The following is a 54,048-nucleotide window of genomic DNA, read 5'->3' as shown; positions in this document are numbered from 1 at the left end:
GCCGTGACCGCCTTCACAGCCCGAAAATCAGGGACGCACCACTCCCCCGCATCCGCTAAGGTGGACTAGGCGCCGGGAGGACGTACAACTCCCGGGCAGCCGCCACCGGGGTGTAGCGCAGCTTGGCAGCGCGCTTCGTTCGGGACGAAGAGGTCGTGGGTTCAAATCCCGCCACCCCGACAGAAAACGCCAGATCAGAGGCCGGTTCTCCACACAGGAGACCGGCCTCAAGATCTTTCACCCCCATCCGTCCGCGAACCCCGCCCCCGGTCACCTGCTCTTCGCCGACCGCTTGAGGTGAACGCAGCAGCAGTCCTCGACGTCCGTGGCGAACCGCGTCCATGAGCGCTTGGAGCCAATGGGACAGCGGGGAAGCGCCGACGCCACGACCTTCCTCAAGACGGTCGGCGCATCGGACTCCCGCTAGTTGCGTGCTTCCATGAAAGTCTCCCTCACGTGAATTCCTTCGGATCCGCAGCTGGTCGGCGACCTTCTTGATCCTTCGCGGGCCCCTTCCACGAGCCAACCAGGGCGGGCAGCGCAGCGGGGAGAGCGGCAGCCGGGCCTCAATCTCCTCAACCGGCAGCACCTAGTGAACATTGGGATGCTCCACGCAGCGCTTCCCGTCCCGTCGCCTCCCACTACACGCCGCTCGACCATCCGGTCGGCCGTCATGGCTCCCACGGAGACCTTCAGACGAGCAGGGATCTGCAGCGATTCCTCCATTTATCGGACTCAACGTCCCAATTCCTCGCCTAGCGATCTTACACTTGCCCGCACCCCATCAACTACAGATAGCCACATTGCTACTTCAAAGCCCTCAATACTTCGCAATGCATGACATATCTAGCCAAAGCGGATTTCGGCACCACCAATAAGTACGTGCAGTCATGAACGTAATACGTTGACAAGTGGACGTAGGAGGTCGTCGCCTGTAACGTCAATCGCGTTCTCCCCCTAAGGCAAAGTAGGTCTTCGTGTTCCTGGCGGAAATGGGTCTTACACAGCACGATTCGCTGACGGCGGCTCAAACAGCGGCAAACGAAGCCGCTTCAGCATCAGGTGGACGAGTATTCACCTGCGTGGCGTTTCGGCAGGGCGGGCGGTTGATGCTAACGACTGCCTTCTCGTATGCCTTCCTAATTCGACACGTCGTCTCGGAGCCGGCCGTCAAGGGCGGGAACCCTCGAATGGCGACCAACCGTCCCGTAGACACGGGACATGTCCGTTCCATCACCAAATACCTGGCGGAGAACGAACGGGACTACATACTACCGCCAGTGACGCTGAATGTCCGTACTATTCCCGCCATCCACATTCCCCGCGGAAACTTCGCTTCTACAGTAGGTTTCGTGGTGGTCGGCGACGAAACCCGATTCTCCATTACCGACGGACAGCATCGCCTACTGGCGATTACCAGGCGAAGTGAAAATATTCCGGACGACTCGACATTCATGGGTGACAGCATATCCGTGGTGATCGTTATTGAGCCTGATCTCGCACGGATCCATCAGGACTTCGCCGACGCCGCGCAGACGAAGCAGATCCCGGCAAGCCTCCTGGCCGCGTTCAACACCCGTGAGCCCCTGAACAGAACTTTGACCAAGATCGTTGACGAGTCGACGCTCTTCCGCGGCCGTATCGACGAGACTTCGAAGAGTCTGTCGAAGAACTCTCCTGCGGTGTTCCTCCTCAACCAGGTACGCGGCATGGTCAAGGAACTCCTCTTCCATGACTACGCCCTCAGCGAGGCCAGCATCCCTGCGCGTACATTGCAGGCCATCGGTACGGCCGAAGCTCAAGACGCATTCGTCGAGCGAACGCTCTCCATGCTGAATACGCTCACTGAGCACATGATGCCATGGAAGGCGATTGCGCAGCTGCCGACCACGGGCGGGCCTGCCAACCAAGTCGTGGACTTCCGTAAGCATTACGTCAATATGACCGCGACTGGACTGGTCATCATCGGCCATGTCGCCTACGAGATTGAAAAAAACCCGGATCCGGAATGGCGGAAAGCTCGTTACATCGAGCTCGCAACCAAGATTGATTGGCGTCGCGATGCCGAAATGTGGCAAGGGAATATTATCAATGGCGATAAGATCACTACAACGCGCGGGCCAGGCAGGGTTGCTGCGAAGCGAGTAATGGACGCGATCGGTCTCACAACCCCTGAGCTAAATATCCCATTCCAGCCCCTGGCGGAGCTTTAGCCGAGGGTGTTCGATCACGCAAAGTTGCCCTCCGCCGATCGCGCCCTGCAGTGCCACGCGGCCGTCATGCGCACCAACACGGACCACCGCGACCTGAGCCCGGCCTGATCCACGACGACCTACAGGACCGTAAGGCGAGGCTGTGGACTGAGCGGGTGTCTACAACGGAAGACGCCGGATGCTTCTCGGTCGGTAGCCTCATGGGCAGGCCGTGAAATCGCCGGAAAGGCAGGTCACCGGCCGGGGACGTGGTTTCGAGATCGGTGTCAAGCCGGTCCTTGAAGCAGGAGTTGATGTCGGCGCCTTGGGCCTTGCTGCGCCTCGTCAAACGCGTTATTTGATGCGGTTGAGGAAGTTCAGGACTCGATCGGTGGCCTGGGTTGCGGCGTGTTCGTCGTGCGTTGGCAGGCTGCCCTCGGTGAACAGGTGCCTGTCGCCGGAGTAGAGGAACAGTTCGGCGTCCGCTGCCGTTTCGACGAGCGCCCGGGCTGCGTCGATGTCGCCCTCCCCTGCGAAGAACGGATCCGCGTCCATGCCGTGGATCTGGACCGGGACGTCGTCGGGCCAGGCACCGCCGAACTCCGTGACCGGGAGGCACGCCTCCAGCAGCAGCGCCCCCTTTGCGCCGGGGCGGGTCTGGGCCAGCTTCTGCGCCGGCAGGACTCCGAGCGAGAACCCGAGGTAGACGAGTTCAGCAGGCAGTCGCTCGGTGGCTGCGGTTCCGCGCGCGATGATCGTGCCGAATCCGATGTCCTCGGTGTAGCTCATGCCGTTCTCGAGGCTGTCGAATGTCTGCCCCTCGAACAGGTCTGGGACGTGAACGGTGTGTCCGGCCCGTCGCAGCTGCTCGGCGAACTCACGGACGCCGACGGTCAGCCCGTGCCCGTGGTGGAAGACCAGCACCTCAGCCATCTCGCTCCCCTCGTGCTGTGGTGCCCGGGCGGCACCGCAGCACGAGTATGGCCCGCGCCGACGGAGAATTCGGACGGGCATCGCGGGCGCAGCTCCCCGCGGTGGGGGGAGCCGGCGTCGAGGGCGCTTTTTACCGGCTGGACGAAGAGCCGGTCTGCCACCTTTTTCTTTACCAGTGGACTATTGGATGGTCGTGGCTAGTAGGACGGTGGCTAGGGCACCGCCTGCTGCGTTTTCCAGGATTGATTGGAGGGAGGAGCGGAGGCGTGTCAGGCGGTCGCGTTCGGGGTGGGGGGCTTGTATCTCGTTCAGGATTTCGGTGGCGTGGACCTGGAGGTTCTGCTGCTGATCGGCGGCCAAGGCCAGCACCGGGAGCGCCTGGATTATTGCTTGGGCGTAGGTGGCCAAGGCGGCCAGGTCCTCCGGGAGGGGGTGCGGTGTCTCCTGGTGCAGTTCGATGTTCCGACCGTTCAGGACGTTGCCGCTGAGGTCGCCGCCGATGCTACCGATGTGCAGGTTGCCTTCCCCCATGATGTCTCCCCTCATGTCGTGGACGGGTCTGGGCTGGGCTGGACGGTGGGGCTCTCTGGCGGCAGCGCTTCCGCATCAAGATCCCATTGAATGCCCCACAGCCGACCGGGGACGGGTACGCGGATATAGGCGGAGCGTGACATGTAGTCGGGCAACCGGATGTCGATGGAGAAGCGGCAGCTCTGGTCTGGACGGAGCTGCAGCGGGCAATCTATCGGCTTGACGATGAAGTACTGCCGGTCTGGTCCGTCCACCTTGGAATTTGCTATATCGCCGTTGCCCCAGCACCTTTCCCAGCCTGGGTACGACTTCCAGGTGATGCTGGGTTCGAAGTGCTTCCATCCGGAAGATTGCGGCACCTGGAAGGTGAGAATGTTACCGAGCTCGAACGTGTGCGACTTCGTGTCGCACGACGGTGTGGGAGGGGGTTTCGGGTCGGGCCCCGGGTCGGGTCCGGCGGGTGGGGGGTCGCCTCTCCTGGTCGGGTCGTCGCCGTTGCGGGGCGGGGTCTTTCCTTCGTCCTGTCCTGGAGGTCGGAACGTCGTGTGGCGGCCTTGTGGTGAGGAGGGCGAGGACTCGACGATCTGAGGTTGGGCCGCTTTCTCTCCGGAGAGGGGGGTCGGGGACCGCAGGCCCATGTAGCCGATTCCGCCGACCACCGCGGCGACGCCCGTGGCGGCGGCGATGCCGCTGACCGCGGGTTTGGCCAGCAGGCGTGGCGTCGTGCCCTTCGGTTTCGTGACGGTTTGGGCCGCGTGCCCTGCCAGGGCTTTGTGCGCCACGACCGCGGTCGCCGCTGCCCCACCGATCGCCGCCCCTTTGCCCGCCGCCTTCAGCCGCGCTGCCTGCTCGTTCTTGAAGTACGACTCGTCTTCGGTGGAGCCGAGGGCCCGTGCGGCGCGCAGGCCCAGGGAGAGCACTTCGGTCCAGGACCCCCAGTGGAGGGAGAGTGCCAGCCTCGGTGCGGCGGCTCGGGCGAGGTCGCGGGCTGGTGCGTGTGCCTCGGCTTCCAGGGCGGCCCGCAGAACCCGGACGATCAGGGGGGCTACGTCGCTGGTCTCTGCGATCGACGCTCGCTTGGCCCAGTCGGCCAGCCGCGCCGCACACCCGGCGGCGTCGAATTCGCTACCTGCCAGCGCGGCCACCTCGGTCGCCGCTTTGTCGGTCGTCGTGTAGCCGAGTGGTCCTTCGCTTACCAGCCGGGCATGTTCCAGCATTGACAACGCTTCGGCTACGTCGCCAGACCCCCCGGCCTTTGCAGTGGGGTTTTCCGAGGTCGCGGCGCTACCGGCTGAGGACGAGATCTCACCGTGGTCCTGGTGGGCGTCCAGTACAAGGGCGGTGAGCAGGGGGAGCGGGACCGGGACGCCGTCGACCGCGCACAGTAGGCCCAGGACGGCGCGGGCGGGTGCGTTGAGTGCGGCGGCGAGTGCTTCGGTGAGGGCGCCCGGGTCGAGGGAGGAGTGGAGGCCGTCCGCCCGCATGGTCGCGGCCGCGCGTACCAGGGCGAGTGGACGGCCCCCGGTGGCGCGCCGCAGTTCGTCCGCGGCGGCGAGCTCGTCGTCTCGGAGGTCACGGCCGAGTTTCCGGACGAGAAGGTCTCGTGCAGCGTCTGCGTCCAGGCCGCGCAGTTCGAGTGCGGTTCCCTCGCCGAACAGCAGGCGCGTCGGGCCGGCTACTGCGATGTCACAGGACGGGACGGCGGCCAGGAGATCGGCCAGGTCGGTGCTCGTTCCCGCATAGTCGTCCAGGACGAGCAGGGCTTCGATCGACGACATCAGCCGGACCATGACGTCCTGGGCGGGCCGGTATCCGGAGATGGCGTAGCACGCCTTGAAGACTTCCTGGATGACGTCTTCCGCCGGCACGTCGGCGACCGGCAGGTAGACGACGGAGCGGCCCGCCTTGGCCTGCCTGGCGGCGAGTTCGCACAGCAGCGTCGTTTTCCCGGAACCGCGCTCACCGTAGACCTGGACGCGGCCGCGGTCGGCGAGCCCTTCTTCCAGTGCATGCAGTTCTCGGTCACGCCCCAGGGGTTTCTCAGCACGAGGCAGAGGGCGACCGTGAGGCTGTTTGCGCGGGGCGGGGTCGGGTGGTGTGCCGACGTAGTTGACCGTGGAGCCGGGGCCGCTGACGACGAGGGCGTGGTCGCCGTTCACCACCGTCCCGCTGAGGTCCCCGCCTATCTCTGAAATTCTTATTTCTCCCATGATTCCCCCGTCCGTGCTCACGCGAAATGTACTGAGCAGCGGCTTCCGAGGGCCAAGACCTGTTGTCTATGCGGCTATAGGACGTGTCTATATGGCGCCCGCGGCACGCAGTTCCCGGACGGTTCGTGCGGCGAGTTCGCAGAAGACCTCCGGAAGGCCCTCGTCGGAGCGCCGTCGGGCTGCGACCGTGACCGTCGGGGAGAGTCCGGTCATCGGCAGGGTCTCGATCCCTGAGGGCGCCAGGGTGTCGCGCAGCGCGAACGGCCCGGGGCAGGGGACGCCGTTCAGCCGGATGGAGAGCGCGGCGGCGGCGACGGTGTCCACCGGCTCGCCGAGGAACCGCGCGTCCTCGTGGTTCCGCTCCTCGTAGAAGGTCCACCAGCGCTGCGCGGTCAGGGGGACGCTGTCGGCGATCGCGACGAAGGCGGCGTCGATGACGTCTTCGAGCGTGAGCGTGCCGGCTTCTGCCAGCGGGTGTCCGGTCGGCACCAGGACGGCACGGGGTTCGTCGTCGACGAGGACTTCCCAGTCGAGCCGCTCAGGGTCGACGGGGAGGCGGATCAAGGCGACGTCCACGTCTCCGTCGAGGAGCGGCCGGTCCAGTTCGTTGAGTTCCAGGGCCCGCCAGGCCGTCCGCACTTCCGGAAACGCCGCTTTGAACGCGCTGATCACAGGCACCTGGACGTCTCCCGGCAGGGGACCGGCGATTCCGATGCGCAGGGTGCGCGGGCCGGCGGCCCGGTGGCGGGCCGCCGAGACCGCGTCCGCGGTGGCGGCGAGGATGGCGACGACGTGTTCGTAGAAGACCGCTCCGGACGCTGTGGGTGCGATCCCGCCCGGCTCCCGGACGAGCAGCGTCGCGCCCACCTCGCGTTCGAGGACGCGGATCTGCTGGCTGAGGGTCGGTTGCGATATGTGGAGTGCCTGGGCCGCCCGGGTGAACGAGCCCTGCTCGACAACCGCTAAAAAGTACCGGAAATGCCGGAGTTCCATCTCGTCTCCAGAAGGCGCCGCCCGATGCCGGCAGAGCGATTCTACGATTCGGCTCCTCCGGCTCCGGAGAGCAATGGAGGTTTGTCCGGCAGTGGCCGTCTCCCGTCCGCGAGAGACCTTTGATCATCAACGGGCGTGATCTCGCCATTGCGGTTCCCGTAGGGTGCCGGGTGTGGACTGGGTTGAGCGGGTTACGGGGGTCCGCAGGTGGTCGCGGGGTGGGGAGCGGGCGCCGCATAAGCCTTTGCTGTTGTTGTACGCGCTCGGGCACTTTCAGCGGTGCGGGGATGCGCCGATCTTCTACAGCGAGGTCGAGGAGCACCTCGCCGGGCTGTTGCGGGAGTTCGGGCCGCCCCGGAAGACCAGTCCCGCATATCCCTTCCACTATCTGACCAGCGACGGTTTGTGGGAGGTGCGGACCGCCGATGGGGGCGGCAGTCCGGGACCCGGTGTCGGCGGCCTGCGGGCTCAGGCCGCGCGGGGGCGGCTGACCGGGGAGCTGGCGGCCGCGCTGCGGGATGATCCGCGGTTGTTGCCCCAGCTTTGCCGCGCCATTCTGGACGTCAACTTCGAACCCTCGCTGCATGACGACATCTGCGCGGCCGCCGGGATCGACCTGGAGTCGATCGAGGCCGCGGGCGCGGTGATCCCGCGGCGGCGCGACCGGGCCTTCCGCGAGCAGATCATGGTCGCCTACGAGTACCAGTGCGCGTTCTGCGGCTATGACGGCTGGCTGAACGGGACCGCGGTCGGGCTGGACGCCGCGCACGTCCGATGGTGGGCCTTTGACGGGCCCGACGACATCACCAACGGCATCTGCCTGTGCGCACTGCACCACAAGCTCTTCGACAAGGGCGCGCTCGGCATAGCCGAGGATCGGCGGGTCACCGTGTCGGTGCACTACGTCGGGCGCGGTCCGGCCGCCCGCCATCAGGTTCACGCTCTGGCCGGACGCCCGATCAGCACGCCGCAGAAGGCCTTTCCGGACGTGGATGACCAGCACATCGCCTGGCACGCCCGCGAGGTCTTCCGCTCCCCTGCTCGGGCGGCGTGACACAACTCGGGGCCCGCGCACACCGTCTGCCGCCCGGTTCGAAGCGTCAGCCAGGTCGTGCCCTCGCGGTCCTAAGGGGCGGGCTGCATGGCTCGGTCAAGTGAGGGTAGAGCGACTTTGACCGTAAACGGCTGAAAGGGCGGGTTTCATGGTTATTGTCGCCATCGTGGGCGTCTGTGCTGTTCTGCTGGTTCTGGCGTTCCTGCTGCCGAGGTTGTCGCGGCATCCGCAGCGAGGGACCCAGCGCGCGCTGGGGGTGGGGTCACGTGCGGGTTCTTCCGCTCCGGGCGGGCTCGGGCGGCTGCTGAGCAAGCCGTTCCGCAGCTCCTCGCGTGCCGTCGGCCGCAGCGGGGACGCCGGGCGGCGCGCTCGCGCCCGCTCCCCGTTCTGATTCCCAGCCCGTAGCCGTGGCATCCTTCGCCGCCCGTCTCCCAGCTGAGGCGGGCGGCAGCCCTTTTTGAGGTGCGGTAGCGGTCGGGGCCGGCTCGGCGGTTCAGCGGGGCCGGCTTCGTGGACTTGCGCGGTGAGGTTCAGCGCAGCGGGGGCTGACGGCCGTCAGCCGCCCGATTTCCGTCCGGGAGGCCGGTGATTTCGCCGATGCCCTCCGGGAGGGCGGGGTTCAGACTCCGGGGCGTTGGCTGTCCCACCCCTGGAGGTTCCATGAGAAAGGTCCTCGGTTCCGTCGTCGCTTTGCTCGCGGCGCTGGCGGCGTTCGGATTCGGCCTCGCGCCGGCGCAGGCGGCCGGGCCGCGGCCCGTGGTGTTCGTGCACGGGTACACCGGCAACGCGTCCAACTGGGTCACCGCCATGTCGGTGTTCCGCGCAGCGGGCTACAGCAGCGACCAGCTGTTCGCCTACGAGTACAACTCCTACGGCGACAACAAGCAGAACGCGGTGGGGCTCGCCTCCTACGTGAACCAGGTGAAGTCGCGGACCGGCGCCTCCCAGGTCGACATCGTCAACCACTCCATGGGCGGTCTGGTCAGCCAGTACTACCTGAAGGTGCTGAACGGGAACCCGAACGTCGCGCACCTGGCGTCGATCGCGGGCGCCAACCACGGGACGACGTACGCCACCGCCTGCACGGCCTTCGAGACGTGCCGGCAGATGCTCCCCGGGTCGACGTTCATCCAGCAGATCAGCGCGGGAGACGAGACGCCCGGCAGCACGCAGTACGCCACCTGGTACTCGCCGTGCGACGGCATCATCATCCCCTACACCAGCACCCGCCTGGACGGCGCGAACAACCACTACGTGGCCTGCCAGACCCACCTCGGCTACCTCGCCGACGCGGTGGTGCTCGGCGCCATCGCCCAGTTCACGAAGAGCTGACGCCGGCGGCGGACATAACGGGCGGGAGGGACGACCTCCCGCCCGTTCCGTTTGGCGCCGCGAGGCCCGGCGCAGAAATCCCGGTGAGGGCGAGGGGGGAGCCGGCTCATGGAGAAGCTCGTTGGGAAGCCCGTGGCGGCTTGCCTGGTCTGCCTGGGACTGCTCGCCTGCCATGCTCGGCCCGCCACGGGCAGCGGGCCGCCGCCGGCCCCGAAGGGCGGCGGATCCGCCGCGCCGGGACCCCTCAGCGGAAAGGTGACCGTGCTCGATCCCGGGCACAACGGCGGGAACGCGGCCCATCCGGAAGCGATCAGCCGGCCGGTGTGGGTCGGGAACGGCCGCAAGGCCTGCAACACGACCGGGACCGCCACCGCGGACGGTTACGCCGAGCACGCCTTCACCTGGGACGTCTCGAACCGGCTGGCGAAGGCGCTGCGGGCCAGGGGCGCCAGGGTGACGCTGACGCGCGGCAGCGACGCGGGGGTGGGGCCCTGCGTCACGGAGCGGGCGGCGATCGGGAACCGGGCGCGCGCGGACGCGACGCTGTCGATTCATGGCGACGGTGCGGCGGCAGCCAGGCACGGCTTCCACGTCATCCTGCCGATGCCCGTGGGCGGGAACAGGGGGATCGTCGCCCCGTCCGCCCGCCTGGGGACGGCGATCCGCGACGCCTACCGGTCGGGGACGAGCATGCCCTACGCCGACTACCTCGGGAAGGCCGGGCTCGATCGGCGGGACGATCTCGGCGGGCTGAACATGTCCACCGTGCCGGCCGTCTTCATCGAGTGCGGGAACATGAAGAACCCGGGGGACGCGGCCAGGATGTCGAGTGCCGCGTTCAGGCAGATCATGGCCGAATCCCTGGCCGAGGGCTTCGAGGACTACCTCCGCTGAGTTTGCCCGTTACTGGGATTGTTCGGGACGTCTCCGGCTAGGTCAGTCACGACGAGGCACACCGGACGAACGGACGATCGCCATGAACCGCAGGCGCGGACGGAGCGCGTCGCCGCCCAACTGGGAAATGCTGCTTGGGCTGGTCGCCACCGGCTTCATCATCTACGTGTGGGTGTGGGCGGCGACGCAGGGCGGCCCGCCCTTCTGGTAGCGGCGGCCCGCCCTTCTGGTGGCCGCGGGGCCGCCCCTGCGTCTCGCTCATCGCTCCAGGAGCGTCCTGAGGGACTTCGCCACCTCCGCGGGCGCCTCCTCTGCCATGAAGTGGCCGCACGTGACGGTCTCATGGCGGAGGTCGGCCGCCCATGCGCCCCACAGCGCGGCGGCGTCGTAGCCGAGGGCGGCGCCCCAGTCCTGCTGGAGGACGGTGACGGGCATCCGCAGGCGGTTGCCCGCTTCCCGGTCGGCCGTGTCGTGGTCGACGTCGATCCCGGCGGACGCGCGGTAGTCCGCGACGATCGAGGGGACGGCGGCGCGGCAGGCGTCCAGGTAGGCGGCGCGGACGTCGGGCGGGATCGCGGACGGGTCGTTCGTCCACGCGTCGAGGAAGTGGCCGAAGAAGGCGTCCGGGGCGCCGGAGATCAGCTGCTCGGGGAGGCCGGGCGGCTGCGCCATCAGGTACAGGTGGAAGCCGACGGCGGCCGACGCGCCGCGCATGACGTCCCACATGTCCAGGGTCGGCAGGATGTCCAGGCAGGCGAGATGGGTGATCGTGCCGGGGTGGTCGAGGCCGGCGCGGAACGCGACATGCGCGCCGCGGTCGTGGCCGGCGAGGGCGAAGCGGTCGTGGCCGAGGGCGCGGGCGAGCGCGACGGTGTCGGCGGCCATGGTCCGCTTGGAGTAGCCGTCGGACGGTTTGTCGCTCTCGCCGTACCCGCGCAGGTCGGGGACGCTGACCGTGTGGTCGGCGGCGAGGTCGCGGGCGACGTGCCGCCACATCAGGTGGGTCTGCGGGAAGCCGTGCAGCAGGACGATCGGGGGGCCCGATCCGCCGACCGCCGCGTTGAGGGACACGCCCTCGGCGACGGGGACGCGCTGGTAGTCGAAATCGCTGATCGTTGGCATGCGTCCCAGGCTGCCGGGCGCGGATGAGCATCCGATGAGCGCGCTATACCGTGAGGGCGTGGAGGTCCTGTTCGGGGTGCTGGGGCCGGTGACGGCCTGGGACGGGCACGGGGACGCGATCGCCCTGAAGGGGCCTCGGCACCGCGCCGTCCTGGCCCGCCTGATCGTCGCGCGGGGGCGCGTGGTGCCGGTGTCCCGGATCGTGGACGATCTGTGGGTCGATCCGCCGTCGGACGCGGTCGGCGCCGTCCGCACCTTCGTGGCGGCCCTGCGGCGCGTCCTCGAACCGGATCGCCCGCCGAGGACGCCGCCCCGGCTGCTGGTCACCGAGGGTCCGGGCTACGCGCTGCGCGCCGGGCCCGAGGCCGTGGACGCCTGGCGTTTCGAGCGGGTCGTGGCCTCGGACCGTCCCCCCGCCGAACTGGCGGGCGCGCTGGACGAGGCGCTGGGCTGGTGGCGCGGCCCCGCCTACGCCGAGTTCGCCGAGGAGCCGTGGGCGCGGGCGGAGCACTCCCGTCTGGCCGAACTGCGGCTGCGCGCCGTCGAGCGGAAGGCCGAGGCGCGGCTGGCGCAGGGCCTGGCCGCCGAGGCGATACCGGATCTGGACGCGCATGTCGCCGACCATCCCTGGCGCGAGGACGCCTGGCGTCTACTGGCGCTCGCCCTCTACCGGACCGGCCGTCAAGGCGACGCACTGTCCGTCCTGCACAGGGCCCGCGGCCTTCTGGTCGAGGAACTGGGGTTGGACCCCGGTCCGGCCTTGCGCCGCCTGGAGGAGGACATCCTCCGCCAGGCCGACCACCTGGAACCCGCCCGGGACGCGGCGTCTCGCGTGTGGGCCCAGGCGGCCGAGGCATACGACCGGACGGTCGCGTCCGGTGCGCGTGCCCGGCTGGAGTCGACGGTCGGCCTGCTGCGGAGCCTCGCGGTGACCGGAGCCGGAGGCCTGGAGGCGGCCCGGGAGCAGCGCCTGGCGGTCGTCACGGCGGCCGAGGAGCTGGGCGACGCGGAACTGACCGCCCGGGTGATCGGCGCGTTCGACGTCCCGGCGATCTGGACCCGGTCGGACGATCCGCGCCAGGCGGCCGGAGTGGTGGCGGCGGCGGAGCGCGCCCTCGCCGGGCTGCCGGAGGACGGGCACGAGGCCGCGCGGGCCCGGCTGCTGGCCACGATCGCGCTGGAGTCGCGCGGCGCCCGCGACGACCGGGCGCGCGAGGCGGCGCGGGCGGCCGTGCGGGTTGCCCGCGAGTTGGACGATCCAGCGCTCCTCGCGTTCGCGCTGAACGGCGCGTTCATGCAGGCGTTCGACCGGGCGGGGCTGGCGCCGCGGCGGGACGAGATCGGCGCGGAGCTGGTGGACGTGTCGGCGCGCAACGACCTGTCGAGCTACGAGGTGCTCGGTCATCTCGTCCGGGTCCAGGCCCGCGCCGCGCTCGGCGACTTCGGCGGGGCCGACCGGCACGCGGACGCCGCCGACCGCCTCGCCGAGCGGCACGAGCGCCCGCTGGTCGGCGTGTTCACGACCTGGTACCGGGCTCTGCGGCTCGCCGCGTCCGGCGAGGCGTCGTTCGAGGAGGCCGAGAGCGCCTACCGGGCCGCGGCCGCTCACATGGAGGGCTGCGGAATGCCCGGTCTGGAGGAGGGGTTGCTGCCGCTCGTCCTCCTCTGCCTGCGCGTCCAGCACCGGCTGCCCGCCCAGACCGGGCCCGCCGACTGGGGGCCGTACCTGCCCTGGGCCCGGCCTCTGGTGCTGCTGGCGCGCGGACGTCCCGGCGAGGCCGCCGCGGCGCTGCGGGACGTCCCCGACCCGCCACGGGACCTGCTGTTCGAAGCCCTGTGGTGCCTCACCGGGCAGGCCGCCATCGCGGTGGGCGACCGGCCGGCGATGCGGCGCGCGCACGACGAACTCGTCCCGGCCGCGGGCGAACTGGCGGGCGCGCAGAGCGGGCTGCTCACCCTGGGCCCGGTCTCCAGGCACGTGGACGACCTCGCCGCCGCCCTCACCGAATGACCGGCTGTGCGCACGCCCTCGCCCGGCAGGGTTTACCTGGTGCAGACCTTCCTCTGTCCCGCGCCGGGTAGGGCGCCAGCGAGAGCGGGTGAGAGGAGACAGGCGTCGTGACGGACGTTGCGAGCATGGGGCCACAGCCGGGGGACGACCGTCCGGTGCTGACCAACCGGCAGGGCCACCCGGTGTACGACAACCAGAACCAGCGCACGGTGGGCTCTCGGGGCCCGGCCACCTTGGAGAACTATCAGTTTCTGGAGAAGATCAGCCATTTCGACCGGGAGCGCATCCCGGAGCGGGTCGTGCACGCGCGCGGCGTGACGGCGTACGGGTTCTTCGAGGCGTACGGGAAATGGGGCGACGAGCCGATCGCGAACTACACCCGCGCCAGGCTGTTCCACGGGGAGGGCAAGCGCACTCCCATCGCGCTGCGGTTCTCCACGGTCATCGGCGGGCGCGACTCGGCGGAGACGGCACGGGACCCGCGCGGGTTCGCCATCAAGTTCTACACCGAGGACGGCAACTGGGACCTCGTCGGCAACAACCTGGCGGTCTTCTTCATCCGGGACGCCATCAAGTTCCCCGACGTCATCCACGCCCTCAAACCCGATCCGGTGACGTTCCGGCAGGAGCCGGCGCGCATCTTCGACTTCATGTCGCAGACGCCTGAGTCGATGCACATGCTCGTCAACCTGTTCAGCCCGCGCGGGATCCCGGCCGACTACCGGCACATGCAGGGATTCGGCGTGAACACCTACAAGTGGGTGAACCAGACGGGCGAGACCAAGCTCGTGAAGTACCACTGGATGCCGAAGCAGGGCGTGCGCAGCATGACGGCGGAGGACGCCGCCGCCGTGCAGGCCGACGACCTCGGGCACGCGACGAAGGACCTCCACGAGGCCATCGACCGCGGGGAGTTCCCGGAGTGGGAGCTGGTCGTCCAGATGATGGACGACCATGAGCACCCGGAGCTGGACTTCGATCCCCTCGACGACACGAAGGTGTGGCCGGAGAACGACTTCCCGCCGAAGCCGGTCGGGCGGATCGTCCTCGACCGGAACGTCGAGGACAACTTCGCCGAGAACGAGCAAATCTCGTTCGGCACCGGCGTCCTGGTCGACGGGCTCGACTTCTCCGACGACAAGATGCTCGTCGGGCGGACGTTCTCCTACAGCGACACCCAGCGCCACCGGGTCGGCCCGAACTACCTCCAACTGCCCGTCAACCGGGCCAAGGGCACCCATGTCCGGACGAACCAGCGCGACGGGCAGATGGCGTACCACGTGGACGCCGGAGGGGCGAACCCCCACGTGAACTACGAGCCGTCCATCACCGGGGGCCTGCGCGAGGGCGAGTACCCGACGCACGACGAGCAGGGCCCGGAGATCACGGGGCGCCTCACCCGCAAGCGCATCGCCCGCGCGAACGACTACAAGCAGGCGGGCCAGCGCTACCTGCTCATGGAGGAGTGGGAGCGCGATGACCTGGTGCGCAACTTCGTCGAGCTGATCTCGGAGTGCGCGCGTCCCGTCCAGGAGCGCATGGTGTGGCACTTCCTGCTCGCCGAGGACGATCTCGGGCTGCGCGTCGGCCAGGGGCTCGGCATCTCCGCCGACGACGTCAAGAACCTCGGCCCGCTGCCCGGGCAGGACCTCACCGACGAGGACCAGCAGCGGCTGAAGAACCTCGGCCAGAACGGTCCGCGGGACGTCGACGGCCTGAGGATGACGCACTGCGTGCCGAACGAGAGGGCCGTCCGGCGGCGCTAGTTCTCGGAGACGAGGGTGCGGAGGCGGCGCGTCCCGGCGTGCCGCCCGGCCCGGCGGTGACCCTCGACGGCGGCCTGGACGATGCGGCCCTCCGCGCTGAACGCCTGCTCCATGACCGTGACGTACTCGGCCGTGGGCGGGTAGAGGCCGGCGGCGGCGCCGGCCGTCCGGCGGATCAGGACGCGGGCGCCGGTGCGCAGCGCGGACTCGAAGTGCCGGACGTCGTGCCCCGCGCGGGCCTGGCTGGCGCCGAGGGCGCGGAACGCGTCGAGCACGGCGGCCGTCTCGCGGGCGCCGGTGTAGGCGGCGAGGGCGTCCCGGACGAGGGCGAGGATCTCGCGCGCCCGCAGGTGCGTGTAGGCGGGGACGCGCTCGGCGATCTCTCCGGCGACCTCGGCGGTGATCTCGTCGAGGCGGTCGGCGAGGAACTGGTCCAGAGTGGGCTGCATGGCGCGTCCCCTCTCGTTGCTCGTCCCCGGGGGCGACCGGGAGCGTGGGCCGAGAGCACACCGATCCAGGCGGATGCGGTGAGATTATGTTACCGGCGCGTAGGTCAGATCCGCTGCCCCCTTTTCCGAAATGTCGTTAAGCGGGGTTGGCGGCCCGCCCCTCCGTGGCCAGGAGGACGACCGTTTCCCCGTGCCCGGCCGCGAGGAGCGGGCGGCGGTCCGGCGCCAGCGCGGCACGGGCCCCCGCGAGGGAGGCGGCGCCGCACGGCCCGGCCGCGACCCCGAGGCGGGCCAGGTCATGCGCGGCGCGGGCCGCGGACGCGTCGGTGACCGCTACGGCGGCGTCCAGGCCGGCGCGTAGGACGGGCCAAGCGAGAGTCGACGGAGTTGCGCAGTTCAACCCCGCCATGGTGGTCGGCCGTGTCCTGACGGTCAGCGGCCTGTCCTGGTGGAGGCTCGCCAAGACGCAGGGCGCCGCATCGGGTTCGACGGAGAGCAACGTGGGAGCGGACTGTCCAGAGCGGTAGTGAGTCACAGCCGCCTGGGCCAGCGACCCCACCCCCACTGGAATGGCCACAAGGCCCGCTGGGGCGGCCCCCACCTCGACGAGTTGTTCGTCTATCTCGCTGAAGAGGGTGGAGTAGCCCTCGACTATCCATTGCGGCACGCGTTCGTAGCCCGGCCATGCGGTGTCCTGGACGAGCAGCGCCGACGGGTCGGCGGCCGCGGCGTCGGCGGCGGCCCGCACCGCCTCGTCGTAGGACGCCGGTATCTCGGTCACGGCCGCGCCCTCCGCCTTGATCGCCGCCACCGCCTCGGGGTGGACGCCGTGCGGGACGCAGACCTCCGCTGCCAGCCCCAGCAGCCGGGCCATCGCCGCGACCGCGCGGCCGTGGTTGCCGTCCGTCGCCGTCACGAGCCGGACGTCCGGCCGCGCCGACCGCAGATCGGCGAGGGACGTCCCGCCGGGCGCGAGGCCCAGCCGGTCGCAGAGCGCCCGGTGGACGCCCCACGAGGCGCCGAGGATCTTGAAGGCGGGCAGGCCGAGGCGCGCCGACTCGTCCTTGACGAACACCCGCCGGGCGCCGAGTTCGGCCGCCAGAGACGGCAGCTCGACGAGCGGCGTCGCGGCGTGGCCGGGGAGCGTCCGGTGGAAGGCGGCGACGTCGCGCGGCGCGGGCGGGCACGTCCAGTCGCGCGCGGCCGGACGGGCGAACCAGGACGAACGGGCTAGCGAGGCGGGGGCCGTGACCATGGCGAACACCGTCCCGCGCCGGACTCCGATCGGTCCAGCGAATGTTTCCGAGCGATAATCGTCATCTCAGCCGATGTATGGAGCGGCCATGCTGGACCTGCACCGGCTCCGGCTCCTGCGCGAGCTGAAGCACCGGGGGACGCTCGCCGCCGTCGCCGAGGCCCTCTCCTACAGCCCGTCCTCGATCTCGCAGCAGCTGTCCGTCCTGGAGAGGGAGGCCGGGGTGCCGCTGCTGGAGCCGGTGGGCCGCCGCGTCCGGCTGACCGCGCAGGCCGAGATCCTCGTCGCGCACACCGAGGCCGTGCTGGAGCGCCTCGAACGCGCGGAGGCCGACCTCGCCGCGTCCCTGCACGGGATCACGGGGGTGCTGCGGGTCGCCGCGTTCCAGACGGCCGCGCTCGCGCTCGTCCCCGACGCGCTCAGCGCGCTGCGCGACGCCCACCCGCGGCTCCGGATCGAGATCACGCAGCGGGAGCCGGAGAGCGCCCTGCCCGCCCTGCTCGCGCGCGACTTCGACCTGGTGATCACCGAGGAGTACCCGGGCGACCCGAGCCCCCGCCCGGCGGGCGTCGACCACGAGGAGCTCGGGACGGACGAGATCCGCCTCGCGCTCCCCTCGCGGTCGCCGGGCGCGGGCCTGCGCGACCTGGGGGAGAGTGCCTGGGCGATGGAGCCGGAGGGCACGGCGTCCCGGCGGTGGGCGACGCGGCTGTGCCGGGAGGCGGGCTTCGAGCCGGACGTGCGCTTCGAGTCGACCGACCTGCTGCTGCATCTGCGGCTGGTCGAGCGCGGCCACGCCGCCGCGCTGCTCCCGGGCCTGGTCTGGCAGGACGGCCCGCCCGCCGTGCCCGTCGTCGAGCTGCCGGAGGAGCATCGTACCCGCCGCCTGTTCACGGCATCCCGCCGGGGAAACGGCTCCCACCCGGCCGTACGCGCCTTCCGCAAGGCCCTCGCGGACGCCTTTTCGTCCCGTTCCTAAGGCCTGCTCAGGGGTGACCCGGGGGGAGAACTCCACCCCGGATCGGGGTTTTCCCCTATGGCGATGAATCCGCGGGGAAGGCAGAGTCGTTATCAGCAGAAGGGTGACAAGGAAGTCTCCCGCAGGAAGAAGGCACTCCGATGTCGACCATGCCGAGCCTCACCTCGATGAACGCGTCCGACCTCGCCGAGATCCTGTTCACCTCCCCGCTGCAGGAGTCCGACCGCCCCTCCGCCGAGCAGGTCCGCACCACGATCAACGACCGCTTCGGGGCCTGCGGCGGGGACGTCTCCCGCTGGACCGCCGCCGTCGCCCAGGAGGCCGGCGACCATCCGGACGCCTTCCTGGCCCGGATGCGCTGGGCCCTCACCAGCGTGTACGCGGCCTACCCCGACCTGACCACCGCCGCCTGATCCGGGAGGGATCATGCGTTCACCGTTCGCCGACCGCCGCGAGGACATCCTCCCCCGCTCGCTCGCCGACCTGCTCGCCGCCGAGGCGTCCCGCGCCGAGGACGAGGCGCCCCGGCGCCGGCAGCGCCGCACGACGACGGCGCGGCGCGCCACGTAGCCGCCGCCGTCCGGCGCCTCCCGGATGATCGGCCCGGCCCGCCGCATGGGCCCGCGGGCCCGGCGAGACCCTCTCCACGTATTGGGGCCCGGCCTGAGCCGGACGGGGCCCTAGGGCCCTGAAGTGCGGGACCCGATTCTTCCTAGCGTGTTCTCACCTGGAAGAACGTGCGGAGGGACGGGACTCGATGAGGCGCCGAATTGTCGACATCGCCGCAAGCGGTGCAGTGTGCAGCGTCATGACGGCTGCTCTGATGTTCTTCTCGGGTCTCCAGGGACACGGGGAAACGGCGAGCCGCGCCTCGGACACCGAGGCCAGGGCCGGTTCCAAGGTGCAGGTGAAGAACGCACCGTCCTCCCAGCTCCAAGAAGCGAAGAAGAATTGCGTTCTGCGTGCCTGGCGCCCGTCCATCAGGGGGAAGGGCACGTCCGCCCAGGTCGTCGGCTACGGCAGCATCATCTGCGACAAGCCCGGATACATCGCCTTCGAAGTGTCGCTCTGCCAGCGCATTCCGGGCGGCCGCTGGGCCTGCAACACGAGTGAGAACTCCCTCACCGTCAGGAAGTGGGGGTCGTATGTCCAGGCCAAGGCGACGATTCCTTGCGACCAGACCTCGGGCAGGGAGACCTACCGGACCGCGGTCGTCGGCGATGTCGTCGAAGGCTGGGACGAGCATCGAGAGAAGAGCGGGGAGGCACGGCTCCACTGCCCCGGCTGAGCAACGACCATGCGGCCCCGGCTCGGTTCGTCCGGCCAGGGCCGTCCCGGCTTCCGGGCCGCCCGGGGGGTCAGTGGCGCGACTTGGTCTTCTTGACCGTCTTGTGCTTGGACGACTTCTTCTTGTGGCCTCCGCCGTCCGACTCCCACTCGTACCCGGGAGTGTTGTTCTTGCAGAAGCGGTCGCTCACCTTCGTGTCGGTCGCATCGTGCTCGCACCACCGGTCCTGACCGCAGGCGGTCAGCCCGAACGCGGCGACCAGACCGACGAGCGCGAGGGCCGCGGAACGGGTATTCAGCATCTTTCGCCTTTCTTTCCGGCAGGGGGCGTCGGCAACGACGGGGATCTGACGTGCGCGACCCCGCCGGCGTTCCGTCGCCGCACGATGCGGGACGTGGCCGGGACCGGCCGCGAACTATGCTGGCCGCCGTGAGCGAAGAGCCGACGGAGGAACAGGGCGGCCGTCCCGGCGCCGGGGCCCGCGAGTACCGCATCGGCGAACTCGCCACGGCCGCCGGGGTCCCGGTGCGGACCCTGCGGTACTACCAGGAGCGCAAGCTGCTGCCGCCGCCCCGCCGCGAGGGGCGCATCGGCCTGTACTCCGAGGACCACCTGGCCCGCCTCCGCATGATCGGGAACCTGCTGGACCGCGGGCACACCCTGGAGGGCATCCGCGAGCTGCTGGCCGCCTGGGAGCAGGGCCGCGACATCGGCACCGTGCTCGGCGTCGAGAAGGCGGTCACGACCCCGTGGTCGAACGAGGTCCCGGTGACGATGACGCTGGACGAGCTGGCCGCGCTGTTCCCCGGCGAGGTCGGCCCGGAGGCCGTCGAGCGGGCCGTCGCGCTCGGGCACATCGAGGTGGACGGCGACCGCGTCACCCACTGGAGCCGCCGCCAGCTCGACGCCACGGTGACGCTGGTGCGGGCGGGGGTGCCGCTGGACGCCGTGCTCGCGACCGGGCAGGAGCTCCAGCGCAGCATGGACGACCTCGCCGCGATGTTCGTCCGGCTGATCACGACGCACGTCGTCGGGCGGCTGGACGAGGCCGTCGACGACCGGCACCTCGGGGCCCTCACCGAGACCATCGCCCGGCTGCGCCCCGGCGCCCAGGTCACGGTCGAGGCCGGCTTCGCCCGGGCCATGGACCGGCAGGTCCGCGCCGCGATCGACGAGCTGCTCGGCCGCCTGGCCAGTCCCTGAGCCGTCCTTTACCGAAGCACGGCCCCCGGACGCCCCGTCCCGGCTTTCATGATCAATAGCGTGGCCGGATGGCCCGATCCATCGCCGCGCTCGCGCTCGCGGCCGCGCTGCTGCCGACCGCCGCGCCCGCCCGGGCCGCGGCCCCGGACGGCCCCTGCACGTCGCTCCGGCACCCGAAGGCCGCCGACCGGCTCGGCGCGCGGATCGGGCAGGCGCTGCGCGGCCGCGCCGGGACCGAGTCCGTCGCCGTGTACGACCGCCGGCGCGGCATCCGCTGCGCGGTCGCGGCCGGGCGCCGCTACGACTCGGCGAGCGTCGTCAAGGTCACGGTCCTGGGCGCGCTGCTGCGCCGGGCCGTCGACGAGGACCGCCCGCTGACGGCGGCCGAGAGGCTCCGCGCCCGCAGGATGATCACCCGCTCGGACAACCGCGCGACGTCCGAGCTGTGGCGCTCGCTGGGACGTGCCCGCATCGCGGACTTCATCGACCGGGCCGGGATGACGCGGACCGAACTGGAGCCGGACGGCCACTGGGGACTCACCCAGATCACCGCGCACGACGAGATCGAACTGCTGAGGCGCCTCACCGCGCCGAACGCGCTCCTGCCCGCCGGGGCCCGCGCCTACGCGCTGAGGCTGATGCACGAGGTCGTCCCGGCGCAGCGGTGGGGGACCCCCGCGGGGCGTCCTCCCGAGGTCGCCTGGCATGTGAAGAACGGCTGGCTACCCCGCCCGGAGCGGCGCTGGCGCGTCCACAGCATCGGGAGTTTCGACGGGCATGGCGAGGACTACATGATCGTCGTCCTCACCCAGGACACCCCGTCCATGGCCTACGGGATCGCCACCATCGAACGGGTGGCCCGCACCGTCCACCGCACGCTGGCCGGCACGAAGCAGCCGACGCCGCACGGCCGTAAGCGGCAAACCCTCTGACCAGCGCCGGGCCAGGCGAAGACGACCGCTATCCCGGATCGGCGTCCTGACGTTCGGCGGGACCCTGTTCCAGGGCGGCCTCATAGGCGCGCAGAGCGCTGATGACCGTGGCGCGCTCGGTGGGGGCGAGGTCGCGCATGACGCGTTCCCAGGCGGAGGCGCTGCCGGAGAGCCATTCGCCGATCGGCGCGGCGAAGGCGGGGGCGATGGCGACGATGCGGCGGCGGCGGTCGGCGGGGTCGGCGGTGCGCTCCAGGACGCCCGGCCGCGACAGCTCGCTCACCATGAGGCTGACGGTCGTCGGGGCGACCTCCAGCCGGGCGGCCAGCTCGTTGACGCTGGCCGGGCCGTCGTACTCCAGGTGGGCCAGCAGCGCGAGATGGCGCGGCGCCAGGTCGAGGCCCTGGAGCGCCGGTGGAATGGGCAGCCGCTTGGCGCGGCCGACGAGGCGCGGCATGAGCAGCAGCAGGGTGCGGACGGCCTCGTCGACGGCCGGACCGCCCGATCCGGTGGACATCGCCACCCTCCCCAGTTATCTTTGAGGTCAAAGCCTTTGAAGCCAAAGAGAACGGGGACCACTGTGCCGCACCTGACCGCCCATCTGCCAGAGGACAAGCTGGCGGGCCGCGAATCCGAACTCGTCACCGCGCTGACCGAGGCCATCGTCGGCGTCTACGGCGAATGGGCCCGCGGGCTGGTGGGCATCCGCCTGTCCGGCGTCCCCGCCGGCCGCTTCGCGCAGGGCGGGAAGGCCGTGGACACGAACGTCTCGCTGGTCATGGGCGTGCGCGCCGCCGCCTTCGACCGTCCCGACGCCGCCGAGATCAGCGCGAACCTGGCCGCCGCCCTCACCGACGCGATCACCGCCGTCCTCGGCGAAGAGCTCCGGCCCGGCACCACGGTGGAACTGGTGCCCTCCCCCCAGGAACTCACCTTCGTCGCCGGCGCCCCCGCCCCCTGACCCGTCACGAAGGACAGCGCGGAAGGGTCGGCGATACTGGGGGGATGGTCGACGACGAGCGCTGGAAGGCGCGTTTCCGGGCCGCGCGGATCAGCCTGCCCCGATGGGCGCGAGACGCCCCGAGCCGCAGCATCTACCGCTCCAACGTGAGCGGGACTTGGGAGATCTACACCTGGGACCGCGAGACGGGCGAGCAGCGCCAGGTGACCGACCGCCCCAACGGGACCTGGGCCGGGACCGTCGACCCGTCCGGCGAGTGGGTGTGGTGGTTCGCCGACACGGACGGCGACGAGTTCGGCGTGTGGAAGCGCGTCCCGTTCGGGGAGACCGAGAGCGTTCCGGCCGTTCCCGAGCTGGAGCCGTCGTACCCGTCGGGGCTGGCGCTGGGCCGCAGCGGCCTCGCCGTGATCGGGCGGACGACGGGAGAGGGCAACAGCGTCCACCTGTGCCGGGCGAGCGCCGCGCCGGAGGTGATCTACCACCACGCGGAGGACGCCCACGTCGCCGACGTCTCGCGGGACGAGTCCCTCATCGCGATCGGGCACAGCGAGCACGGCGACAGCCGCCACATGGCGCTGCGGGTCGTGCGGCAGGACGGCTCCCCGGTCGCCGACCTGTGGGACGGGCCGGGCAAGGGCGTCTACGGCGCCGGGTTCGCCCCGGTCGACGGCGACCCGCGGCTCCTGGTCCACCACGAGCGGCGCGGGCGGGAGGAGATGCTCATCTGGGACCCGGTCGCGGGCACCGAGCAGGAGATCGTCCTCGACCTGCCCGGCGAGATCGGCGCGACCTGGTACCCCGACGGGGCCGCGCTGCTGGTCTCCCACTCGCACGAGGCGCGCGACGAGCTGTACCGCTACGACCTGACCGGCGGGGACCTGACCAGGATCGACACGCCGCGCGGGGTGCTCGGCGGGGCCGACGTCCGGCCGGACGGGACGGTCGAGTTCTTCTGGTCGTCGGCCGCCGAGCCGCCGGTGATCCGCTCGACGTCCGGCGCGGTCGTGCTCGCCCCGCCCGGGCCCGCGGCGCCGCCGTCCGTCCCGGTCGAGGACGTGTGGGTGGACGGCCCAGGCGGCCGCATCCACGCGCTGGTCAGCAAGCCGGAGGGCGACCGCCCACACCCGACCGTCTTCGACGTCCACGGCGGGCCGACCGCGCAGGACGACGACTCCTTCGCCCCCGCCGTCGCCGCGTGGGTCGACCACGGTTTCGCGGTCGTCCGCGTCAACTACCGGGGCTCGACCGGCTACGGCTCCGAATGGCGCGACGCCATCGAGGGGCGCGTCGGCATCACCGAGCTGGAGGACATCAAGGCCGTCCGCGACTGGGCGGTCGAGTCGGGCCTCGCCGACCCGGCGCGGCTGGTGCTGACCGGCGGGTCGTGGGGAGGGTTCCTCACCCTGCTCGGGATCGGCACGCAGCCGGACGACTGGAGCGTCGCGGTCGCGGCCGTTCCGGTGGCCGACTACGTCGCCGCGTTCGAGGACGAGATGGAGGGCCTGCAGGCGTTCGACCGGTCCCTGTTCGGCGGTTCGCCGGAGGAGGTGCCGGAGCGGTACCGCGAGTCGTCCCCCATCACCTACGTCGAGCGGGTCAAGGCGCCGGTGCTGGTCCTGGCGGGGGAGAACGACCCGCGCTGCCCCATCCGGCAGATCGACAACTACCTGGCGCGGCTCACGGAGCTGGGGCGCCCGCACGAGGTGTACCGGTACGACGCGGGCCACGGCTCCCTCGTCGTCGAGGAGCGCATCACCCAGATGGCCGCCGAGATCGACTTCGCCCGGAAACATCTCGGCATGTCGTGATCTTTCCCCGGGCCGGGCGGGCCGCCCCGCCCGGCCCGGGTTTACAAGATCGACCCTTCGGGCATCCCTCCGATCGGCCGACCGCACCACCGGTCCAGCGAGGACCGGCTCTCGCCCCCCGGACGTCACCGATCGGGGGGATCGCCCATGCCACGGCCGTGCAGCGTCCACTGCGCCATGCCGTCGAGGTGCGGCCGGGCGCCCGGCGTCGCCGGTCATCCGGCCTTCCGCCGGGCGGCCGCGGCGACCGCGCTCGCCATCGCCGCCACGATGCTCGCGCTCGCCCCTCCCCGCGCGTCCGCCGCGACCCGCCCTCCACCGGGTCCGCCGCCCGCGTCCGACGCCGGGCCGCCGATCCCGGCCGGGCGCCTGCTCGCCACGGTGCCCGCGCCCCGTCCCGGAGCCGGGTCGCCGGCCGCGCGGAGACGGACCGTCCCGCCGCGCGACGATCCGCCGGACCTGCCGAGCTCGCAGCGCCTGGACCAGCAGTTCGCCGAGTACGCGCTGCGGGCGAGCGGCATCGGCTGGCGCTCCACCGGCGGCTGCTCCGACCGGACGGTGCGGACCTGCACCTCCTTCGAGGGCATCCGGTGGGGGACGATCAGGAGCCTGATCGAGTTCGCGGAGTCGAGCGGCTGCGAGATCGTCGTCACCGGCGGCACCGAGCACGGGCACGCGGGCGGCGCCTACAGCCACGCCAACGGCTACAAGATCGACATCGCGACCGGAGCCTGCGTCGACGAGGCGGTGCGGCGCTACCCGTTCACCGGCGTGCGCGGGGACGGCGCGCGGCTCCACCGGTCCCCCGAGGGCGTCGTCTTCGCCCGCGAGAAGGACCACTGGGACATCACGATCAGGCGCGGACCTCGCGGATGATGCCCACCAGCTCGCGGGTCACCGACTTGAAGCCGGGAATGCGCGACATCGCGACCATGCGGTTGACCAGCGGGACCGTCCGCTCGACGAGGAGGTAGGTCTTGCGGCAGCCGGGCGAGCTGTCGTGCACCCAGTACAGCACGATGCCCATCGAGTAGATCCACAGCAGCTCGGGCAGCTCCGCCCGGAACTCTTTGTCGATCTTCAGGTCGGAGCCCTCGACGACCTCGCGGTAGATCGCCACCGCCGAGTCGCGGGCGGGCCCGGACTCGGCGCTGAACGGGTTGAGCGGGCTGGTCGGCTCGGCGGCGAACTTGAAGAACTTCCCGGCGAACTCGTGGTACGGGACCATCGTGTCGACCCGGGCCCTGAGGACGCCCAGCAGCCGGGGCGCGAACTCGCGCTCGGTGTCGAGGACGGCCCTGCAGGCGGCGACGTGCTCGTCCTGCAGCTCGTCGTAGTACGCCTGGATCAGCTCTTCCTTGGACCCGAAGTAGTAGTAGGCGTTGCCGACCGAGACACCCGCCTCCTTGGCGATCGCCCGCATGGTCGTCTGCTCGTATCCCCGCTCCCGGAACAGGCGCAGCGCCGTTTCGACGATCAGGGCGCGCGTCTGCTCGGACTTCACGGCCTTCGTCTCGGTCACGCATGCCACCCTAAGCCCGAGTACGGCCTCCCGCTCATGGCGCCGCCCGCCGCGCGGCGCAACCCGGCGCCCGGGCCCGGTGTTCACCGAGCATGGCCGATGCCCTGAAAGCACTCGAACGCTTCTACGCCGCCGAGGCGGACTACCTGGCCGCCGGCGGCCCCGGCAAGGGGGACTTCTCCGTGATGGCCGCCCATCTCACCCCGGACGTCGTCATGCACCAGGCGCCCAGCCTCCCCTACGGCGGGACGTGGCGCGGCCACGACGGCATGGAGCGGTTCATGGCCGTGATGAGCGAGCTGTGGTCGGAGCTGACGTTCCGCGAGCAGCACTACGCCGTGGACGGCGAGACGGTGACGGTCCGCAACGACTGCGTCTTCCGGGCCCGCGCGACCGGGCGGGAGGTCGACACGTCCGTCCTGCAGTGGATCACGGTGCGGGACGGCCTGGTCAGCGAGTTCCGCCCCTTCTACCTGGACACCGCCGCCGTCCTCGCGGCCCTCAGGGGGTGAGCTCGGCGGCGACCAGCTCGGCGATCTGGGCGGTGTTGAGCGCGGCGCCGTTGCGGAGGTTGTCGCCGCAGAGGAAGAGGTCGAGCGCCTTCGGATCGTCCAGCGAGCGCCGCACCCGCCCCACCCAGGCGGGGTCGGTGCCGACGACGTCCGCGGGCGTCGGGAACTCCTGCGTCTCCGGGTTGTCGCACAGGACGACGCCGGGCGACCCGGCGAGGACGGCCTGCGCCTCCCGCTGGTCGACCCGGTTCTCGAACACCGCGTGGACCGACAGCGAGTGCGCCGTCACCACCGGGACGCGGACGCAGGTCGCCGTCACCCGCAGGTCGCGCAGGCCGAGCACCTTCCTCGCCTCCTCCCGGATCCCGAGCTCCTCCGAGCTCCAGCCGCCGTCGCGCACCTCGCCCGCCCACGGCACGACGTTCATCGCGAGCGGCGCCGGGAACGGCCCGAGCTCGCCCACCGCGCGGCGCAGGTCGCCCGCGCGGGTGCCGAGCGCGCGGTCGCCGCCGACCTTCTCCATCTGCTCGTACAGGGTTTCGACGCCCTCCACCCCCGCCCCCGACGCGGCCTGGTAGGACGACACGACGAGCTCCCGCAGCCCGTACCGCTGGTGCAGCGCGCCGACCACCGTGATCATCGAGAGCGTGGTGCAGCCGGGGCTCGCGACGATCCCGCGGGGACGCCGGCGCACCCGCTCCGGGTTCACCTCCGGGACGACGAGCGGCACGTCCGGCGCCATCCGGAACGCCCCGGAGTGGTCGACCGCCACGGCGCCGCGGTCCGTCGCGACGGGCGCCCACCGCGCGGCCACCGCGTCGGGCACCGCGAACACCGCGATGTCGACGCCGTCGAACACCTCGGGCGCCAGCGCCGCCACCGGGGCCTGGGCGCCCCGCAGCGGCAGCGCCCGTCCCGCCGACCGGGGCGAGGCGACCAGCCGGATCTCCCCGTACACGTCGCGGCGGGTGGTCAGCAGGTCGATCATCACGGCCCCGACGGCCCCCGTGGCTCCGACGACGGCGAGCGTCGGCCCGTCCGTCCCGCTGGTCCTCGCGCCGGCCGTCCGGGCATTCGGGGCCATGGTCGCGTCACCCTCTCGCCGTCGAGTCGTGTCCGCACGTCCAACTCCCGCCGCGCGCGGGCGGTTCCCTATACGACCCTGCCACCGGGGGCGGCCGGCGTCAGCGTCATGCGCCACAGGCCGGGCATGCCGAAGCGGGCCGCACGACGACCCGTGCGGCCCGCTTCGGCATGCGGTCAGCGGCCGGTGCCCCCGTAGACGACGGCCTCGACCTGCTCGGCGTCCAGATCGAAGGCGCGGTGCGCGGCGGCGACGGCGGTGTCGATGTCGTCCTGGGCGACGACGACCGAGATCCGGATCTCCGAGGTGGAGATCATCTCGATGTTCACGCCGGCCTCGGCGATCGCGCCGAACAGCGACGCGGTGACGCCCGGGTGCGAGCGCATCCCGGCGCCGATCAGCGACACCTTGCCGATGCGGTCGTCGTAGCGCAGCGACTCGAAGCCGATCTTCTCCTTGAGCTTGTTCAGCGCGGTGAGGGCGCTCTGCCCGTCGGTGGACGGCAGCGTGAACGAGATGTCGGTGCGCCCGGTCGACGCCGCCGACACGTTCTGCACGATCATGTCGATGTTGATCTCGGCCTCGGACAGCACCGTGAAGATCGTGGCGGCCTCACCGACCTTGTCGGGCACCCCGACCACGGTGATCTTGGCCTCGCTCCGGTCGTGCGCGACGCCGGAGATGATCGCCTGCTCCATGTCCTGTCCTTCGATCTCGCTGCTGTCGACGACCCACGTCCCCACCTTCTGGCTGAACGAGGACCGCACGTGGATCGGGATGTTGTAGCGGCGCGCGTACTCCACGCAGCGCAGATGCAGGATCTTCGCCCCGCTGGCCGCCATCTCCAGCATCTCCTCGTAGGAGATCTTCGGGATCTTGCGCGCGGCGGTCACGATGCGCGGGTCGGCGGTGAAGACGCCGTCGACGTCGGAGTAGATCTCGCAGACGTCGGCGTCCAGCGCCGCCGCGAGCGCGACGGCCGTGGTGTCGGACCCGCCGCGGCCGAGCGTCGTGATGTCCTTGGTCCCCTGCGAGACGCCTTGGAATCCGGCCACGATGCAGATCGAACCGCCGTCCAGCGCGGTCCGGATCCGTCCCGGCGTCACATCGATGATCTTGGCTTTGCCGTGCGAGCCGTCGGTGATCACACCGGCCTGGGAGCCGGTGAACGAGCGGGCCTCGTGGCCCAGGTTCGCGATGGCCATGGCCAGCAGCGCCATCGAGATCCGCTCGCCGGCGGTGAGCAGCATGTCCAGCTCACGGCCGGGCGGCAGGGGGCTGACCTGCTTGGCCATGTCGATGAGGTCATCCGTCGTGTCGCCCATGGCGGAGACCACGACGACCACGTCGTTGCCCGCCTTCTTCGTTGCGACGATGCGCTGGGCGACCCGCTTGACGCCTTCGGCGTCGGCGACGGAGGAGCCACCGTACTTCTGCACGACAAGAGCCACGAGTGGGCGCTCCTCGGATCGGGGTCGGGCGTTTCTGGTCATCGAGTCTACAGAGGCGGAACCCATGGATCACGACCAGGTAACTCTCCCCGTCCCCGCCAGCTCACCGGACGCCGCCGCCTTCCTCGGCCCACCCTCCCGGCCCGGCGAGCGGGGCTCGTCAGGCCGGGGGATCGGGGCCCGGGCCGGGCGTTCGAACGCACGGGTCTCCTCGGTAGATCGCCTACCGGTTATTACGAGTGTCTGACGTGCAGCGTCTTGGCCTGGCGGAACGACCCTCGTTGATCTTTGGATAGCGATCATGGCAAACCTCTCCAAGGCGGCCGTGGGCCGCCGCGCCGCCGTGCTGGCCGCCGCGCCGCTGCTGCTCGGCCTGGCGACCCCCCTCGCCGCGCGGGCGGCGGCCGTCGCCGTCGAGTCGACGAGCGTCACACCGTCCACCATCAGCGCCGGGCAGGAGGCGCTCCAGAAGGTCACCCTGACCGAGCCCGCGCCCGCCGGCGGGACCGTCGTCGAGCTGCGCGACCTGACCGAGTTCGGGGATCCGAACTACGCCAGGTCGACCGGGCGCAAGGTCACCGTGCCGGAGGGCAAGCAGACCGTCACCTTCCCGATCCGGGTGGAGTCGGGAAGCGAGACGACCGCGACGCGGCTGCAGGCGTCCGCCAACGGCACCACGGCGGAAACGGCCGTCACCGTGGTGCCGCCGGACTGGCGCGAGCAAGGGGTGACGAACTTCTGGGTCAAGCAGCAGTACGGGGAGGCGATCGCGGTGACCGGCACGACGGTCACCGGCACCGTGCGCATCCAGTCACCGGCGCCCGTCGGCGGACTCGCCGTCGACATCCGCAACGACCCCACCTGGAACGGGACCGCCTACGCCGCGCCCTACGTCGTCGTGCCCGCGGGCGCCACCAGCGCCACGTTCCCGATCAGCGTCTCCGCCGACAGGAGCCCGCGCCACGTCGGGATGACGGCGGACCTCGGCAACAACGTGATGACCTCCAGCCTGATCGGGGTGCCCAAGCAGTTCTCCGTCGGCCAGGTCAGGGAGATCCGGAACACCCCCGGCTACTGGCCGAACTACGGCGTGGTGGGACTCGGCGACGTCTGGCACCCGTTCGGCGCGGTGATCAAGCTGACGAGCGACACCCCGGGCGTCACCGTGCCGCCCGAGCTGCAGCTGTCGTCCTCCGACGTCGGGCGAAGCTTCCCCGTCGGGGTGGACCGGTCCGTCCCGATCGGGACGAAGGTGAAGATCACCGCCACCTGGGTGCTCGGCCCGTCCCCGGTGACCACCGAGATCACCATCCAGGACTGACCGCCCGGGTCCGGCCCGCCGACGCGTCACCGCCGATCGCCGGTGCCCATCCACCGGATGGCGCCGGCGGTGTTCGGTGGCTTTCGCGGGGCGTCACCCCCGGGTGGCGCGGCCTTGCGCAGCGGGCCGGGCGGTAGGGACGACCGTGGCGCAGAATGTACGCGCCATGGATCCCGGCGGCCGAGACGCCCGAATAGCGTGGGGATCGAGGGCGGTGCACGGGCGAGTGCCGTACCGAGGGGTGCCGATGTGGCGCTGGCTGGCGCGGATGCCGATCGCGTCGCGGATACACGAGTGGAACCGTGAGCGGACGTCCTGGGTCCTCTGCGAGGGAGTGCACGCGAACGTCCGGGAACTGGACGCGCAACTGAACTCGAAGAGCGCGCGCCCCCGCTCCACCGAGCAGGCGCAACTCGTCTCGAACGCCTTCCTGGCCCTGGACGATGCCCGCCGGGTCCTCGACATCGACGAGCACCCTCGGGGCCGGAGCGCGTCGCATGTGGCAGCGGCGCAGATGTACGTCAACTCCGCACGCACCATGTGGTTGCGGACGCTTCCCCCCGAGGAACTCGCACCTCACCTGCCGGACCTGTTCGCCATCATCAAGCAGCATCTCCCCCCGGACGACACCCGCCGCATCGCCGCCGAGAAGGCCGCGTGGGAACTGCAGCAGGCGGGGTCGGCGAACCACGCCGCCCAGGACACGGGAGGCCGGCAACACTGGTGGACGGCGACGCGCGGCACCGACGATTCCACGCCGTCGGCCCCGGCGCTGTCGGCCGTGCTGGACGCGGTCGACGCCGCGCGGGAGGCCTCTCTCAAGGAGAGGCTGCGCGCGGCGAACTTCGCGCGCCTCGTCTGGCTCACCGCGCTCGGCCTGTTCTGCCTCGCGTGCGGCATCGCCGTGGCCGGGGCCATCTGGAAGTCGGCCGTGCCGCTGTGCTTCACGCCGGGGAACCAGGTCGCCTGCCCCAGCAGGACCTCCAGCGCGTCGCCCCTGCCTTCCCCCGGCTCGGTCGCGTCTCCGGGGGACTACGCCATCGTCGAGATCGCCGGGGTCACGGCGGCCTGTATCGCGGCCGCCTCCGCTCTGCGGAAGGTCAAGGGATCCACGACCTCCTTCGGCATCCCCGTGGCCCTGGCACTCCTGAAACTTCCCACCGGGGCGCTCGTGGCCGTGCTCGGGCTCCTGCTCCTGCGCGGCGAGTTCGTCCCGGGGCTCAGCGCCCTCGACTCGTCGGGCCAGATCATCGCCTGGGCGGTCCTGCTCGGCTACTCGCAGGAGCTGTTCACCAACTTCGTGGACAAGCAGGGCCGCGAAGTGCTGGAAGGCGTTCACGGGACCGCCGATCCGAAGACGCCGCGGGAGACGGTTCCGCAGGCGACGGCGACGACGTCCGTGCCGACGGCGGTGCCGGTGCCGAGCGGCGACGGCGATCGGCGGCCCGCGAGCGCGAACAAGTGAATCAATCCGCCAATCCGTGAGGAGGCGATCAGCATGACCCAGCAGAGCGTTCAGGAAGCGGTGCAGGCTCCGCCTTGGCCGGGCCGGTTCCTCGCCCTGATGCAGGGCGACGACGTCCGCACCTGGCAGGACAAGATGTTCAAGCGCGGCTGGACGAGCCTCGTGGTCGACGGGATCTACGGCACCCACTCGGAGGAGGTCTGCGCGGCCTTCCAGAAGGAGAAGGGGCTGAACGTCGACGGCATCGTCGGGCCGCAGACCTGGGAGGCGACCTGGAAGGCGCCGATCACGTAGCGCTCCGCGCCGCCATCGGGCGGGCGTGCCGGTCACGGCACGCCCGCCCGTCGATTCCTCTCGTTCGGGCCTAGGCGGCGGTCTTGATGGGGGCCTGTGCCGGTTCGGTCGCCGTCGCGGGACGGGTTCGGAGGCCGAACGCCGTGATCAGCGCGGCGGCGACGGCCGCGGCGAAGGGGACGGCCAGGGCCGTTCGCAGTGCGTCGAGGCGGGCTTCGGGGGAGCCGCCCCCGCCGAGCGCCGCGACCTGGACGGCCGTCACGGCGGAAAGGCCGAGGGCCGTGCCGAACTGGATCGCCGTGTAGAGCAGGCCGCCCGCCAGGCCGTGCTCGCTCTCGTCGACGCCGTCCGTGGCCGCCATCGTCAGCGGGCCGTAGGCCAGGGAGAACGCCAGGCCGAGCAGCGCCATGATCGGGAACATGGCGGCGTAGGCCCAGTCGAGCCCGACCGGCATGAAGAGCCCGTAGGAGACGGCCGCGAGGACGAGGCCGCCCAGCAGGACCCGCGGGTTGCCGAAGCGGTTCACCAGGCGCGGGGTCAGCGTCGGCGCGAGCACGGTGTCGACGCCGATGACGAGCATCGCCAGCCCGGTCTGCCAGGTCGTCCAGCCCCGCAGTTCCTGCAGGTACAAGGTCATCAGGAACTGGAATCCGGCGAAGGCGCCGATGAACAGCAGCGCGCTCGCGTCCGTCCGGACGAGGGCGGCCGACCGCAGGACGCCGAGCCGGACGAGCGGGCTGGGCGACCGGCGCTCGATCACGGTGAACGCGGCGAGGAGGAGCAGGCCCGCGGCGAGGACGACGGCGGTCAGCGCGGCGCCCTCGCCGGGGTGCTCCAGCCGGACGACCCCGTAGACGAGGAGGAGCATGGCGCCCGTGACGGCGAACGCGCCCGGCAGGTCGAAGTCGCGGAGCCCCCTCCGCGGCCCGGCGGCGTCCGGGTCGGCGACCAGCGGGACGGCCGCCGCCAGCAGCAGCGCCGACAGGATCACCGGCGCGAAGAACACCCAGCGCCAGCCGAGCGACGTCAGCAGGCCGCCGGCGACGAGGCCGAGCGAGAAGCCGCCCGCGGCCGTCCCGGCGTAGACGCCGAGCGCCCGGGTGCGCGCCGGCCCGGCCGGGAACGCGGCGGTCACCAGCGCGAGCCCCGCCGGGGCCATGAACGCCGACGCGACGCCGGTGACGAACCGCGCGACCAGCAGCATCCAGCCCTCGGTGGCGAGGCCGCCCAGTCCCGAGAACACCAGGAAGACCGTCAGCCAGAACAGGAAGACCCGGCGCCGGCCCAGCAGGTCGGCGGTGCGCCCGCCGAGCAGCATGAACCCGCCGTAGCCGAGCACGTAGGCGCTGATGACGCCGCTCAGCATCCCGGTCGACAACCCCAGGTCCGCCCGGATCGACGGCAGCGCGACGTTGAGCATCGCCACGTCGATCCCCTCCAGGAAGACCGCACCGCACAGGACCAGCAGCGACGCCCAGGCGCGGCCGCCCATGCGGGACGCGGATGTGGACATGACCCGGCTCCTCTCCGTCGAGGCACCGGTTCCCCTGATGGATGCCGGTTCCCTCTTGTTACCGGCAGCATCGTCCGACACCATCGGGAGGCATGGAAGACGGAACATTCGCGTCCCCCGGTTACTGCGGGGTTACCGATGCGGACGAGGCCGTTCTGCAGTGGGACACCCGCAACGACTGCGAGGTCCGGCAGATCCTCGACCGCATCGCGGACAAGTGGTCGCTGCTCGTCATCGCGCTGCTCGACCAGCGCTCCCTGCGCTTCACCGAGCTCCGCCGCCGGATCGACGGCATCAGCCAGCGGATGCTCGCGCGGACGCTCCGGCACCTCGAACGGGACGGGCTCGTCAGCCGCACCGTGCACCCGACCGTCCCGCCGCGGGTCGACTACGCGCTCACGCCGATGGGCGCGACGCTGCACGCGACGATCCGGTCGCTCGTCGTGTGGACGGAGGAGCACCAGAGCGCGATCGCCGCCGCCCGGACCGCCTACGACGCCCGCGTCGAAGCCGAACGGCGGGAGGCCGAGCGGGAGGCCGCCGAACGCGACGCCGTGGCGCGCGACGTCCTCGCCTACCGCCGCTGAGCCCCGCCGCGGCGCGCGAGGATCACAGCCCGTTCCGCGACAGGCCCCGCCCGGCCGTGCCGCGGGCCTAGAGCGCGGGCGGACCCTGCTCGATGCGGCGCAGGACGGGTTCGAGGCGCTCGTTCTCCTCGGTGCCGATGATCCGGCGCTCGTCCCACCAGGTGGCGCCCGCGTCGGCCAGCGGGCCGACCAGGTCGCGGGCGTCGGCGGGGCTGGCGCCGCCGACGACGATCTCGAAGGGCCCGTCGCCCTCCCGGTGCCGCCGGACGTAGGCGGCCAGGTCGCGGACGTCCTCCACGGCGGGCGCGCGGCCGTGGGAGCCGGGGCCGAACAGCGGGACGGCGCCGTCCCAGCGGGCGGCCCGCCGCATCGGCCGCCGGTTGGGCCAGAACCCGGCGATCCACACCGGCGGCCGCGGCCGCTGCGCCGTCGCGGGCAGCAGCGCCACGTCGTCGGCCCGGTAGTGCCGCCCGTGATGCGTGACCGGTTCGCCGGACCAGTAGCGTTCGAGCAGGCCGAGCCCCTCGTCCAGGCGCTCGGCCAGAAGGGCGGGGTCGATGGGCTCGCCGAACGCCCCGTACTCGTCGGCGACCGGACCGCCGAGGCCCGCCCCGAAGACGACCCGGCCGCCGCTCAGGACGTCCAGCGTGGCGACCTGGCGGGCCAGCTGCTGCGGACGCCGCCGCGGGACCGGCGTGACCAGCGTCCCGAGCCTGATCCGCTCAGTCGCCAGCGCCGCCGCCGTCAGCAGCATCCACGGATCGCCGAAGGACTTGCGGTCGTTCCTCACATGGACGACGTGGTCCCACACGAACAGCCCGTCCCACCCGGCCTGCTCCGCCGCCGCGGCGACGCGCGCGACCGTCCTGGGGTCGGCGAAGTCCCCGAAGTTCGGAATGTTGATCGAATATCGCACCCCCGCATGCTGCGCCCTCCCCGGCGGCCGCGGCAACAGGCTCAGCGGCGAGCGGGATCGGTGGACAGCTCGGAGAGGTTCATCGCCATCGTGCGGTGGACGGCGGGGATCCAGTCGAGAGTGCGCAGCAGGGTGTTGCGCGCGCCGCGCAGCACGGGGCTGCCCACGGTCGCGACGTGGGTCATCCGGTCGGTGAACGCGACGACCTGCTCGGCTACGGGACGGCGCTCGGTCTCGTACTCGTCCAGTACGGAGTCGGGGGCGCCGTCGCCCAGCACGGCGGCGAGCTTGCCGGCGAGGTTGAGGGCGTCCTGGATGCCGGTGTTCATCCCCTGCCCGCCCGCCGGGCTGTGGACGTGGGCGGAGTCGCCGGCCAGGAAGACGCGGCCCGCGCGGTAGCGCGCCGCCAGCCTGTGGTGGACGCGGAAGCGCGAACTCCACACGACGTCCTCGACCAACGCGGGGCGGCGCCTGGGGCCGCGCGCGTCCAGGAGCGCCTGGACGTCGGCGGCGGTCGGCTCCTTGGGCGCCTCGTCGACGGTCGCGACGATGCGGTGCCGCCCGCCGGGGAGCGGCGCGACGACCGTGACGCCCTCCCCAGAGAAGAACAGCATGACCTCCTCGCTGCCGCCGGCCCAGTCGAGACGCACGTCGGCGAGGACGAACGACTGCGGGTAGGCGTCGCCCTCGAAGGCGATCCCGGCGTGCTCGCGGACGGTGCTGTGCATTCCGTCCGTCCCGACCGCGTAGGCCGCGCGGATCCGCTCGCCGCCGACCAGGGTGGCCGTCACCCCGTCCTCGTCCTGCGTCAGGCCCGTCACCTCGTACGGCCGGTGCACGAGGCCGCCCGCCGCGCGCAGCCGTCCGAGCAGGATCTCCTCGGTGACGTTCTGCGGGACGAGCAGCGTGTACGGGAAGTCGGTCGGCAGGTCGCCGAACTCGACGGTGAGCAGCACGCGGTCCCGCTCCCGGACGGTGAAGCGCGGCACGACGATCCCGCGCTCGACCAGTTCGCCGGTCGCCTCGATCTCGCGCAGCACCTCCAGCGTGCGGGCATGGACCACGGCCGCCCGGGAGGTGTTCGCGCCCTCCGCCGCCCGGTCCAGCAGGACCGCGTCCACCCCCTTCTGCCGCAGCGAAGCGGCCAGGGACAGGCCCACGGGCCCCGCGCCGACCACGAGGACACCGGTGGACTCCGGAAGAGCATTCATGATCACTCCTGTTGCCAATAGACGTTTGCCAACAGGTGTTGGCCAACTCGTGATGGACTCTAAACCGTTGTCCGCACGTTTGCCAACAGTTGATGGCATATGTTGGCGGCATGGCCTTCACCGAGCGGTCCGCGCCTACCCGGACGGCGATCCTGGACGCGGCCCGGCGCCGGTTCGCCGAGGACGGCTACGACCGCGCGACGATCCGGGCGATCGCGGCGGACGCCGAGATCGACCCGTCCATGGTCATCCGGTACTTCGGCAGCAAGGCCGAGCTCTACGCCGCCGCCTCCGCCATCGACCTCGCCGTGCCCGACCTCGCCGGCGCCGGCGACCCGGCGGCCGCCTACGTCGAGTCCTTCCTGGCCCGCTGGGAGGCGGGCGAGAACACCGCCGAGGCCGTCCTGCTGCGCACGGCCCCCACCCACCCCGACGCCGCGGCCCGCGTCCAGGCCATCTTCGACAAGGAGATCGTCCCCGCCCTGCAGAAGGTCCTGCCGGACGACCCCGGCGCCCGCGAGCGCGCCGCCCTGCTGCTGAGCCAGACCCTCGGCATCGCCTACAGCCGCTACCTGCTGGGCATCGAACCCCTGGCGTCCATGGACGTCCGCGAGATCGCCGCCATCGCCGTCCAGGCCGCCCGGGTCCCCCTCCACGCCCCGCGCACGCCCTGAACCCGCGGCGGCCGGAGGGAGACCCTTTGCGCCGGGCCGGTGATCACTTGAGGGGCCGCGGGGTACGGCGAGGATGATGATCAAACTGTGGCGAAGGGTCTCACCATGTCCTACGGGTCGGCGGCCACCGGCGGAACGCTCGCCTACACGGGACTCGCGATGGGCCACACCTGGCTGGCCGCCGCCGCCCTCGGCCTGGTGCTGCTCGGCTCGGTGCTCGTGAGATTCGGGTTCCGGCGCGGGCGCGGGCCGCTTGAGCACTGAGTTCCAGGCACCGACCGCCCGTTACGTCCCGCCGCGGACCCGGATCATGCTGGCGGCGCTGCCGCTGGCCGGGTTCGCCGTCTGGGCCATGACCCATCTCGTCGCGACCGTCACCACGTTCACGACCTCGTTCGGGGCGATGTGCGTCGCCTGGACGGCCTCGTTCCTGACGTTGTGGTGGGTTCCGGTGTCCTGGATGGAGCGGCCGTTCCGGGCGTCCGGCGAGCAGCGCGCGGCCCTCGACGCTTTGACCGTGGCCGTCCAGGTGCCCGTCTACAACGAGGATCCGGCGGCGCTGCGGGCATGCCTGCGCTCCGTGCTGGCCCAGAGCCGCCGGGTCGACCGCGTCCTCGTCGTCGACGACGGATCCGTGGACGCCCGCGGCAGGCCCGCCACCCTCGACGACGTGCGCCGCGAGTTCGAGGAGGCCGCGTCGGCGCTCGGCGTCGAGACCGCCTGGGAGCGCACCCCGAACCGGGGCAAGCGGTTCGCGCAGATGCACGTCCTCGCCACCGACGACGCCGACGTCTTCGTCACGCTCGACAGCGACTCCGTCCTCGACCGGCACGCCGTCCGGGAGGGGCTGCTGCCGTTCGCGGACCCGCGCGTGCGGTCGGTGGCCGGGCACGTCCTGGTCCTCAACCGGACGGCGAGCCTGCTCACCCGGATGACGTGCGTCCTGTACCTGCCGTTCACGCGCGGCGTGCGCAGCGCCCAGTCGGTGCTGCGGCGGGTGACGATCAACTCGGGGACGCTGGCGTTCTACCGGGGCGACGTCGTCCGCCGCTCCGCGGGCGTGTACGAGCACGAGCGGTTCGCCGGCCGGCCGATGCAGATGAACGACGACTCGATGCTCACGTTCTACGCGCTGCTCCAGGGTGACACCGTCCATCAGCCGAGCGCGATCGCGTTCACGCTGGTTCCAGAACGGCTGGACCACTACCTGAAGCAGCAGCTGCGCTGGATGCGCGGGACGACCGTGCGGCACCTGTGGTGGCTGCGGTACATGCCGGTGACCGGTGCCGTGTTCTGGATGACGGTGAGCGAGTACCTGCACCTGGTGCTCGCAGTGCTCTTGCCGTCGGTGCTGCTGCTCGACCCCTCCTCACGGGCGAACCTCGGCGCGGTCGCCGCTTCCGGGACGCAGGTGGGGATCGTCCTGTGCTACCTGTCGGGCCTGCGCATCTTCACGGTGCGGCGCAGCGACGAATCGCCGTGGTCGCGCGCGGCGCTGTTCGCATGCACGCCGTTGATCGCGCTGTGGCGGCTGCTGGTGCTGCGCCCGCTCTACCTGTACGCGATGTGCACGTGCCGCCGGGTCGGCGACTGGGGGACGCGCAAGGCCGTCGAGGTCTCGCTTGCCGAGCCGGCGAGCCTGCCCGCGACGTCGCCTGCTCCCGCCGGCTCCCTCAAGAAGGGTTGACCGGTCCACCCGGCCGAGGCCGGCGGACTCGGGCTGGGGGCTGGGGCGTTAAGGGGCCAAGTGCTGGGTCGATGGGGTTCCTGGGGCGCTGGTGACACGAGGGTTGCCGTGCCGTAAGCGCTATGAGGCCTTCCCGGCCCCGTCCAGATCATTTCTGAGGACCACCCGGACGTGGGGTCAAGCGTCTATGTAAAGGCAGACGTTGGCGGGGTGCCGGGGCCATCTCGTCCACCAGGGATCCGTCGTGCTCGTACCGCGGCTCGGGGCAATGCGGTGCGGTGCGGGGCGGCGGTGAAGGAGTCGATGGGAGAGCTGATGGGCGGATTGGACGAGTTGCCGAAGGTTCGCCGGGGACCCCTGCCGTCCCTCTACGCCGCGCTGCGCCGGAAGGCCCCGCAGGTGGCGGCGGCGCGGCCGGACGGCGGCGGCGGACTGCTGCACGTCTCCTACCGGGGGCAGGAGGCCCGGGTCGCCTGGGACGACGACCTCGAACAGTTCGCCTGGCGGTCCGGAGGCAGCGGCCAGATCGGCTCGGACGTCGAGAAGGCGGCCGAGCTGATCGCGTGGGCGCTCGGCGCGCGAACCGGCCCCGCCGCGTCCGGCTAGGCGAGCCGGTCGGGTCGGGCGGGACCCGGTCAGATCAGGCGGGGGCGGCTTCCGTGGCCGCTTCCGTGGCGACGCTCAGGCGGGCGTTGGCGACGAAGGCGTGCAGGGCTCGCAGGGCGGCGCCGGCGTGGTTGCCCCAGTGGTTGAAGTACGAGTACTGCCACCACCAGAGGGCCTCCAGGGGCCGGTCCTGGTTGTAGTGGCGGAGCCCGTGGACGAGGTCGCTGGCGACGTCCACAAGGTCGTCCGACAGCCGGTAGGAGGTCGGCTCGGTGTCCTTGTAGGGGTCGAAGACCTCGACGTACTCGTCCATCGCCTGGAGGCGCTCGGCCAGGCCCTGCCGGATCGAGTCGAGGTCGGGGTCGTCGCCCACCTCGGGCTCCCAGTTGTCCGGGAGGATCACGTCGGCGCTGGCACCGAGCTGCGCGCCCGCCAGGATGACCTGCGACACCTCCAGCAGGAGCAGCGGGATGGTGTGCGTCCCGCCGTCGCCGCGGGCCACCGCCTCCAGGCCGTCCAGGTAGTTGTCGACGTGGCACGCGACGCGTTCGGCGAGGGCGTTCCAGTCCTGCGGGCTGTTGGTGTCAGACATCGAGCAGCCTCCGTCCTTCGAATGCGCGGCCCAGCGTGACCTCGTCGGCGTACTCGAGGTCGCCACCCACCGGAAGGCCGCTGGCCAGTCGGGTGACGGTGATGTCCATGGGCTTGACCAGCCGGGCGAGGTAGGTCGCGGTCGCCTCGCCCTCCAGGTTGGGGTCGGTCGCGAGGATCAGCTCGGTCACCGTCCCGTCCGCGAGCCGCTGCATCAGCTCGCGGATGCGCAGGTCGTCCGGCCCGACCCCCTCGATCGGGCTGATCGCGCCGCCGAGCACGTGGTAGCGGCCCCGGAACTCGCGGGTCTTCTCGATCGCGACGACGTCCTTGGACTCCTCCACCACGCAGATGACGTGGGGGTCGCGGCGCGCGTCACGGCAGATCCGGCATTCCTCTTCCTCCGCGACGTTCCCGCAGGTTTTGCAGAAGCGGACCTTGTCCTTGACCTCCTTGAGCGCCTTGCCGAGGCGCTCCACGTCGGCCGGATCGGCTGCGAGGAGGTGGAAGGCGATCCGCTGCGCGCTCTTGGGGCCGACGCCGGGCAGCCTGCCCAGCTCGTCGATGAGGTTCTGGACCACCCCTTCGTACAACGGACCCCTCCTTTACTGGTCGTCTTCTGCCCGCGCCCCGGTTCAGGCGCCGCCGAGGCCGGGGAAACCGCCGGGGATGCCCCCGCCGCCGCCGAGCCCCTGGGCGAGCGGGCCCATCTTCTCCTGCTGGAGCTCCTGCGCCTCGCGGGCGGCGTCGCGGATCGCGGCCAGCACCAGGTCGGCGACCGTCTCCGCCGTGTCGGCCGGGTCGTCGACGTCGATCGCCTTCGGGTCGATCGCCAGGCCCGTGACCTCGCCCTGCCCGTTGACCGTCGCGGTCACGAGCCCGCCGCCGGCGGTCCCCGTCACCTCGGTCTCCGCGAGTTCGCGCTGGGCGTTGAAGAGCTGCTCCTGCATGGCCTGCGCCTGCTGCAGGAGTTCCTGCATGTTCAGCTGACCACCGGGTTCCACGGTGCACTCCCTCTTCCGGCCCCCGAGGGCCTTCTCTCTGGCGCTCCGCCAGCCACCGGACGTCCGTCCCACGAGACTACGGGTTCCCAGGCCGTTTCGGTACGCGAGGACCCCAGCGCGCCATTTCGGAAGCAGATCCGGGATTCGGCCGCCTCCCGGCCCTGCCGCCGGGCTCGGCACGCTGGGCTCAGGAAGCCGAGTTGTCGATCTCGCGGATGATCTGGCCGCCGAGTTCGCGCTGGATGAGGGCCATCCCGCTCATCTCCGCCTCGGTGCCGTCGGCGTCGGCGTCGCCCTCCGGGTCGACCTCGTCGCTCTCGTCCACGGGAGAGGGTTCGGGCGGCGGCGGGGGCTCGTCCGGCGGCGGAGGCGGCGGCTCCGGGCGCCGGTCGGCGCTCGGCGCGGACGGGCGCGCGGACGGTTGGGCGGGCGGCCGCGGCTGCGGTGCCGGGTTCGGTGTGGCCGCCCCACCGAACCCCGCGCTAGGGCCCGGCCTCCCCCCCGGTGGGGACCCGCCGCCGGGCGATCCGCCCACGACCGTCTCGATCCGCCAGTCGACGCCCATCCGCTCCTTGAAGACCTCGCGCAGGACGGCGTCGCGGCCGCCGTTGACGAAGCCGAGGCGGCGTCCCTCCGCGTCGAAGCCGAGGGTGAGGATCCTGCCCTCGAGCGAGACCGGCTGCACCCCGGACATGATGACCATCCAGGTGGCGCGGCTCTTCTGCTTGACGGCCTCGACGACGTCCGGCCAGAGCCGCTGGATGGTGGAGAAGTCCGCCCCTCCGCCACCTGCGCTCGACGCGGCGGGCGCCGGTGGTGCGCCGGAGGGTGCGGGCGGTGCGCTGGACGCGGGCCGCGCGGCGGCCGGCGCGGCCGAAGACTGAGCCGCCGCAGCCGGGCTAGTCGTAGCCGAGACGGCCGCGGGCGGGGTGCCTGGGGCCGGGGTGGCTGGGGCTGGCGTAGCTGGAGCAGCTGTGGTCGGGGCGGCCGTGTTCGGAGCGGCCGTGGCCGGGGCGGCTGCACGGTTATCCACAGAACCGGATTCTGCGTGTGCCGTACCGGGGGCGGGGTTGACACTGGAAGTGGGGTCGGCCCCCCGGGAGGGAGGGGACTGGGTTCCGGGAGTTTGAGAACCCCCGTCGCGAGAAGACGTCCCCCCCGGCTGTCCTTGCTGTCCTTGCTGTCCTTGCGGCCCCGAGTGTCCTTGCGGCCCAGACTGACCTGACTGACCTGGCTGGCCCGGCGTTTCCTGCGCGGAACCACCCTGCGCGGAACCACCCTGCGCGGGACCACCCTGCGCGGCACCACCCTGCCCCGCGCCGCCCGGGGCGGGGGCCGCCGACGGCGCCGCGGACGCGAAGGCCTGCGCCAGAGGGTCACCGCCCTGCCCGCCGCCGAAGCCGCCCTGGCCACCGCCGAAGCCGCCCTGGCCGGCCTGGCGTTCCAGACGGTCGAGGCGCGCGAACATGGACGCCTCGTCCTCGTACGCGGCCGGCAGCAGGATCCGGGCGCAGATCAGTTCCAGCAGCAGCCGCGGGGACGTGGCGCCCCGCATCTCCGTGAGCCCGGTGTGCAGCAGGTCGGCGGCACGCGTCAGCTCCCCGGGCCCCATCGAGGACGCCTGGCGCCGCATGCGCTCCAGCTCGTCCGGCGGGAAGTTCAGCAGCCCCGAGCCCGCGGCCTCCGGGACGTTCGACAGGATCACCAGGTCGCGGAGGCGCTCCAGCAGGTCGGCGGTGAAGCGGCGCGGGTCCTGGCCGCTCTCGATCACGCGGTCGATCGCGGCGAACACGGCGGCGCCGTCCCGGGAGGCGAAGGCCGCGACGACCTCGTCCAGCAGCGCGGAGTCGGTGTAGCCGAGCAGCGACACGGCCCGCGCGTACGTGATGCCCTTCTCGTCCGATCCGGCGAGGAGCTGGTCGAGGATCGACAGCGTGTCGCGCGCGGAGCCGGCGCCGGCCCGGACGGCCAGCGGCAGCGCGGACGCCTCGTACGGGACGTCCTCGCTCTTGAGGATCTCCTCGACGAGGTCCTGGAGGACGCCCGGCGGGATCAGCCGGAACGGGTAGTGGTGGGTCCGGGACCGGATCGTCCCGATGACCTTCTCCGGCTCGGTCGTCGCGAACACGAACTTCAGGTGCGGCGGCGGCTCCTCGACGAGCTTCAGCAGCGCGTTGAAGCCCTCGCGGGTGACCATGTGCGCCTCGTCGATGATGTACACCTTGAAGCGCGCCGCGACCGGGGCGAAGAAGGCCCGTTCCCGCAGGTCGCGGGCATCGTCGACTCCGCCGTGGGAGGCGGCGTCGATCTCGATCACGTCGATGTGCCCGGTCCCGGACGGTCCGAGCGCGACGCACGAGTCGCACTTGCCGCACGGGTCGGGGGTCGGCCCCTCCTCGCAGTTCAGCGAGCGGGCGAGGATCCGGGCGCTGGACGTCTTGCCGCAGCCGCGCGGACCGCTGAACAGGTACGCGTGGTTGATCCGGCCGTTGCGCAGCGCCTGCTGGAGAGGCTCGGCGACGTGTTCCTGCCCCTTCAGCTCGGCGAACGTCGCTGGCCGGTACTTGCGGTACAGAGCCAGACTCATCGGGGGTCCGCCCTCCCTCGAGAAGCAGAGCGTCAGAAGCGCCGTGTCGCCGTGGACCGGCCGTCGCGGGCCGGTCGCCGTCAAACCAAGGGACCCCCCGCACACCCGCCAGAGCCTGCTTATCCTTGCTGCCTTCCGGCCCTGGGGAGGTTCACAGGGTGACGCCGTGCGAGGGGTCTGCCCAAAGTCTATGGCATCCCCGGCCCCGGATGGCCACGCATTCCAGCGTAGTCTCCGCCCATGCCCGCCTCTTCCCAGGACACGCTCCTGCACATCGCCGAACGAACCCACTGGGAATCCGCCCGGAGCACCGGCGTGGCGTACACCATGTCCACCCTGGGCCGGACCCTGGACGAGGAGGGCTTCATCCACTGCTCGTCCGACCTCGCCCAGGTGGACGGCGTGCTGGGCCGCTTCTACGGTGACGTCCCTCGCGACGCCCTGGTTCTGCTGGTCATCGACGTCTCCCGCCTCGACGCGCCCGTCCGCCACGAGCCCGCCGGGGACGAGCTGTTCCCCCACGTCTACGGACCGATCCCGGTCGACGCCGTTATTGATGTCAGGTCACTGCCCGAGAACCGGTAGGCTTCCGCGTGGAGGATTCGCCTAGTGGCCTAGGGCGCACGCTTGGAAAGCGTGTTGGGTTCACGCCCTCACGAGTTCGAATCTCGTATCCTCCGCTCGCTTAGCGGCAGAACATGACGAAGGGCGGCACCCACAGGTGCCGCCCTTCGGTGCTTCTAGGCCGCAGTCGCCTCGCTACGGCCGAGGCTCCTCAGCCTCTTCGCCGGCCTGCCCGGCTTCGGCGGCCGCCTCCGCACGGGCTTCGCGCAACTCGTCCAGCGCGACCTCGGCCTCGATCCCGAAGTGGTGGCGGCAGGTCCAGGCCTCCAGCGGGAGACCGCCCAGCGATCGCTGCCGCCATCGGTAAGCGCGCCGGCCTCCGGGGGTGAGCATCAGTTCGGCGTCTCTGCGGTAGTCCTCGAAGTCGTCGAGGTCCGGATGGGCGGCGTGGTCGCACGCCGGGGCGTCGTCGCAGCGTCGCACCGCCGCTTCGAGGGCGGTGATGATCTCGTCCAGGACCTCGACGGACTCGACCCGCTCGGAGACGGCGTAGGGAAGCAGCGCGCAGTTGGCGACCACCAGGCCGGGCAGTTCGGGCGTGTCCTCGCGCGCGGCCTCCAGCAGGGCACGGGCCTCGTCGACGAGGGTCTCGTACGGGTCGCCGTAGGGGTGGTCATAGATGACGTCGGAGAGGTACTCCAGCCCCCGCCCGACACTCGCGGGGGCCTGGACGGGGACGTCGTCGAATGCTCCGGGGAAGACGGCCTCGGCCGCCGCCCGCGCGAACCCGGCGACATTGCGCGGGCAGTTCCACCGGCCGGGGTCGTCCAGGGGCGGTCCGGCGCCCACCACCCGCAGCGCCGTCTCCTCCGGCCGGAACCTCCAGGTGAGATTCTCGGCGTCGAAGTCCGTCAGATACGGGTGGTCGGCGTGGTCGCAGGGCGCGCCGTCCAGCCGTTCGGCCGCCGTGGTCATGGCGGCCACGACCGGCGACGCATCGAGCAGAGCCATTCCATCCAGGCGGGCGGCCAGCGTGAGGACGCCCAGCGTCCACGCCAGGGTGTGCGGCTCCTGAGGGGCGGCACCCACATGAGCCGCCGCTCCTTGCATGAGGTCCGTGTACCGCCGCGTGCGGACGCCTGAGGTCTCGGCCCAGTCGGTGGCGAGGGCACGCCAGGCGTCGGGCGAATCCGGAACGGCCGACGGATCGATTTCGGTCATGCCGGTTCGGACGAAAAGACGATCACGACGGTTCCGAGCCTTGTTCCCGGCGGGGCGGGGTCACTGGCCCATCGGGGAGATCGGGCGTTCGAAGAACGTCTCCAGGACGACCGTCGCCTTCGTCCCGCTGACGCCCTGGATGTCGTACAGCCGCCGCAGGACGTCCTGGAGCCGCGCGGTCGTCGACGTCCGCACCTTGACGAGCACGGACGCGCTGCCCGCGACGACGTGGGCCTCCTGAACCTCCGGGATGGCGGCGAACTCGGCGGCGCGGTCGCCCATCCAGACCGAGGAGTCGATCAGGGCGAAGGCCAGCACGCCCTGCCCGAGCGCGGCCGGCTCCACGTCCACGCTGGTCCGCCGGATGACGCCCCGCTCGCGCATCTTCCGGACCCGCTCGTGGACGGCCCCGGCCGACAGGCCGACCGCCGTGCCGAGCGCCGTGTAGGACCGGGTGGCGTCCTGCTGGAGGAGTTCCAGCAGCTGACGATCGATGTCATCCACGTTCCTCACAGGATGACTGTATCGCGTACGATCATCCCGAAGTTGCTCTGAACAATATTCAGTCAGAACACTATGAGGGGAAACCATGCCCAGGGAAGCGGCCGACGGGGTATATGAGATTCTGGACGAGCGCTTCCGCACCGGACGTTGCTGCCACGGCGACCAGCACCTCGAACGCCTGCACTCCGACGACCGCTGGGCGGAGGGCCCCCTCTACCTGCCCGCGTGGCGGCAGCTCATCTGGAGCGACATCCCCAACGACCGCATGCTCCGCTGGGACGAGGCCACCGGCGCGGTCTCGACGTTCCGCGCGCCGGCCGGCCACAGCAACGGCAACACCCTCGACGGGCAGGGCCGGTTGATCACCTGCGAGCAGGGCGGGCGCAGGGTCACCAGGACCGAGCCGGACGGCGCCGTCACCGTCATCGCCGACCGCTACGAGGGCAGGCGCCTCAACAGCCCGAACGACGCGGTCGTGCGCTCCGACGGGTCGGTCTGGTTCTCCGACCCCGACTTCGGCATCGCCAGCGACTACGAGGGGCACCGCGCCGAGAGCGAGATCGGGGCTTGCAACGTCTACCGGGCCGATCCGGCGACCGGCGAGGTCCGCCTGGTCGCCGACGGCTTCGGCGGGCCGAACGGCCTCGTGTTCTCCCTGGACGAGCGCCGCCTTTTCGTGTCCGACACCCGGGCCGCGCACATCCGCGTCTTCGACGTCCGCGACGATGGCACGCTCTCGGATGGCGATGTCTTCGCCGAGGCCCGCGACGGCGCCGCCAGGTTCGACAACATCCGTTTCGACCGGGACGGGCGGCTGTGGGCGGCGGCCCTGGAGGACGGCGTGCACTGCTACGCACCGGACGCCACGCTCATCGGGCGCATCCGCGTCCCCGAGCCCGTCTCCAACATCACTTTCGGCGGCCCCAAGAACAACCGCCTGTTCATCACCGCGACGACCGGCCTGTACTCGGTGGTGACATCGGTGACGGGCCTGCCGAGAACGCCCCAGGTGATCGAGAACTGATCCGCTCGGCCGCCGGCGTGCTACCGCCGGCGGCGGGGCGCCGCCGAACGGGGCGGCGCGGCGCGCATGTGGTCGCGCACCGGCGACAGCAGGTCGGCCAGAGCCTGGGCGTCCTCGCGCGACAGCGGCTGGAAGAGCTGCCGGCTCAGGACCTCGACGTGGCCGGGGAGCACCTTGGCGAGCAGCTCCCGCCCCACGTCGGTGATCGTGACCGTGACGCCCCGGTCGTCGTCCGCGGAGCGCGTGCGCCTGACCAGCCCCGCCTTCTCGAGCAGGCCGGCCTGATAGGTCAGTCCGCTGCGGCTGTAGACGACGCCGTCGGCCAGGTCGGTCATGCGCTCACTGCCGCTCGGCGAGTCGAGCCCGAGGCGCGCCAGGAGCTGGAACTGCACGTAGCTGAGGTCGCCGGCCTCCCGCAGCTGCTGCTCGACCGCGTGCCGGAGCAGGCCCGCCACCTCCATGAGGGCGAAGTACGCACCCAGCTGGACGGCGTCCAGGGACGGCGGTGTCTCAGACATGCCGAAACCCTACCATCTGCTTCAATTTCAAAGCACTTGCTTCAGATTCGAAGCACTGCTACCGTGTGGGCAAGTGCTTCGGATTCGAAGCACTCTTGGCGGAAGTGAGGCACCACGATGAAGGCAGTGCGATTCCACGAGTACGGAGAGCCCGACGTCCTGCGCTATGAGGACGTCGACCAGCCGGTGCCGGGCGCCGGGCAGGTGCGGGTCCGCGTCGCCGCGACGACGTTCAACGGCGTCGACGGCAACATCCGCGCGGGGTTCATGCAGGGCCCGATGCCCCTGACCCTGCCGCACATCCCCGGGCTGGACGTCGCCGGAACGGTCGACGCGCTCGGTGAGGGCGTGAACGGCCTGGAGATCGGCGACCGGGTCGTCGGCTTCCTGCCGTTCGTCGACGACGGCGCCTCGGCGGAGTACGTCCTCGCGCCCGCCGAGGTCCTCGCGCCGGCTCCGGCGAGCATCCCGCTCGCCGACGCGGCCGCGCTGCCGCTGGTCGGTCTCACCGCGTGGCAGGCGCTCTTCGACCACGCCGGCCTGAAGGCCGGGCAGCGGATCCTGGTCAGCGGCGCCGGCGGAGCCGTGGGCGGCTACGCGGTGCAGCTGGCCAAGGCGGCCGGCGCCCACGTGATCGCCACCGCCAGCCCCCGCAGCGCCGAGCACGTCAGGGCGGCGGGCGCCGACGAGGTCATCGACCACACCGCCACCCGGGTGAGCGCCGCGGTGACCGAGCCGGTCGACGTCCTGCTCAACCTCGCGCCGATCGACCCCGAGGAGTTCGCGGCGCTGGCCGGCCTGGTCCGCGACGGCGGCGTGGTGGTCGGCACCACCGTGTGGATGCCCGCCCCGGCCGACGAGCGGCGCGGCGTGCGGGCCGTCGACGTCTACGTCCGCAGCGACGCCGGGCAACTGGCGGAACTCGTGGCGCGGGTGGACCGCGGCGCGCTGACCGTCGACGTCGCCGAGCGCGTCCCGCTGGCGGACCTGGCGTCGGTCCACGCCCGGGCCGCCGCGGGGACCCTCCCCGGCAAGGTCGTCGTCGTGCCGGCCGGCGCCTGACCCGCCCGGAAGGCGGCCGCGCGTCCGGCTCGCGAAGATCGCGGTGAATAAACTGTGATCATGGACATCGGCATCACGGCGGCGACCGCGGACGACGTCGACTCGCCGGTACGGCTGTACGAACGCCTGGGCTTCGGCGGCTGGACCCGCGAACCGCTCGCCCGCGTGGACGACTGAGCGGCGCGCGGTACTCGAAGATCTCTGGACGCTGGGAGAAGGACATGACGGTCGACTACGAACTCGTCGAGGTGGCCGGGCGCGTTGCCGCCGACAACAGCAAGGGGGACGAGCACACGGTGGCGGCCGCCGCTCGCGCGGGGGACGGGCGGATCGTCACGGCGATGAACGTCCACCACTTCACGGGCGGGCCGTGCGCGGAGCTGGCCGTGATCGGTGCGGCCGCCGCCCAGGGCGCCCACCACCTGGACACGGTCGTCGCCGTGGGGAGCGGCGACCGCGGGGTGATGTCTCCCTGCGGGCGGTGCCGGCAGGTCCTTCTCGACTACTTCCCGTCCATCCGCGTCATCGTCGGCAGGGACGGCGATCTGCGCGCCGTTCCCGTGGCGGATCTGCTTCCCGGCGCCTACATCTGGTCGGAGCACCAGGCGTGATCGGCTCCGGCCCGCCCGCCCGGTGCTAAGTCACGGGCGGGCTGAGCTGGGCGGTAACTGGTTTACCGAATCTGGAAAGCGGAGTGACGCAAGTTGTTGCGCGCCTTCTCCGCGCACGGGCGAGCCCTTAGACTCGAAGGGTGATCTTCAAGGCGGTGGGTGAAGGAAGGCCCTATCCAGAGCACGGTCTCTCGTCCCGGGACTGGGCCAAGATCCCTCCTCGCCAGGTCCGCCTCGACCAGCTCGTCAGCACCAAGCGGGAGATGGATCTCCAGTCGCTGCTGTCGAAGGACTCCACCTTCTACGGCGACCTGTTCCCCCACGTGGTCCAGTGGCACGGCGAGCTCTACCTGGAGGACGGCCTGCACCGCGCGCTCCGGGCGGCGCTGCACCAGCGGCTCGTCCTGCACGCGCGCGTCCTCGACCTCGACGCCGTCGACATGTCCTGATCAGCGGCTGCGGGCGGGCTCCGGCGCCGGGAGGGCCTTCGGCTCGACCAGCGGCGCCGCCGGCCGTGCCGGGTGGACGAACCCGGGCCGCGCGGCCAGCAGCCCCACCACGACCTCCGGGACCACCAGGACGAGCAGCAGGGCCACTGGCACGTTCCAGCCGCCCGTGGCGTCGTGCAGGATGCCGACCGCGAGCGGTCCGGCCGCGGCGAGCAGGTAGCCGCCCGTCTGCGCCATCCCCGACAGGCCCGCGGCCGTCGACGGGTTCGGCGAGCGGAGGCTGAGCAGCGTGAAGGCCAGCGGGAACGCGCTGCCGGTGCCGATGCCGAGGATCACGACCCACGTCCACCCGGCGGACGGGGCGAGCAGCAGCCCGACCAGGCCGACGACCATCGTGGCCGCGACGGCGACGACGAGGGGGCGCTGGTCGCGCAGGCGGGCGGCGAACACCGGCACCAGGAAGCCCAGCGGGATCCCGACGATCATCATGGTGGAGACCATCATCCCGGCGGTGGCGGCCGGGTGGCCGGCGTCGCGCATGATCTCCGGCAGCCACGACAGCAGCACGTAGAACATCAGCGACGCCAAGCCCATGAACGCGGCGACGGCCCAGGCGGTCGGGGAGCGCAGCAGCGATCCTCCGGCGCGCGGGGCGGTGACCGGAGGCGTCGGGGCGCGGCGGCCGCGCAGGGCGAGCGGCCCCCACACGAGCGCGGCGACCAGCGACGGGACGGCCCAGACGGCGAGCGCGAGCCGCCAGCCGCCCGCCGCCTCCAGCGGCACCGCGAGACCGGCGGCGACCGCGCCGCTGGCCGCCATCAGCATCATCGCGAGACCGGTCAGCGAGCCCAGGCGGGACGGGAACGCGCGCTTGATCACGGCCGGCATGAGGACGTTGCCCATCGCGATCCCCGCCCCGGCCAGGACCGTTCCAACGTAGAGCGAGACCGGGGACTGCACCACCCGCAGCACGATCCCCGCCGTGATCATGACGAGGGAGCCGGCGATCGCGGTCTCGGTGCCGAACCGGCGCGCGACGACCGGCGCGACGGCCGCGAACACGCCCAGGCACAGCACCGGCAGCGTGGTGAGGACGCCGGTCTCCGCGCCCGACAGCCCGAACGCGTCCCGGAGGTCGCCGAGCACAGGTGAGATCCCCGTGATCGCGGCACGCAGGTTGATCGTCAGCAGGACCAGGCCGACGAGCGACCAGACGGCCGCGGCCCGGGAACCTGGAGTCGTGGAGCTGTTCATGTCACCTTCGTTGTTCGGTCGCTTCGATCGCAGGGTCTGCTGCGTCGAGCTCGGTTCTGCTGCGTTCCGGTGCCCGTGTCCTGCCACTTGCGGGGCACCGCGACGGCCGCCCATGGGGAGCGGGTCTCGCTCCCGGTCATGGTGCGGGCCTGCGCTCCCGCGCTAGGTCTCCTGCGGGGCCGTCCCGGACGGCGGGACGGTCGAGGCGAGGATCTGGTCGAGACACGCGTGGGTCGCCCGAGTGGCGGCGTCGGCGTCTCCCGCCTCGATGGCGGCCGCGATGGGGCCGTGCGGGACGTCGGCGTGTTCGAGCAGGCTCCCGGCCGCGCCGATGCTGGCCCGGAGCGCCGCGCTGAAGTCGCGGTACAGGTCCGTCAGGACGCGGTTGTGGGTGGCCTCGACGACGGCGGTGTGGAATTCGAGGTCCGCCTCGACGAACGCCGAGTGCTCGCCCGCCGCCCAGGCCGCGTCCCGGCGCGCGAGCGCGACCGCGATGGCGGCGATGTCGGCGTCGGTGCGCCGGGTGGCGGCGAGCCTGGCCGCCTCCACCTCGAACCCCCGCCGGACCTCGAGGATCTCAACGAGTTCCGCGGTCTCCAGGCGCCGCCGGACGGCCCCGGACAGCTCGCTCGTGGCGCGCACGTACGTCCCGTCGCCCTGGCGGCTCTCCAGGAGCCCCGCGTGGGTCAGCGCCCGCACCGCCTCACGGACGGTGTTGCGCCCGACCCCGAGCGTCTCCGACAGCACCGGCTCCGGCGGGATCTTGGCGCCCACCGGCCAGCCGCCACCGGTGATCTCGCCCCTGAGCTGGTCGATCACCTGGTCGACCAGCGAGGACCGCCGTGCCGTCCGCAGAGTCACCCGAACCTCCAGTCAACCAGTCATCCCATGTCTGAAGAGTACGACACCCGCGCCCCCTGATCTATTCCGCTTCACCGCCGTACGGGTCGCGCTGCCCGGCGGGAAGACTCGAATCCGCAGGTCAACACGCAGTTGTGCGAACGAATGTGATGACGCACACCGGCAGGAAGGCGAGGCGGCACGCGCTGTCGCGGCCGCCTCGCCTTCCTGTGGGCGAGCGCTCTAGTGGGGAGCGCTCAGGGGGACGCGGTTGAAGACCGACAGGCCGGCCGCCTCAAGGGCCTGGCGGTAGGCGGTGGCGGCGTTCTCGGGAGACTCGATGAGTTCGTAGAGTTCGCCGAGTTCCCTGTAGAGGTGCGCCGCCGGACGCCCCTCGGGAAGGGTCGCCAGTTGTTCTGAGGCGGCGCGAAGGACGACCTGGGCGGCCGTCGTGTTTCCCTGGGCCACCCGCGCGCGGGCCAGGACCAGCCGGGCCAGGACGGTCTTCTGGGTGCGAACTCCCAGGTCGTCGGCGGGTTGAGGCGCCATGGTGCGTCCGCTCGTGGGGGCGGAGAGGGCCATGCCGGTGTCGAGGAACTGTTCGAGCGCGGCGATCGCCTCGTCCAGGTCGCCGACGAGGACGAGCGCACGGGCCTTGGCGATGGTGCTCTCGGTGCTTTCGGCGTCGTCCAGGCCGGTCGCGTGCTGGAGGAGGGCGAGCGCCTCCCGGGCCGCTTCGCAGGTTCCTTCCTGACGCGGGCGCTCGAACCCGTACTCAGCGGAGGGCTCCGGGGCGGGCGGGGCCGCGGCGGAGAACGGCCTGACCCCTCTGAGCAGCGCCTTGGCCCCGGCGAGGGCGAGGCGCGCGTGCGCCTGCGTCGGAGTCGCGTCCGTGCGCGCGGCGAGGGCCTGGTCGGCGAAGTACAGGGAGTCGCCCACCGCCCCCTCGTCCAGCGCGCGCATGCTGGCCCGCTGGTAGTGGACGCTCAGCGGCTCGGCGTCCCCGGACCCGTCGGGGTGCAGGAGGCGCCGCCCGAGCTCGTGGGCGCGGACGGGATCGGAGCGATCCACATAGGCGAGCAGCAGGATGCGTCCGGCCTCGGTGTACTCGTGGCCGGCGTGGAGACCGAGCCGCTCCAGCCGTTCGAGGGCCCGCTCGCCCAGCGCCACGGCCTGCCCCAGGTCGCCGACGGTGTGGTACGACCGGGCCAGCGCGATCACCGGGGGCAGCCAGCTCGCCCGGCCCGGGTCGCGTTCGGCCTGCTCGCGCAGCTCCTCGAACAGCTCGATCGCGCGGTCCGTGCGGCCCAGCTCCTCCAGGGCGCGGGCGCGGCCCAGCCGGGCGCGGCCCGTGAGGTCCGGGTCGTCGCTGCGGGCGATCACCTCGTCGAACCCGGCCTCGGCCGTCGCGGGGTCGCCGCGCAGCAGCGCCAGATGAGCGTGCCGCTCCCGCACCTCGAGATGGGCGCGCTGCTCCGGCTCGACGCCCTCGGCGAGGTACTCGGGGGTGCAGCCGAGGCGCTCGGCCAGCATGCGCAGGACGGTCGGCGTCGGCGTGCGCTTGCCCGACTCGATCAAAGAGATGTAACTGTCGGAAAGGTCGTGACCGGCGAGCTGTGCCTGCGACAAGCGTCTGGTCAGCCGCAGGTTGCGGACACGTTCGCCGACGTTGCCTGGACCCGGCATGTGGACTCACTTAGCGGAAGTAAACAGGCGGCTGGGGTGCCGACATGATTGCACATTGCGGGTTATCACACATCGAGAGCAAGGAAGCGACAGGAGAAGAGACCGGCCGGAAGGCCCGCGCGCACGGCGCCTCGGCGAGATTCGCCGGTTCGCGCCGGCGGGCCCTCCCGTCGATCGCGACGTCTGTCATTCGCCGACGGTATCCGACCGTCCCGGGAAGATCGCAGAGACCGCCGATATTGATCAGCCTCTCGCGCATTCCGGCCAGTACCGGACGACCTGCCCGCGTTTCCGCGTGGTTGGGACCGCTCCCAGCGGGATCGGCCGGTAAGGGCGGTGCCGGACCGCGCGTTCCGCGGACCGCCGCGTCCTGCGTCCGGCGGTGCGGCCGGTGAGGGGGGCCGGGCCGACCTGCATCGTCTCAGATCGCCGCGAGGACCTCGCAGGGCCCCCTGCGGCAACGGAAAAGCCGGGCACGGCCGTGCCCGGCTTCTCGCATCGACCGCGTCGCGGGGCTAGACCTCCCCGTCGGGGTCGTCGCCCTTCGGCAGCGTGGCGGTGGGTGCGTCCTGCGCGTCGGGGTCGGGCGCGTCATCCGGCACGCGGGGACGGCGCGGCGGCGGGGGCGGAGGGAGCGCCTCCTCCGGCGCCGGGTTCTTGTTCGGGAAGATCATCTCGCAGACCTCGAGGTAGAGCTGCTCGGGGTACGGGAGGAAGTCCACGTTCGTGAGGGCCTGGTCCTGGCCGGCGGACTCCAGCACGAACTCCCCGTAGCCGAGCATGCGGCCCGCGATCGTCCGCTTGAAGCTCATGTCGGTGACCTTGGCCAGCGGCATCATCGCGACCTTGCGGGTGATGAGGCCGGTGGTGAGCAGCATCCGCTGGTTGGTGATGACGAAGTAGTCGACGGACCACTCCGCCACCCGCCAGACGAACCAGGCGAGAAGGATCAGCCAGCCCCACCAGACCCAGCTGAACACCGCGCCGCCGCTCTCGGCGAGCGTCTGGCTCAGCAGGCCCGCGAGGATGAGGCCGCCGAGCAGGAGCCCGACCGGGACCATCAGCACGGCCGGGTGGCGCCGTACCGTGATCACCTGGTTCTCGTGGGGGAGCAGGTACTTGTTGACGGACGCCGGCGCGGAGTCGCCGGGAGTGACGAGTCTCATGCGGCCTCAGGCGAGCGAGTTGACGAAGGTGGCGATGGAGTCGGCGGCGGAGGAGATGCCCGTTGCGGCGGTGTCCACCGTCCGGGCCGCGCCGTTCGGTTGCGTGATGACATAGAACGCCACGAAAGCCGCAGCGGCCCACGTGAGGTACTTCTTGGCCGGCACGACTGCCTCCCGGAGCGTAGACCCACGGACCCCGGTAGCAGTTTCG

The 54,048-nt window shown here is 71.5% G+C and carries 57 protein-coding genes, 2 tRNA genes, 1 other RNA gene and 1 pseudogene (1 of these 61 only partly in view); 33 read left to right on the top strand and 28 right to left on the bottom strand.

All coding sequences use genetic code 11. The features are described 5' to 3' along the window. From ABD944_RS20900 to ABD944_RS20890, 3 genes are all read left to right on the top strand, one after another. Positions 1-69, top strand: partial view of a class I SAM-dependent methyltransferase gene (locus tag ABD944_RS20900; RefSeq protein ID WP_345178923.1) — the final stretch only. 558 nt of this gene lie to the left of the window's left edge; the window shows 69 of its 627 coding nt (coding positions 559-627); the start codon falls outside the window, past its left edge; the stop codon is at positions 67-69. 37 nt (positions 70-106) lie between these two features. Then, positions 107-180: transfer RNA gene (locus ABD944_RS20895), tRNA-Pro, on the top strand. 797 nt (positions 181-977) lie between these two features. Next, entirely contained in the window at positions 978-2,213 is a 1,236-nt protein-coding gene (locus ABD944_RS20890) for a DNA sulfur modification protein DndB (RefSeq protein WP_345178921.1), read from the top strand. A gap of 333 nt (positions 2,214-2,546) precedes the next feature. On the opposite strand, the gene ABD944_RS20885 is transcribed toward ABD944_RS20890, so the two are convergent. From ABD944_RS20885 to ABD944_RS20870, 4 genes are all read right to left on the bottom strand, one after another. Continuing rightward, positions 2,547-3,125 (bottom strand): dienelactone hydrolase family protein, encoded by a 579-nt coding sequence (locus ABD944_RS20885; RefSeq protein ID WP_345178919.1) that lies wholly within the window; start codon positions 3,123-3,125, stop codon positions 2,547-2,549. A gap of 180 nt (positions 3,126-3,305) precedes the next feature. Continuing rightward, positions 3,306-3,656 (bottom strand): hypothetical protein, encoded by a 351-nt coding sequence (locus ABD944_RS20880; RefSeq protein WP_345178916.1) that lies wholly within the window; start codon positions 3,654-3,656, stop codon positions 3,306-3,308. 11 nt (positions 3,657-3,667) lie between these two features. Beyond that, positions 3,668-5,887, bottom strand: a complete 2,220-nt coding sequence (locus tag ABD944_RS20875; RefSeq protein WP_345178913.1) for a hypothetical protein — start codon at positions 5,885-5,887, stop codon at positions 3,668-3,670. A gap of 66 nt (positions 5,888-5,953) precedes the next feature. Then, on the bottom strand, positions 5,954-6,859 hold the full coding sequence (locus ABD944_RS20870; RefSeq protein ID WP_345178911.1) for a LysR family transcriptional regulator: 906 nt from the start codon (positions 6,857-6,859) through the stop codon (positions 5,954-5,956). A 172-nt stretch (positions 6,860-7,031) separates the two neighbouring features. Here ABD944_RS20870 and ABD944_RS20865 point away from each other — a divergent pair, with 172 nt between their 5' ends. The 4 genes from ABD944_RS20865 (at position 7,032) to ABD944_RS20855 (ending at position 10,139) form a co-directional block, all read left to right on the top strand. Next, positions 7,032-7,913 carry a phosphorothioated DNA-binding restriction endonuclease gene (locus ABD944_RS20865; protein ID WP_345178909.1) on the top strand — a complete coding sequence of 294 codons (882 nt, stop codon included), beginning with the start codon at positions 7,032-7,034 and terminating at the stop codon, positions 7,911-7,913. Positions 7,914-8,061: 148 nt separating this feature from the next. Continuing rightward, complete coding sequence (locus tag ABD944_RS42465; RefSeq protein WP_353831900.1) at positions 8,062-8,304, top strand: DUF6411 family protein; 243 nt, start codon at positions 8,062-8,064, stop codon at positions 8,302-8,304. Positions 8,305-8,573: 269 nt separating this feature from the next. Further along, a complete protein-coding gene (locus ABD944_RS20860; protein ID WP_345178905.1) occupies positions 8,574-9,245 on the top strand; it encodes an esterase/lipase family protein in 672 nt (223 codons plus the stop codon). Positions 9,246-9,353: 108 nt separating this feature from the next. Next, the gene (locus ABD944_RS20855) at positions 9,354-10,139 is read left to right on the top strand and encodes an N-acetylmuramoyl-L-alanine amidase (RefSeq protein WP_345178904.1); all 786 of its coding nucleotides are present in this window, start codon (positions 9,354-9,356) and stop codon (positions 10,137-10,139) included. Between the two features lie 258 nt (positions 10,140-10,397). Here the strand turns inward: ABD944_RS20855 and ABD944_RS20850 are convergent, their stop codons facing one another. After that, on the bottom strand, positions 10,398-11,261 hold the full coding sequence (locus tag ABD944_RS20850) for an alpha/beta fold hydrolase (protein ID WP_345178902.1): 864 nt from the start codon (positions 11,259-11,261) through the stop codon (positions 10,398-10,400). Between the two features lie 34 nt (positions 11,262-11,295). Here ABD944_RS20850 and ABD944_RS20845 point away from each other — a divergent pair, with 34 nt between their 5' ends. Continuing rightward, positions 11,296-13,272 carry an AfsR/SARP family transcriptional regulator gene (locus tag ABD944_RS20845; RefSeq protein ID WP_345178899.1) on the top strand — a complete coding sequence of 659 codons (1,977 nt, stop codon included), beginning with the start codon at positions 11,296-11,298 and terminating at the stop codon, positions 13,270-13,272. Between the two features lie 107 nt (positions 13,273-13,379). Beyond that, on the top strand, positions 13,380-15,038 hold the full coding sequence (locus tag ABD944_RS20840; protein ID WP_345178898.1) for a catalase: 1,659 nt from the start codon (positions 13,380-13,382) through the stop codon (positions 15,036-15,038). Here the strand turns inward: ABD944_RS20840 and ABD944_RS20835 are convergent. Further along, entirely contained in the window at positions 15,035-15,487 is a 453-nt protein-coding gene (locus ABD944_RS20835) for an RsbRD N-terminal domain-containing protein (RefSeq protein WP_345178896.1), read from the bottom strand. The genes ABD944_RS20840 and ABD944_RS20835 overlap by 4 nt on opposite strands. A gap of 136 nt (positions 15,488-15,623) precedes the next feature. Then, positions 15,624-16,742 carry a diaminopropionate ammonia-lyase gene (locus ABD944_RS20830; RefSeq protein ID WP_345178893.1) on the bottom strand — a complete coding sequence of 373 codons (1,119 nt, stop codon included), beginning with the start codon at positions 16,740-16,742 and terminating at the stop codon, positions 15,624-15,626. Positions 16,743-16,830: 88 nt separating this feature from the next. On the opposite strand from ABD944_RS20830, the gene ABD944_RS20825 reads away from it, so the two are divergent. From ABD944_RS20825 to ABD944_RS20810, 4 genes are all read left to right on the top strand, one after another. Continuing rightward, positions 16,831-17,721, top strand: coding sequence for a LysR family transcriptional regulator (locus ABD944_RS20825; RefSeq protein WP_345178891.1), 891 nt, complete (start codon positions 16,831-16,833; stop codon positions 17,719-17,721). Between the two features lie 140 nt (positions 17,722-17,861). Then, positions 17,862-18,134 (top strand): hypothetical protein, encoded by a 273-nt coding sequence (locus ABD944_RS20820; RefSeq protein ID WP_345178889.1) that lies wholly within the window; start codon positions 17,862-17,864, stop codon positions 18,132-18,134. A 13-nt stretch (positions 18,135-18,147) separates the two neighbouring features. Then, positions 18,148-18,291 carry a hypothetical protein gene (locus ABD944_RS20815; protein ID WP_345178886.1) on the top strand — a complete coding sequence of 48 codons (144 nt, stop codon included), beginning with the start codon at positions 18,148-18,150 and terminating at the stop codon, positions 18,289-18,291. Positions 18,292-18,529: 238 nt separating this feature from the next. Then, positions 18,530-19,009 carry a hypothetical protein gene (locus ABD944_RS20810; protein WP_345178884.1) on the top strand — a complete coding sequence of 160 codons (480 nt, stop codon included), beginning with the start codon at positions 18,530-18,532 and terminating at the stop codon, positions 19,007-19,009. Positions 19,010-19,079: 70 nt separating this feature from the next. Here the strand turns inward: ABD944_RS20810 and ABD944_RS20805 are convergent, their stop codons facing one another. Then, positions 19,080-19,310 (bottom strand): hypothetical protein, encoded by a 231-nt coding sequence (locus tag ABD944_RS20805; protein WP_345178882.1) that lies wholly within the window; start codon positions 19,308-19,310, stop codon positions 19,080-19,082. Positions 19,311-19,438: 128 nt separating this feature from the next. On the opposite strand from ABD944_RS20805, the gene ABD944_RS20800 reads away from it, so the two are divergent. Then, a complete protein-coding gene (locus tag ABD944_RS20800; RefSeq protein WP_345178878.1) occupies positions 19,439-20,212 on the top strand; it encodes a MerR family transcriptional regulator in 774 nt (257 codons plus the stop codon). 68 nt (positions 20,213-20,280) lie between these two features. Further along, the gene (locus ABD944_RS20795; RefSeq protein WP_345178876.1) at positions 20,281-21,144 is read left to right on the top strand and encodes a serine hydrolase; all 864 of its coding nucleotides are present in this window, start codon (positions 20,281-20,283) and stop codon (positions 21,142-21,144) included. A 28-nt stretch (positions 21,145-21,172) separates the two neighbouring features. On the opposite strand, the gene ABD944_RS20790 is transcribed toward ABD944_RS20795, so the two are convergent. After that, positions 21,173-21,661, bottom strand: coding sequence for a MarR family winged helix-turn-helix transcriptional regulator (locus ABD944_RS20790; RefSeq protein WP_345178873.1), 489 nt, complete (start codon positions 21,659-21,661; stop codon positions 21,173-21,175). A 63-nt stretch (positions 21,662-21,724) separates the two neighbouring features. On the opposite strand from ABD944_RS20790, the gene ABD944_RS20785 reads away from it, so the two are divergent. The 3 genes from ABD944_RS20785 (at position 21,725) to ABD944_RS20775 (ending at position 24,789) form a co-directional block, all read left to right on the top strand. Next, complete coding sequence (locus ABD944_RS20785; protein ID WP_345178870.1) at positions 21,725-22,105, top strand: hypothetical protein; 381 nt, start codon at positions 21,725-21,727, stop codon at positions 22,103-22,105. 44 nt (positions 22,106-22,149) lie between these two features. Then, positions 22,150-23,913: a S9 family peptidase gene (locus ABD944_RS20780; protein WP_345178869.1), complete on the top strand. Its 1,764-nt coding sequence runs from the start codon at positions 22,150-22,152 to the stop codon at positions 23,911-23,913. A gap of 147 nt (positions 23,914-24,060) precedes the next feature. Beyond that, positions 24,061-24,789 (top strand): hypothetical protein, encoded by a 729-nt coding sequence (locus ABD944_RS20775; protein WP_345178867.1) that lies wholly within the window; start codon positions 24,061-24,063, stop codon positions 24,787-24,789. On the opposite strand, the gene ABD944_RS20770 is transcribed toward ABD944_RS20775, so the two are convergent. After that, a complete protein-coding gene (locus tag ABD944_RS20770; RefSeq protein ID WP_345178866.1) occupies positions 24,767-25,435 on the bottom strand; it encodes a TetR/AcrR family transcriptional regulator in 669 nt (222 codons plus the stop codon). The genes ABD944_RS20775 and ABD944_RS20770 overlap by 23 nt on opposite strands. 92 nt (positions 25,436-25,527) lie before the next feature. Between ABD944_RS20770 and ABD944_RS20765 the strand changes: the two genes are divergently transcribed. Continuing rightward, positions 25,528-25,947: a nuclear transport factor 2 family protein gene (locus tag ABD944_RS20765; protein WP_345178863.1), complete on the top strand. Its 420-nt coding sequence runs from the start codon at positions 25,528-25,530 to the stop codon at positions 25,945-25,947. On the opposite strand, the gene ABD944_RS20760 is transcribed toward ABD944_RS20765, so the two are convergent. Beyond that, entirely contained in the window at positions 25,937-27,031 is a 1,095-nt protein-coding gene (locus tag ABD944_RS20760) for an aspartate-semialdehyde dehydrogenase (protein WP_345178860.1), read from the bottom strand. The genes ABD944_RS20765 and ABD944_RS20760 overlap by 11 nt on opposite strands. A gap of 176 nt (positions 27,032-27,207) precedes the next feature. Continuing rightward, positions 27,208-28,482, bottom strand: coding sequence for an aspartate kinase (locus ABD944_RS20755; RefSeq protein ID WP_345178859.1), 1,275 nt, complete (start codon positions 28,480-28,482; stop codon positions 27,208-27,210). A 301-nt stretch (positions 28,483-28,783) separates the two neighbouring features. On the opposite strand from ABD944_RS20755, the gene ABD944_RS20750 reads away from it, so the two are divergent. The 3 genes from ABD944_RS20750 to ABD944_RS20740 all read left to right on the top strand — a co-directional run bounded on the left by ABD944_RS20750 (position 28,784) and on the right by ABD944_RS20740 (position 31,562). After that, positions 28,784-29,803 (top strand): hypothetical protein, encoded by a 1,020-nt coding sequence (locus ABD944_RS20750; RefSeq protein WP_345178857.1) that lies wholly within the window; start codon positions 28,784-28,786, stop codon positions 29,801-29,803. A 247-nt stretch (positions 29,804-30,050) separates the two neighbouring features. Beyond that, positions 30,051-31,268: a hypothetical protein gene (locus ABD944_RS20745; protein WP_345178856.1), complete on the top strand. Its 1,218-nt coding sequence runs from the start codon at positions 30,051-30,053 to the stop codon at positions 31,266-31,268. Between the two features lie 33 nt (positions 31,269-31,301). Beyond that, positions 31,302-31,562: a peptidoglycan-binding domain-containing protein gene (locus tag ABD944_RS20740; RefSeq protein ID WP_345178855.1), complete on the top strand. Its 261-nt coding sequence runs from the start codon at positions 31,302-31,304 to the stop codon at positions 31,560-31,562. A 70-nt stretch (positions 31,563-31,632) separates the two neighbouring features. Here ABD944_RS20740 and ABD944_RS20735 read toward each other — a convergent pair whose 3' ends face one another. Beyond that, positions 31,633-33,075 (bottom strand): MFS transporter, encoded by a 1,443-nt coding sequence (locus tag ABD944_RS20735; RefSeq protein WP_345178853.1) that lies wholly within the window; start codon positions 33,073-33,075, stop codon positions 31,633-31,635. A 92-nt stretch (positions 33,076-33,167) separates the two neighbouring features. Between ABD944_RS20735 and ABD944_RS20730 the strand changes: the two genes are divergently transcribed. Next, positions 33,168-33,662 carry a winged helix-turn-helix transcriptional regulator gene (locus tag ABD944_RS20730; RefSeq protein WP_345178851.1) on the top strand — a complete coding sequence of 165 codons (495 nt, stop codon included), beginning with the start codon at positions 33,168-33,170 and terminating at the stop codon, positions 33,660-33,662. Positions 33,663-33,729: 67 nt separating this feature from the next. Here the strand turns inward: ABD944_RS20730 and ABD944_RS20725 are convergent, their stop codons facing one another. Both ABD944_RS20725 and ABD944_RS20720 read right to left on the bottom strand, forming a co-directional pair. After that, a complete protein-coding gene (locus tag ABD944_RS20725) occupies positions 33,730-34,578 on the bottom strand; it encodes an LLM class flavin-dependent oxidoreductase (RefSeq protein WP_345178849.1) in 849 nt (282 codons plus the stop codon). Positions 34,579-34,619: 41 nt separating this feature from the next. Then, positions 34,620-35,789: an FAD-dependent monooxygenase gene (locus tag ABD944_RS20720; protein ID WP_345178847.1), complete on the bottom strand. Its 1,170-nt coding sequence runs from the start codon at positions 35,787-35,789 to the stop codon at positions 34,620-34,622. A 110-nt stretch (positions 35,790-35,899) separates the two neighbouring features. Here ABD944_RS20720 and ABD944_RS20715 point away from each other — a divergent pair, with 110 nt between their 5' ends. The 4 genes from ABD944_RS20715 (at position 35,900) to ABD944_RS20700 (ending at position 38,756) form a co-directional block, all read left to right on the top strand. Continuing rightward, the gene (locus ABD944_RS20715) at positions 35,900-36,463 is read left to right on the top strand and encodes a TetR/AcrR family transcriptional regulator (protein ID WP_345178844.1); all 564 of its coding nucleotides are present in this window, start codon (positions 35,900-35,902) and stop codon (positions 36,461-36,463) included. 87 nt (positions 36,464-36,550) lie between these two features. Continuing rightward, the gene (locus ABD944_RS20710; protein WP_345178842.1) at positions 36,551-36,727 is read left to right on the top strand and encodes a hypothetical protein; all 177 of its coding nucleotides are present in this window, start codon (positions 36,551-36,553) and stop codon (positions 36,725-36,727) included. Beyond that, complete coding sequence (locus tag ABD944_RS20705; protein ID WP_345178840.1) at positions 36,717-38,150, top strand: glycosyltransferase family 2 protein; 1,434 nt, start codon at positions 36,717-36,719, stop codon at positions 38,148-38,150. The genes ABD944_RS20710 and ABD944_RS20705 overlap by 11 nt, the downstream gene beginning before the upstream one ends. A gap of 303 nt (positions 38,151-38,453) precedes the next feature. After that, positions 38,454-38,756 carry a hypothetical protein gene (locus ABD944_RS20700; protein WP_345178838.1) on the top strand — a complete coding sequence of 101 codons (303 nt, stop codon included), beginning with the start codon at positions 38,454-38,456 and terminating at the stop codon, positions 38,754-38,756. A gap of 34 nt (positions 38,757-38,790) precedes the next feature. Here the strand turns inward: ABD944_RS20700 and ABD944_RS20695 are convergent, their stop codons facing one another. The 5 genes from ABD944_RS20695 to ffs form a co-directional block, all read right to left on the bottom strand. Further along, on the bottom strand, positions 38,791-39,348 hold the full coding sequence (locus tag ABD944_RS20695) for a DUF5063 domain-containing protein (RefSeq protein WP_345178836.1): 558 nt from the start codon (positions 39,346-39,348) through the stop codon (positions 38,791-38,793). Next, entirely contained in the window at positions 39,341-39,940 is a 600-nt protein-coding gene (gene recR / locus ABD944_RS20690; protein WP_345178833.1) for a recombination mediator RecR, read from the bottom strand. Before recR ends, ABD944_RS20695 begins: the two co-directional genes overlap by 8 nt. Before the next feature lie 42 nt (positions 39,941-39,982). Further along, the gene (locus ABD944_RS20685) at positions 39,983-40,351 is read right to left on the bottom strand and encodes a YbaB/EbfC family nucleoid-associated protein (RefSeq protein ID WP_345178832.1); all 369 of its coding nucleotides are present in this window, start codon (positions 40,349-40,351) and stop codon (positions 39,983-39,985) included. A gap of 187 nt (positions 40,352-40,538) precedes the next feature. Next, positions 40,539-42,938 carry a DNA polymerase III subunit gamma and tau gene (locus ABD944_RS20680; protein ID WP_345178830.1) on the bottom strand — a complete coding sequence of 800 codons (2,400 nt, stop codon included), beginning with the start codon at positions 42,936-42,938 and terminating at the stop codon, positions 40,539-40,541. Positions 42,939-43,023: 85 nt separating this feature from the next. Beyond that, positions 43,024-43,119: signal recognition particle sRNA small type (gene ffs, locus ABD944_RS20675), an RNA gene on the bottom strand. 59 nt (positions 43,120-43,178) lie between these two features. Here ffs and ABD944_RS20670 point away from each other — a divergent pair. Then, entirely contained in the window at positions 43,179-43,523 is a 345-nt protein-coding gene (locus ABD944_RS20670) for a DUF952 domain-containing protein (RefSeq protein ID WP_345178828.1), read from the top strand. Positions 43,524-43,533: 10 nt separating this feature from the next. Then, positions 43,534-43,618, top strand: a tRNA-Ser gene (locus tag ABD944_RS20665). A 79-nt stretch (positions 43,619-43,697) separates the two neighbouring features. On the opposite strand, the gene ABD944_RS20660 is transcribed toward ABD944_RS20665, so the two are convergent. Beyond that, positions 43,698-44,591 (bottom strand): hypothetical protein, encoded by an 894-nt coding sequence (locus ABD944_RS20660; RefSeq protein WP_345178825.1) that lies wholly within the window; start codon positions 44,589-44,591, stop codon positions 43,698-43,700. Between the two features lie 192 nt (positions 44,592-44,783). Then, positions 44,784-45,236, bottom strand: coding sequence for an Lrp/AsnC family transcriptional regulator (locus tag ABD944_RS20655; protein ID WP_345178822.1), 453 nt, complete (start codon positions 45,234-45,236; stop codon positions 44,784-44,786). Between the two features lie 76 nt (positions 45,237-45,312). Between ABD944_RS20655 and ABD944_RS20650 the strand changes: the two genes are divergently transcribed. Further along, the gene (locus tag ABD944_RS20650; RefSeq protein WP_345178819.1) at positions 45,313-46,251 is read left to right on the top strand and encodes an SMP-30/gluconolactonase/LRE family protein; all 939 of its coding nucleotides are present in this window, start codon (positions 45,313-45,315) and stop codon (positions 46,249-46,251) included. Positions 46,252-46,271: 20 nt separating this feature from the next. On the opposite strand, the gene ABD944_RS20645 is transcribed toward ABD944_RS20650, so the two are convergent. Next, positions 46,272-46,769, bottom strand: coding sequence for a MarR family winged helix-turn-helix transcriptional regulator (locus ABD944_RS20645; RefSeq protein ID WP_345178818.1), 498 nt, complete (start codon positions 46,767-46,769; stop codon positions 46,272-46,274). Between the two features lie 117 nt (positions 46,770-46,886). Here ABD944_RS20645 and ABD944_RS20640 point away from each other — a divergent pair, with 117 nt between their 5' ends. From ABD944_RS20640 to ABD944_RS20630, 3 genes are all read left to right on the top strand, one after another. Further along, positions 46,887-47,831, top strand: a complete 945-nt coding sequence (locus ABD944_RS20640) for an NADP-dependent oxidoreductase (RefSeq protein WP_345178816.1) — start codon at positions 46,887-46,889, stop codon at positions 47,829-47,831. 221 nt (positions 47,832-48,052) lie between these two features. After that, complete coding sequence (locus ABD944_RS20635) at positions 48,053-48,442, top strand: cytidine/deoxycytidylate deaminase family protein (protein WP_345178814.1); 390 nt, start codon at positions 48,053-48,055, stop codon at positions 48,440-48,442. Positions 48,443-48,582: 140 nt separating this feature from the next. After that, positions 48,583-48,891 carry a type II toxin-antitoxin system VapB family antitoxin gene (locus ABD944_RS20630; protein ID WP_345178813.1) on the top strand — a complete coding sequence of 103 codons (309 nt, stop codon included), beginning with the start codon at positions 48,583-48,585 and terminating at the stop codon, positions 48,889-48,891. Here the strand turns inward: ABD944_RS20630 and ABD944_RS20625 are convergent, their stop codons facing one another. From ABD944_RS20625 to ABD944_RS20605, 5 genes and pseudogenes are all read right to left on the bottom strand, one after another. Beyond that, entirely contained in the window at positions 48,892-50,145 is a 1,254-nt protein-coding gene (locus ABD944_RS20625) for a CynX/NimT family MFS transporter (RefSeq protein WP_345178812.1), read from the bottom strand. A 162-nt stretch (positions 50,146-50,307) separates the two neighbouring features. After that, the gene (locus ABD944_RS20620; RefSeq protein ID WP_345178809.1) at positions 50,308-51,006 is read right to left on the bottom strand and encodes a FadR/GntR family transcriptional regulator; all 699 of its coding nucleotides are present in this window, start codon (positions 51,004-51,006) and stop codon (positions 50,308-50,310) included. A gap of 222 nt (positions 51,007-51,228) precedes the next feature. Next, the gene (locus ABD944_RS20615; RefSeq protein ID WP_345178807.1) at positions 51,229-52,671 is read right to left on the bottom strand and encodes a helix-turn-helix domain-containing protein; all 1,443 of its coding nucleotides are present in this window, start codon (positions 52,669-52,671) and stop codon (positions 51,229-51,231) included. A 656-nt stretch (positions 52,672-53,327) separates the two neighbouring features. Next, positions 53,328-53,837: pseudogene (locus ABD944_RS20610) on the bottom strand (PH domain-containing protein); the annotation flags it as partial. A 6-nt stretch (positions 53,838-53,843) separates the two neighbouring features. After that, complete coding sequence (locus ABD944_RS20605) at positions 53,844-54,002, bottom strand: hypothetical protein (RefSeq protein ID WP_345178805.1); 159 nt, start codon at positions 54,000-54,002, stop codon at positions 53,844-53,846. Between the last annotated feature and the right edge of the window lie 46 nt (positions 54,003-54,048).

The organism is Actinomadura verrucosospora (genome assembly GCF_039540335.1).
GTDB lineage: Bacteria > Actinomycetota > Actinomycetes > Streptosporangiales > Streptosporangiaceae > Spirillospora > Spirillospora verrucosospora.
Note: the sequence above shows the minus strand (reverse complement) of the source record. Positions and strands in the feature narration are given on the sequence as shown.

What these genes read in the sequence shown, in the direction of transcription:
- ABD944_RS20885 (WP_345178919.1), bottom strand. Translation starts at nt 3,125, where the DNA reads ATGGCTGAGGTGCTGGTCTTCCACCACGGGCACGGGCTGACCGTCGGC.
- ABD944_RS20880 (WP_345178916.1), bottom strand. Translation starts at nt 3,656, where the DNA reads ATGGGGGAAGGCAACCTGCACATCGGTAGCATCGGCGGCGACCTCAGC.
- ABD944_RS20870 (WP_345178911.1), bottom strand. Translation starts at nt 6,859, where the DNA reads ATGGAACTCCGGCATTTCCGGTACTTTTTAGCGGTTGTCGAGCAGGGC.
- ABD944_RS42465 (WP_353831900.1), top strand. Translation starts at nt 8,062, where the DNA reads ATGGTTATTGTCGCCATCGTGGGCGTCTGTGCTGTTCTGCTGGTTCTG.
- ABD944_RS20860 (WP_345178905.1), top strand. Translation starts at nt 8,574, where the DNA reads ATGAGAAAGGTCCTCGGTTCCGTCGTCGCTTTGCTCGCGGCGCTGGCG.
- ABD944_RS20855 (WP_345178904.1), top strand. Translation starts at nt 9,354, where the DNA reads ATGGAGAAGCTCGTTGGGAAGCCCGTGGCGGCTTGCCTGGTCTGCCTG.
- ABD944_RS20850 (WP_345178902.1), bottom strand. Translation starts at nt 11,261, where the DNA reads ATGCCAACGATCAGCGATTTCGACTACCAGCGCGTCCCCGTCGCCGAG.
- ABD944_RS20845 (WP_345178899.1), top strand. Translation starts at nt 11,296, where the DNA reads ATGAGCGCGCTATACCGTGAGGGCGTGGAGGTCCTGTTCGGGGTGCTG.
- ABD944_RS20835 (WP_345178896.1), bottom strand. Translation starts at nt 15,487, where the DNA reads ATGCAGCCCACTCTGGACCAGTTCCTCGCCGACCGCCTCGACGAGATC.
- ABD944_RS20830 (WP_345178893.1), bottom strand. Translation starts at nt 16,742, where the DNA reads ATGGTCACGGCCCCCGCCTCGCTAGCCCGTTCGTCCTGGTTCGCCCGT.
- ABD944_RS20825 (WP_345178891.1), top strand. Translation starts at nt 16,831, where the DNA reads ATGCTGGACCTGCACCGGCTCCGGCTCCTGCGCGAGCTGAAGCACCGG.
- ABD944_RS20820 (WP_345178889.1), top strand. Translation starts at nt 17,862, where the DNA reads ATGTCGACCATGCCGAGCCTCACCTCGATGAACGCGTCCGACCTCGCC.
- ABD944_RS20815 (WP_345178886.1), top strand. Translation starts at nt 18,148, where the DNA reads ATGCGTTCACCGTTCGCCGACCGCCGCGAGGACATCCTCCCCCGCTCG.
- ABD944_RS20810 (WP_345178884.1), top strand. Translation starts at nt 18,530, where the DNA reads ATGACGGCTGCTCTGATGTTCTTCTCGGGTCTCCAGGGACACGGGGAA.
- ABD944_RS20805 (WP_345178882.1), bottom strand. Translation starts at nt 19,310, where the DNA reads ATGCTGAATACCCGTTCCGCGGCCCTCGCGCTCGTCGGTCTGGTCGCC.
- ABD944_RS20795 (WP_345178876.1), top strand. Translation starts at nt 20,281, where the DNA reads ATGGCCCGATCCATCGCCGCGCTCGCGCTCGCGGCCGCGCTGCTGCCG.
- ABD944_RS20790 (WP_345178873.1), bottom strand. Translation starts at nt 21,661, where the DNA reads ATGTCCACCGGATCGGGCGGTCCGGCCGTCGACGAGGCCGTCCGCACC.
- ABD944_RS20780 (WP_345178869.1), top strand. Translation starts at nt 22,150, where the DNA reads ATGGTCGACGACGAGCGCTGGAAGGCGCGTTTCCGGGCCGCGCGGATC.
- ABD944_RS20775 (WP_345178867.1), top strand. Translation starts at nt 24,061, where the DNA reads ATGCCACGGCCGTGCAGCGTCCACTGCGCCATGCCGTCGAGGTGCGGC.
- ABD944_RS20765 (WP_345178863.1), top strand. Translation starts at nt 25,528, where the DNA reads ATGGCCGATGCCCTGAAAGCACTCGAACGCTTCTACGCCGCCGAGGCG.
- ABD944_RS20760 (WP_345178860.1), bottom strand. Translation starts at nt 27,031, where the DNA reads ATGGCCCCGAATGCCCGGACGGCCGGCGCGAGGACCAGCGGGACGGAC.
- ABD944_RS20750 (WP_345178857.1), top strand. Translation starts at nt 28,784, where the DNA reads ATGGCAAACCTCTCCAAGGCGGCCGTGGGCCGCCGCGCCGCCGTGCTG.
- ABD944_RS20745 (WP_345178856.1), top strand. Translation starts at nt 30,051, where the DNA reads ATGTGGCGCTGGCTGGCGCGGATGCCGATCGCGTCGCGGATACACGAG.
- ABD944_RS20740 (WP_345178855.1), top strand. Translation starts at nt 31,302, where the DNA reads ATGACCCAGCAGAGCGTTCAGGAAGCGGTGCAGGCTCCGCCTTGGCCG.
- ABD944_RS20735 (WP_345178853.1), bottom strand. Translation starts at nt 33,075, where the DNA reads ATGTCCACATCCGCGTCCCGCATGGGCGGCCGCGCCTGGGCGTCGCTG.
- ABD944_RS20730 (WP_345178851.1), top strand. Translation starts at nt 33,168, where the DNA reads ATGGAAGACGGAACATTCGCGTCCCCCGGTTACTGCGGGGTTACCGAT.
- ABD944_RS20720 (WP_345178847.1), bottom strand. Translation starts at nt 35,789, where the DNA reads ATGAATGCTCTTCCGGAGTCCACCGGTGTCCTCGTGGTCGGCGCGGGG.
- ABD944_RS20715 (WP_345178844.1), top strand. Translation starts at nt 35,900, where the DNA reads ATGGCCTTCACCGAGCGGTCCGCGCCTACCCGGACGGCGATCCTGGAC.
- ABD944_RS20700 (WP_345178838.1), top strand. Translation starts at nt 38,454, where the DNA reads ATGGGAGAGCTGATGGGCGGATTGGACGAGTTGCCGAAGGTTCGCCGG.
- ABD944_RS20695 (WP_345178836.1), bottom strand. Translation starts at nt 39,348, where the DNA reads ATGTCTGACACCAACAGCCCGCAGGACTGGAACGCCCTCGCCGAACGC.
- ABD944_RS20680 (WP_345178830.1), bottom strand. Translation starts at nt 42,938, where the DNA reads ATGAGTCTGGCTCTGTACCGCAAGTACCGGCCAGCGACGTTCGCCGAG.
- ABD944_RS20670 (WP_345178828.1), top strand. Translation starts at nt 43,179, where the DNA reads ATGCCCGCCTCTTCCCAGGACACGCTCCTGCACATCGCCGAACGAACC.
- ABD944_RS20650 (WP_345178819.1), top strand. Translation starts at nt 45,313, where the DNA reads ATGCCCAGGGAAGCGGCCGACGGGGTATATGAGATTCTGGACGAGCGC.
- ABD944_RS20645 (WP_345178818.1), bottom strand. Translation starts at nt 46,769, where the DNA reads ATGTCTGAGACACCGCCGTCCCTGGACGCCGTCCAGCTGGGTGCGTAC.
- ABD944_RS20640 (WP_345178816.1), top strand. Translation starts at nt 46,887, where the DNA reads ATGAAGGCAGTGCGATTCCACGAGTACGGAGAGCCCGACGTCCTGCGC.
- ABD944_RS20635 (WP_345178814.1), top strand. Translation starts at nt 48,053, where the DNA reads ATGACGGTCGACTACGAACTCGTCGAGGTGGCCGGGCGCGTTGCCGCC.
- ABD944_RS20625 (WP_345178812.1), bottom strand. Translation starts at nt 50,145, where the DNA reads ATGAACAGCTCCACGACTCCAGGTTCCCGGGCCGCGGCCGTCTGGTCG.
- ABD944_RS20615 (WP_345178807.1), bottom strand. Translation starts at nt 52,671, where the DNA reads ATGCCGGGTCCAGGCAACGTCGGCGAACGTGTCCGCAACCTGCGGCTG.